Origin of the sequence: Pontibacter arcticus, assembly GCF_003284895.1 — a bacterium.
In the GTDB taxonomy this organism is placed as follows: domain Bacteria; phylum Bacteroidota; class Bacteroidia; order Cytophagales; family Hymenobacteraceae; genus Pontibacter; species Pontibacter arcticus.
In genome coordinates, this window is record NZ_QMDV01000003.1 from 2501 (window position 1) to 60171 (window position 57671).

The following is a 57671-nucleotide window of genomic DNA, read 5'->3' on the forward strand; positions in this document are numbered from 1 at the left end:
CCTGCGCCGAGAGGGAAAGAACCCAGACCATCAGCTAAGGTCCCAAAGTCCACGCTAAGTTGAACAAAGGGGGTCCAGTTGCCTAGACAGCCAGGATGTTGGCTTGGAAGCAGCCATTCATTTAAAGAGTGCGTAACAGCTCACTGGTCGAGCGACAGGGCATCGATAATAATCGGGCATCAAGCATGGCACCGAAGCTATGGATTTATACATTGTATAAGTGGTAGGGGAGCATTCTAACGGCGGTGAAGGCGTCCTGTCAGGGGCGTTGGAGCTTTTAGAAAAGCAAATGTAGGCATAAGTAACGATAATGCGGGCGAGAAACCCGCACACCGAAAGACCAAGGTTTCCTGATCAACGCTAATCGGATCAGGGTTAGTCGGGTCCTAAGGCCGAGGCGAAAGCGCAGGTCGATGGACAACTGGTTAATATTCCAGTACCGGCTACATATAGCGATGCGGTGACGGAGAAGTGAAAGGACTGCGCACTGACGGAATAGTGCGTTAAAGGCCGTAGGTATAGGATTGGGAGGCAAATCCCCCAGTCTTGCTGAAAGCTGATAGTACTCCAAGCCTTCGGGCGCGGAGATAATGTCCCTAATCCGGCTCCCAAGAAAACCCGCTAAGCGTTTAAATATGTAGCCGCCCGTACCGCAAACCGACACAGGTGGTCGAGGAGAGAATCCTAAGGTGCTCGAGTGAATCACGGCCAAGGAACTCGGCAAAATGGCCCTGTAACTTCGGGAGAAGGGGCGCTTCCTTGTAGCAATACAAGAAGCCGCAGTGAAAAGGCCCAGGCGACTGTTTAACAAAAACACATGGCTTTGCGAAATCGAGAGATGAAGTATAAGGCCTGACACCTGCCCGGTGCTGGAAGGTTAAGAGGGGGGGTTAGCCGCAAGGCGAAGCTCTGAATCGAAGCCCCAGTAAACGGCGGCCGTAACTATAACGGTCCTAAGGTAGCGAAATTCCTTGTCGGGTAAGTTCCGACCTGCACGAATGGTGTAACGATCTGGGCGCTGTCTCAGCCGTGAGCTCGGTGAAATTGTAGTCTCGGTGAAGATGCCGAGTACCCGCAACGGGACGGAAAGACCCCGTGCACCTTTACTATAGCTTAACATTGACTCTGGGTAACTCATGTGTAGGATAGGCCGGAGGCTGTGAAGTGGCGTCGCTAGGCGTCATGGAGCCATCCTTGAAATACGGCCCTTGAGTTGCTTGGAGCCTAACCTCCTAGAAGGGGGAACAGTGTTTGGTGGGTAGTTTGACTGGGGTGGTCGCCTCCAAAATAATAACGGAGGCTTTCAAAGGTACCCTCAGCACGCTTGGTAACCGTGCGTAGAGCGCAATAGCACAAGGGTGCTTGACTGTGAGGCCTACAAGCCGAGCAGGGCCGAAAGGCGGATATAGTGATCCGGTGGTTCCGCATGGAAGGGCCATCGCTCAAAGGATAAAAGGTACGCCGGGGATAACAGGCTGATCTCCCCCAAGAGCTCATATCGACGGGGAGGTTTGGCACCTCGATGTCGGCTCGTCACGTCCTGGGGCTGGAGAAGGTCCCAAGGGTTCGGCTGTTCGCCGATTAAAGTGGCACGCGAGCTGGGTTCAGAACGTCGTGAGACAGTTCGGTCCCTATCTGTTGTGGGCGTTGGAGATTTGAGGGGTTCTGACCTTAGTACGAGAGGACCGGGTTGGACGAGCCTCTGGTGTACCTGTTGTCGCGCCAGCGGCAGCGCAGGGTAGCTACGCTCGGATGGGATAAGCGCTGAAAGCATCTAAGTGCGAAACCCACCCCAAGATGAGATCTCCCTGTAAGGGCCGTCAGAGACGATGACGTTGATAGGCCGCAGGTGTAAAGCTGGAAACAGCACAGCCGAGCGGTACTAATTGCCCGGGCGCGTTCTCTATAAGCTTCGGCTTGAAGAATCCGGTTTACAACCGGCCCGCCTCTTCTTGCTCTCTCCCAAAAGTCAAATAACTTATGCCATTATGTGCAACCAAGACTGCACAACGATAATGGTGGCTATGGCTCCGGTGTTCACCTCTTCCCATCCCGAACAGAGAAGTTAAGCCCGGATGCGCCGATGGTACTGCCTTCACAGGTGGGAGAGTAGGTGGCCGCCAACCCCTTCAAATCCTCCCCGTTTACGCCACGTAGACGGGGAGGATTTTGCTTTATAACAATCCAAGGAAACAACAGTTGAAATACAGCAGCTCAGATTTACAACTGTTTAACACTTGTCCGGCGGGTGTTATCCTGTTTCAACATCTTCAAGTGAAGATCCGAATCATATCTATCAAGCAATAAAAAAGGGTTTCTGATTTATTCAGAAACCCTTTTTTATTGAAATAAGCTGAAGCTTAACTATTCGGGCCAGCTACAGAGATATAGAGGTCATCAACACTTAAATATTGCTTAGCTAAAGCTAACAACTCCTGAGCTGTTGTATGTTTGATTGTTGCTACGTAGTTACTGTAATGATCTACAGGTAACCTATATAAGACTAAGCGTTTATAACGGTCACATTGGTCGAAGATGGTATTGATATCATTCAGGAATTTGCCTAGCATATAATTTTTAACTGTCTGCAATTCATCCTCTGGGATTTCTTCCTGCTGAAGTAAGCTAATCTCTTTCTTAATCTCTTCAATTGTATTGGCTGTAACAGCGCTGTTCACATCTGTTCCGATGTAAAATAGGGTATCCGTTTCTTTTGGGGATATAGCCGAATGTATCCCGTAAGTATAGCCCTTGTCTTCGCGGATATTACGCATCAGCCTGGAACCGAAGTAGCCTCCCAGTACCTCATTCAATAAGATCAATTTTAAGTAATCTTTGTGCTGGATAACAGGAAACTGCTTACCAACCCTGATCGAAGATTGTATACTTTCAGGCATATGTACCAACTCATATTTGTTACTGGCTGAGTTAATAGTATAGGTAGGAGCAGTAGCAATAATCTCTTCATCTGACTGCATAGCACTAATACCAGAAATGAGAAGCTGTTCCGTCTTATCATCAATACTTCCACAGGCGAATACTTCCAACCCTTTTACCTGAAAATGTTGCTTATAAAATGCTTCAATCTGTTCTAAAGAAATAGCATCAAAAGCTGTTTCATCAAAGCCATAGATATAAGGGTGTTGTTCCCCATAAATTTGTTTTGTAATTTGATGTGTAGCCAGGTAATTATTCTTCTCCCTTTGAACTTTGAGTCCTTGTATGGTCCGTTCTTTGAGGAGCTCGAACTCTTGTGAGGGGAAGGAAGGATTTTGTAACACATCAAATACCAAGGGTAGAAGCTCATCTACGTGTTTGGCAAGGCAGTACAAAGTAAATTCACTGCGGTCGTAGCCGTGGTTGCTTTCGAAAGAGGCTCCGTAAAAAGCAATTGTCTCAGCAATTTGCTTGGCCGTTCTGCTTTTGGTGCCTTCAAATAGCATTTTAGCCGTAAGATCTGAAACACCTAATTGCTGATCGTACCATTTACCGGCCTTAAAAACAAAATCCAGCCTGATGACAGGCTGGGTTTCGCTTTTTATTATATGAAGATTTGCTCCGTTTGGTAGGTTTGTAACCTGGCCTTGTTGCAGTGATATAGTGTCTATATCGTATACTTCGGGAGCTTTTGTTCTATCAAGCATGCACAAATTCTAAAGTGAAATTATTCTAAGTTTAAAGCAAGGCTAAAGCGCCAGGTGTTAGCTAACGGGTTTCCTTGTTCGTTTGGTACTAAATAAGCCGCATCCAATCCGAATTTCTGATAACGGAGTCCAACGCCCATTGAGAAAAATTTACGTCCGCCTTTTTCAGGGTTCTCGTAGAAGTAACCGGCTCTGGCGGCAAAAAGTTTGTTATACCAGTATTCCACACCACCAGATAAGTTTACTTCCTGCATTTCTTCACTAAATCCGCCTTCCGCATCTCCGAAAGAAGAGAAAATACCACTTATAACGGTTTGGTCAGTATCAGCGCCCGGAGATGGTACTAAAAGCTTGTTGGCATCTAATACAAAGGTAAGCGTATTGTAGGCATCCAGGTTATAGGTTACTGCCGTACCAATTTTTAAGTTAGTTGGCAGAAAATCTTTCTCATCCTGGGTGGTGTAGGCGATCTTACCACCAATATTCGAAATGTTACCGGCCAGTGCCAGGTTAATTTTCTGACTCAGATCTTTCTGGTAATACACACCTACATCTACAGCAGCAGTATTGCCTGGCTTAGATTCGAAGGATTGCGTAGGGCCACTCACATTTACGTTACCGGCAAGGTTAGAGTGGATAAAGCGCGCTCCGATACCCACACTAAAGTTTTCGCTTAGCGCCTGGCCATACCCAAGAGAAATAGTATACTCTTTCGGGCGATAGTCCTGGATAGGTTGTTGGTTGGCATCTATAAACTGGAGCTCTCCCAGATCAAAGTATAAAAGTGATAAAGATAAGGCAGATGTTTCGCTTACTTTTTTATAACCTGATAAATAACTCAGCGACATATCATCTACAATGTTAGCCAGCCACGGAGAGTAAGATAAACTAACACTCATATCGGTTGGGACGAAGCCTAATTTTGCAGGATTCCAGAAAGGAGAATTGGCATCCGGGCTAAGGGCAACACCGGCATCACCGAGCGCAGCAGAGCGGGCATCCGGGGCTACCGTAAGTATAGGTACAGCTGTAGTTACTGCTCTCACATCGTTATCCTGACCAGTAGTGCCTTGAGCAAAAACAACTTGCGCTGAGGTAAAGGCAAACGCAAATGCAGCAGCCTTGAAAAATATACTTCTTTTATACATAAAATGAGTAGTGATATCTAAATCAAATATAAAGATATTAGTAGATTATACTAATTTAAAATTACTAGTTTCTCGAATTTTGAGGTTTTAGAGCCATCCTGCTGCGACCTTATGTTTACCTTATAAATGTAAACGCCCCGAGCCAGCAAATCATTGTACTCATCGCGGCCGTTCCAGGTTAGCGCTGCTAAATGAGTAGGGCTGTTATAAGCTGTTGCCTCCAGTGTTTTTATCAATTTACCCGACACCGTAAAAATCTGTACCTGTATTTCGATGGTTTCGCCAGCCCTGTTATGGTCGAAATGGAAGGTAGTTTTAGTTGAGAACGGGTTCGGGTAATTGAGCACGTGTTCTAACGCAATTTTGGAGTCATTAGATACAATAAATTCTATATATTCTTCGGATGAATTATTATGCGTGTCCCATGCCCTGAGTTTCAGGGAGTGCGGGCCAGGCGCAAGGTCTTTTAAATTGTATCGGATGCGGCCTTCCTGGTACGTATCTGGCTCCGAAGTATAATAGTCATTCAGAACAATAAGGTGATCCGGTTTGCCATCTAAGGTTGCTGTAAGTTCGTGGGCAGTGCCTATACCTGCTGTGTTGATGCCGTTATCATCAAAAAGTTTGGCAAGCAGTAAGGGGTTATTGTTAGTTACGCCTCCAAACACAAAAGACTCATCCTGCATGTATACTTTAATAGTAGGCGGGGTATTATCTGCTGCCTGGTCTTTTGCTATGCCACCAACCAGAAAGTGTGTGGCTGCACCCATCGCCTCATTTTGGTTATTGGATGCATACAGTGTTATTCGTCCTGCGCCTATCCGCGGATCAATATCTTTAGGCACCACAAAACTAACCTCGAACAGGCCATTTTTTATACTTGCCTTGCCATCGTAAATAATGTTTTCGCGGAGCTGCACCGGCATTTTTGCTGTGTTCTCATCTCCCAAAGTATAACGGGTAACTGGCTTTTCGTAAACGGTAAGATGCAACTGGCCGGTAAAAGCTGAGTTAATACCTGCATCAGAAAGTATACTTCCGGCCAGTGTTACTTTCCCTAAAGCGCTTAATGTATCCTGTGCCAGCGGCTTGCCATTAAACTGCGTAATTTGCGCTTGTAGCGCGGGCTGAGCGAGCTGTAACGTAGGGTCGCAGAGCAAGGTGAAGTTACGATTATTAACGTCACCAGCACCGTTTAAGCCATCTGTTATACTTGTATTTTTGGTCTGAAGCATTACATCGCCTAAACGGATTGCATTACCGGCAAAAGCGCTTTTAAAAAAATTGCGGTTCAGGATGCGGTTATTGAAGGAATAGACCGGACGTGTAGTAGTAAGCAAACCAATTACGCCGCCTTCCGGGTGTAGCAGGGCTGCCTCGGCACCGGAAGCACGGGCCGGATCATCGTAACGGCCAAACTCACAGGTAGCAGTCAGCAGGAAAGCCAGTTTGTCTTTGTTACGCCAGCTTTTTATCTGCGCCATCGTCAGGATCTGTTCCGAAGCCAGCGTAAGTTCGTTGCCGTGGCCGGTATAATTGATCAGTAACGAGCCTTGTTCGATGGCTTTATCTAAAGCTGCGTTGGCTTCAGGTGCACGCTGGCTGCCGTTGCCTTGCGCAATTTGCGGATACAAGTCGATGTATACTTTGTTGGAAGTATAAACCGGTGCAGTAGTTTCTAAATAAGTTGCCAGAAATTCGGAATCCTGCTGGTGCTCGTTAAAATCGGCATCATCGGCCACAAACGTAATCTGGTTACGCCATTTGCCAAAGTGCTGAGGGCTTTCGTACGCGATGATCTTATTCACAACTATGGCGGCTTCGGAGGGTGTTTTAACCGGTAAGCGGCCAATGCCGATATCCAGCAAATGGTCGCCGGTCAGGTCTTCCTGCCATTCGCCTTCTTCGTCATCCAAAAAACCGTAATAATCTTCGGAAGAATAACTGTAGATCGGGTGCAGCGATTCTCTGGACTGATAGACCGGAACAAAGTTAGTATTTACCAGCTGGCGGTTTTTATAATCATAAGAGGCATCCCCGAACAGCAGTAAGTATACTTTCTCATCGCCACTTTTCCGGCTGCGGCTGTACACCATACGCATAAAATCGCGGATGGCGGTAACATCCTGCGCCCCCGACGAAAACTCGTTATAGATCTGCTGCGTGGTTACCACCTGCACATGCAGGTTACTTTTGCGGCTCCGGTATTCGGCCAGGCGTTTGGCTTCGGATAAGAACTGCGGATGCGTTACGATAACCAGATCAGTTGTGCCATTCAGGTTAAGCGCATGCAAATTCTGATTCGCTACTTTACCTACTGGCGTTGGCTTTATACCGGCAGTATTCCGGAACACTACAAACTCGCGAAGCACATCTGTGGGCGCACTAAAGCTGAAGCCGTTGTTTATACTTGTTTCCTGCAGCACGGGCCGCGTGGGTGTTGTTACATCCCAGATTATACTTGCAGCCGGCGCGCCACCAACTGTAAAGGTACTTACAGCCGAATTCATACTTGCCAGCGACCGGAAAGCCGTTTGCTCGCCGTAAAGTTGCAGTTGCCGTTCGTACTCCAGTTCTAAATAATTCAGGTAGCCGAGTGCCGCCGAGTTTCCTTCAGGATTAAACTGCACCGAAGCTTTTAGCTCGGTTGCGTTGCCAATGGCCTGCTGGTTCAAAGTATAAGTTCGGGTACTTTTTACGCCTTCCGGGTGATAATCTGCGCCGCCCCGGCCGGTTATACTTTGCGAACCTAACAATTGGTTGTTCAGCTTAACTGCAAACGAACTGTTAACAGACGAATTTGCCATAAGCGCGGCCGTAAGTTTAAGTTCAGAGCCAGGCGCCAAACCACTAGCAGCAAACTGAAAAACACGCTCCGGGTTAAACGAACTAAACTCTTCGCCATACCACTCCCTACCCGATAAAACCATGTTACGCAAGTCGTTTTCATAAAAAGCGCGTTCATTGTAGGTAGTTATACTTTGCGTAGCGCCTGCAGCCTGGCCTCGCACAGCAATCCGCGCACCCGGCTCGTAGCCTACCCGCAAAAAGTAATAAGCTGTATCGGAGTAAACATTATAACTGTGGCTGAATTTCTTTTGAGCGGCATCATACTGCCAGGTATGCGGCCCCTGCCCGTAAAAAAGTATAAAGTCGTTGTCATCAAACTTACCATCGGCCTCGCCTGATACCATAACCGCATTTTCCTGGAGGTCGTTGGGGCGGGGAGCGCTGTTGGGTTGCGGCAACATGCCACCGCCGTTGCCAAAAAGCTGAATCGTTTTAGGATTTATACTTCGGACATCAATGCCCAGCTTTTGCAGCACACCTTTATCTATCTTATGAATGCCCGTTTCGGTTATGGCAAGTTTGTACCAGTTGCCCGCGCTCAGTACGGAATTGGAAGTGAAATTTGCTGCCTTTATACTTTGAAATACGGCCTGCGTGCTTTGCCCTGAAGTATAAGTATAGCTGAACGAAGTCAGTTTTTCGAGTTGGTTGGTTTGCGGGTTGCGGCGCACCGGAAGTATGGTTACCAGGCTTACTGGCAACCTGTTTTCTTTGGTGTTGATGATATAAACATCGGGAGCGGAGCCAATGGCAGCGCCGGCAAAAAGCTTTTGCTCTGCTGGGGTAAAAGCCGCGTAAGTGGTGGCAGTCAGGTACAGGTTGCTGATACGGGCATCCGGAATCCTGAAACGAAAGTAGGGTAGCCGTTTCTGATGATCTATCGCGGCGCCTTTAAAAGCGGGAATGGTGCCCGGATGGTCCGGAGTCGGGAAAACTTTTTCCTGTTTATCCCAGGTAAGTATAAAGGGTGTGGCATCAGGTGTTTGCGCGAATGCCTTCTGAGTTTTTACACAGAGAACACACAGCATAAACACAAACAATAATCGCAGAGGCCGCATCCTGAAAGCTGAATGTAAGGTAAGAAATAATGCCCGCACACCACCTTGCCAGGCATGCGCGGGCATCATCCCTAAGTTAATAAATTTAAAACTAAATAGTGTCTTTCGGGCTGCTATTAAGCTTGTTTCAGCTCGAACGTGTACGACTCCATGATCAGGTTGGCCAGTAACTTGCTGCAGGCTTTTTCTACCTTTTCGTTGGCGATGGCTTCTGTTTCTGCTTCCAGTTGCAGGGTAATATGTCTGCCGATGCGTACATCACTTACCTGGTCAAGGCCAAGGTGTTCCAGACCAAGTAAAACGGCTTTACCTTGTGGGTCTAACAACTCCGGACGAGGCATTACATCAATTTCAGCTATAAATTTCATGAGGTTGAAGTATGTGAGGTTTTTTTGAAAACAGACAAAAGTATATACAGCAGAATAATCAGCGGTATGGCCGCGAAGTTAAGAAGAGCCAGTAAGATAACCGACAAACCAAGGAAAATAAACCGCAGCGAATTATCTTTCCAGGTAAGGCTCTTAAACTTGAGGGCAAATAAAGGCAGTTCGGCCACCAGCAAAAACGAGAGTGTAGCAGTAAGTATAACCAGCACGTACGGGTTCAGGATGATGTCGAAAAGTACCAAAGAATCGGTGCTGGAAAGTATAAGCGGCAGCGAAGCGACCACCATCGTGCAGGCCGGTGTGGGCAACCCGATAAATGAATCGGTCTGGCGGGTATCGATGTTAAACTTTGCCAGCCGCAGCGCCGAAAAGATGGTGACCACAAACCCGAAAAAAGCCAGTATATCAACAGGAATACCCAGTATGGCTTTATCGGCACGCAAGATCAGCATAAACAGCATCACGCCCGGCACCACACCAAACGATACCATATCGGCCAGCGAATCGAGTTGCTTTCCTATTTCGGAATAGGCTTTGAGTACGCGCGCCAGCATCCCATCCAGGAAATCGAGCACGGCAGCAATGGCCACCAGGTAGGAGGCAGAAGCAAGTTCGCCTTTAAAAGCAAAGTATAACGCCAGGCATCCCGAAAAAAGATTGAGGCACGTAACGGCATTAGGTATGTGTTTTTTCATGAAAGCAGCTGGTCAGATTTTAGACGCTAGATTTTAGTAGCTAGACAAAAGAAAACTTGACAAAGGAAAAAAGACGAGGTTTGAAAAGTATAAGCAAGCGCTACAATTATCTTTTGTCTGATAGTCCTTTGTTATTTTAAGTCTAACATCTAGCGTCTAAAATCTAGTATCTAATTTAAAAATGGATTATACTTTTTCTCGTGGCCGATGGTGGTTTCGGGACCGTGACCCGGGTAAACGGTTACTTCATCAGGCAACGTAAAAAGCTTTGTTTTTATACTTTGGATAAGCGTGTTGTGGTCGCCGAGGGGCAGGTCGGTGCGGCCTATACTTTGCCGGAACAACACATCGCCGCCAATTACAATTTTCTCGGCTTCGTTGTAAAACACGACGTGGCCCGGTGCATGGCCAGGCGCAAAAATTACTTTCAGCTCCGTGTTCCCGAACTTAATGGTATCGCCTTCTTTTAAGTAAGAGGTTGGCAATAATTCGGCATACATGGCAAAACCGTAGTTGGGCGCATAGGTTGGCACAGAACGTAAAACCTGCTCGTCTTCAGCATGAATTTCTAAACCAACTTTATAGGTATCAGCTACAAATTTATTGCCCAGCACGTGGTCTATGTGGCAATGCGTGTTCAGTAGGCGCTCCACTTTCAGGCCGTTATCTGTGATATATTGTTTCAGTTCTTCGCGTTCGTGCGCCTCGTAGCAGCCCGGGTCTATTACTACGCAGGCTTTTGTCTCGTCGTGGAGCAGGTAAGTGTTTTCCTGAAAAGGATTAAACGTAAGGCAGGTAACCTTCATATTTTCTGATTCAGTTTAAATGCATGCCGTAAAATCGGCTCTTAAAGTTACTAATTTAAGGGGTACATCTCGTATCTTGCCCTTATGATTTATGATTTTATAGTGGTAGGCCACGGCCTGGCCGGCGCCATACTTGCCCATACCTTACGTAGCAAAGGCCAACATGTATTAGTGATAGACGAGCCACGGCCAAGTTCGGCATCCAATGTGGCAGCAGGTTTACTGAACCCGTTGGCAGGCAAACGCTTCGCAAAATCGTGGCTGGCCGATGAATTTGTTCCGGCCGCCGATGCTTTTTACGACGAACTGGAAGCACATTTTGAGCAGGATATCTTCATTCATAAACCGATCTACAAGATATTTTCTTCTGTGGAGGAGCAGAATACCTGGATGGCCAAAAGCGCCGGCACACAATGGGAAGGCTACATTCTGGAAACGCATACCCAAAGTATAAACCAACCCACCATTCAGGATCCGTTTGGCGGCATTATGATAGGCAAAGGCGGCTACCTGCAGGTTTCCGAAATGCTGCAACTCCTCACCAACGAACTGCTGGAGAAAGGTTTGTTGTTGCCCGAACGCTTCGAAATGGAGCAACTAACACTAACAGAGCAGGGCGTAACCTATAAAGCAATAGCCGCAAAGCACCTTGTTTTTTGCGAAGGCTACCAGGTTATACACAATCCATACTTTAAATGGCTGCCCATACAACCTACCAAAGGCGAAGTGCTGGAAGTACAAACCGAGAATTTTGAAGCCGAATGCATCTATAATAAAGCTGTTTACGTTGTTCCGGTAGGGAGTGGGAAGTATAAAATAGGCGCTACCTACGACTGGCGAAACCCCGACGAAGAACCGACCCCGCAAGGGCAACAGGAACTGGCCGAGCGTTTCAGCCAGATCACTTCCCAGCCTTTCGAAGTTACAAACCATTGGGCAGGCATACGCCCGGCCGTGCGCGACAGAAGGCCGCTGGCGGGTGTGCATCCGGAGCATAAACAGCTCAGCGTTTTTAATGGGATGGGCTCTAAAGGCGTGCTGATGGCACCTTACCTGGCAGCGCAGTTTGCGGCCGCGCTAACAGGCCAGGGAGAGTTGCTGCCAGAAGTGCACATTTCCAGGTATTTTTCGTTATATTACAACTACATAAATCACAAAGTATAAGGATATAAAAACGCAGGAATAACCAGAGGTTTAAGGAAAGTATAAATTGGTAAGTATAACCGGTTTATGCGCTTAAACCTTTTTTGGGTTACTGTACTTTGTTATCCGGATGCTTATAACCGTTAACCCTGAGCGCATGCGTTTTCCTGTAAGGTTATTGTTTTTAGGTATGCTCCTGGCCGGGGCAGCCACCAGTGGGCAGGCACAGCCAGGCCGCGATACGTTCGGCAAAAGCCGCATTCAGTACCAGTCTTTCGATTGGAAACTCTACAGCACCCAGAATTTTAATGTATACTTTTACAAAGGCGGCGATAAAACAGCCCAGAACGCGGCAGCCTACGCCGAACAGGAACTAAAGCGCATTACCAGCCTGATTGGTTATTACCCGTATGCCAAGGTTACGCTCATACTTTACAATTCTCCTTCTGATCTGAAGCAAAGCAACATCGGCCTCGATAACGACCTGTACCAGACGGGCGGCGAAACGCTGTTCATGAAAAACAAAGTAGAGCTCGCTTTCGAAGGCACGCAAACAGATTTCAAGCGCAAAGTAAGCTACAAACTTACCGAGTTGCTGATGAACGACATGATGTATGGGGGCAGCCTGAAAGAAGCCCTGCAAAGCAGCTACCTGCTTAAATTACCGGATTGGTTTATCAGCGGAACGGCAGCTTATACTTCGGAAGGGTGGAGCATTGGCATGGATAACTTTATGCGCGATATGCTGCTGAACGATACCGACAAGCGCATCGAAAAATACATGTTGCGCGATGCCGAAAAAACCGGCCAGTCCATCTGGAACTACATTGCCGAACGCTACGGCTACACCGCCATCCAAAACATACTTAACCTCACGCGCATTACCCGCGATGTGGAGATCGGGATTACCAGCAGCCTGAACATACCCTACAAGCGCTTCATCCAGGACTGGCACAACTATTACACCCAGATAAATACACGCACTGATAACCCGCTAACGGCGCTGCCCGAAAACGCCAAGCTCTTCCGGAAAAACAAACACGACCGCAGCTATACCGAACCTGTCCTAAACCCGGCCGGAACCCTGCTGGCCTACGCCGAAAATGACAATGGCAAGTATAAAATTATCGTGCAGGAAGTAAAAACCAAACGCAGCCGCATAGTTTGGAAAGGCGGCTACAAAAGCATGGACCAGCTGATAGATTATACAGTTCCGGTACTGGCGTGGCGCAATAACGGCCAGCTGGGTTTCGTGGAATCGCGCCGCGGCCAAATGACGCTGCGGCAGGTGAGCGCCCGCAACCACGTATCCATGATACCGCTGCTCGAGAATTTAATGACGGCATCTGCTACGCTAAAAGATTTTTCGCTGGTACGCGATATGAGCTATTCCCCGGATGGGCAGACCATCGTGATCAGTGGCGTGCAGGCTGGCCAGAGCGATTTATACTTGCTGCGGCCTAACGGAGCTTTGCTACGCCAGCTTACCGATGATGTGTTTGATGATATTCAGCCGGTTTTCCTGAAAGATGGTTCTATCGTTTTCAGCTCCAACCGTTGGGTAGATGAAGCAGGTAAGCCAGGCACAGCTACTTTCAGCAGTCTGGTTAATAACTACGATATTTTCCAGGTGCAGCCACAAACACAGCCGGCCGTTTACACCCAGCTGACGTCTACTATTTCAAGTGAGTTCAGGCCGCGCGCGCAGGCAGATGGCAGCTTTACCTACATCGGCGAAGAAAGTGGCATCCGGAGCATTTACAAGTATGATTTTGCCAATAGCAACTCGGTAGCCGTTAGTGGTTTCGCGCAAAGTATAGAGCAATACGATTACAATGCAGAAACCAATACACTTGCCTTTACAGCACAAGACAAAGGCCGCAGCTTTGTATACCTGCTTCCTGGTTTTGCTGCTACTTCGCTGGCAGAGCTGCCAAAAACTTCGCGTCAGATCATACTGGAGACGCGCGCCCGCACCGCCCAGAATGCTGTAACGGCAGCAACAACCCGCGCCCTGCTCGCAGAACAGCAGAAAAAGCAGGACACCACTCGCACGCGGGCAGAAGTAAATATCGAGAACTACCAGTTTGATGGCGATAACGGAAACGAACCGGAAGAACCTAAACCGAAACCTGCTGTGCGCCGGGCCGGCGCTGTAGCTGCCGCATCGCAGTTATCCGGCCCCCTCGACTATGATCTGCGTTTCAGTATGCAGGAAATTACGACTTCTGTGTATGCCGATCCGATGCTGGGTTTTGGCCTTGTGGCTGGCGTAAATATGAGCGATTTGTTCGAGAACCACCACATCCGGGGCTCGGCCTTTTTGCGCACCGATCTGGAAACAAGCCGCTTTGCCGCAGAATACATGAACCTGAAAAACCGGGTAGACCTGGGCATGCAATTTAACCGCGATATCATTTTATCACCTGATGACGAAACAGGAGCAATATATAGGCTATCGAAAAATGAATTCTCCCCTGTGCTGGTGTACCCGCTAAGCTATAGTACCAGTTTACGCGTAAAGCCAAAATTTGTAAATACCCGCTCTACTATTGTTAACAGCCTGGCCACGCCCGATAGTGTAACAAATTTTGGCGGCGGTAATGTGGAGCTGGTGTATGATAACTCGGTGGCAACGGGCGTAAATATGCTGGAAGGTACACGCTTTAAGGTTGGTTTGCTTTCTTTAAAAGGCTTTGAGGACTCCGACCTGAACTTTAATAAGTTTTATGTTGATTTCAGGCACTACCAGAAACTGCACCGCCAGATTGTGCTGGCAACCCGTATAAGTTATGGCGCATTTTTTGGCAACTCGCCTAAGCGCTTCTTAATTGGTGGTATGGATAACTGGCTGATCGCGAACGAAGACGAAGAATCCGATATAAATGACATTGTAATTCAATCGCCGGCCGACCTGTTTTACCTGCAATATGTAACGCCGCTCCGGGGTTTTAACTTTAATGCCCGAAACGGCGATAAACACCTGATGGCCAATGCTGAACTTCGTATCCCGATTGTGCAATACCTGTTTAATGGCGCTATTCCGTCCGGCTTCTTCCGAAACTTACAACTAACCGCTTTTGCAGATGCGGGCTCGGCGTACAGCGGCTCTAACCCTTTTACAGGCCGCAATTCTTTTAGCACACGCGTAGTAGGTGGCCGCACCAGTCCAACCCAAAACGACCCCTTCGAAGTAATTGTGACCAACTACCGCAACCCGTTCCTGATCGGGTACGGTTTTGGTGCCCGTACCACTTTACTGGGCGTTTATGGTAAACTGGATGTAGCCTGGGGCGAAGAAGATTACAAGCGCAACGGCCCTAAATTCTACCTGACCTTGGGCTACGATTTTTAATTTTTATGCGCAAAAGCCCGGGAGTAACACGATTTGCAATAGGAGCAGTGGCCATAGCAGGTTTACTGGCAGCCATACTGCACCTCAGCGGAAAAAACTATGTGTACAAGGCACTTTACTACAACTTCGCGGATATAGATGATAACCTCATTTTTGAGCAGCGCAAAGTAGAAGCGCCCTCCGTAACGCAGCCCTGGCCCGTTTCCTCAAAGTATAACAAAGCTATACTTCCTACCAGCCTCGAAAAAGTAAACGAAGAACTGGAAACGGTTGCTTTTCTGGTAATAGCCAAAGACTCCATACTTTACGAAAAGTATTGGGATGGCTACTCCGAAAACTCTAAAAGCAATTCGTTTTCGATGGCCAAAAGTATCGTAAGCATGCTGGTAGGGGCCGCCATCAAAGATGGAAGTATAAAAAGTGTAGAGCAACCAGTCAGCGATTTCCTTCCTGGTTTTAAAGAAGGCGATAAAGCCAGAATCACGATAAAGCATTTGCTCTGGATGAGCTCCGGCCTGAACTGGGACGAATCGTACAGTAACCCGCTCTCCATGACAACCGAAGCTTACTATGGCACCGACCTCAAAAAAATAATTGGCCGCCTGCAACCCGTAGAAGCACCGGGCCAGCAGTTTAGTTACAAAAGCGGCGATACACAGATCCTGGGTCTTGTATTGGAAGCTGCTACAGGCAAATCGTTAGGCGCGTATGCCGAAGAAAAGATATGGAGACCGATCGGGGCTAAAAACGATGCCGAATGGAGCGTAGACAAACCCGATGGAATCGAAAAAGCCTATTGCTGCTTCTTCTCTAACGCCCGGGACTTTGCCCGGCTGGGCCGTTTATACTTACACAACGGCACCTGGAACGGCGATACCATTGTACCACCGGATTACGTGCGCGCCTCGCTTACTGCCAATGGCCTGCGAGATGCTGCAAACGGCGAAAAAGTTAACTTTTATGGGTACCAGTGGTGGTTGCTTCCGAACTACAAAGGGCAGGACATCTTTTATGCGCGTGGCATATTGGGCCAGTACATCGTCGTTATTCCTGAAAAAGAGATCATCATCGTACGCTTAGGGAAAAAACGCGGCGAGCGCATCAAAAACCACCCCAGCGAAATCCTGACCATGATCGATGCTGCAAATGAAATGGTGGAGTAGGATGTATAGCTATACTTTGTCTGAAGAGATAAGCTGTTTTTAAAGTATCATCGGGCTTACTAATAAAACGTGAAGTTGGAATTTGCTGCAATTGCTATCGTAGCTGGTTATTTTCTTTAGTGAGAATTTACTTGTTGTATAGTAGGCTTTTTCGCCTCGCCGGCTAGGCCTTACTTTTCTTCTTGATAAGAACAGAGGGCCCCTACCCCCAAAGTAAGCAAAAGAATCAAGACAATTCGGAACTCGCTGACGCTCAAACATCGAATTGTCACAATGATGCACCTGGCTCAAGTCTTTCTCTCTTAGCTAAAGTATGATTTTATACTTTGTTAATCGAAGAAGAAAACTTTTCCAGTTTTCGCGTTCTGCGCCTTGTGAATTTCCGGTGCGAAGCAGCCGTTAGGCAGGAAATAAACACAGCGCTGAAGGGGAAAACGCGGCGAGCGCGGCCGCCGAGCGCGAAAGCTAGCTATGTAAACTAAAAACTTTCACAAAGTAAAACACCCAGCTATGTTAGCAATGACAAAAGCAACGAATCCCAAATGACATTAAAGTATAAAATCCTGCTGTTTAACCAAACAGCAGGATTTTATACTTTAAAACTAAATAAATTAAGCTTAAGTCAGTTTATCGGTAACAACGGCGTAGTGCGGGTCTTCCAGGATATTCACTTCAATCACAGCCTGGGCATTGTGCAGCAGCGTACGGCAATCGGGGCTGAGGTGGCGGAGGTGCAGTTTTTTGCCGGCTTTCTGGTAACGCTCCGTCAGTTTGTTCAGTGCATCAATGCCCGACATATCGGCTACCCGGCTTTCCTTAAAATCAATGATTACTTCCGCAGGGTCATCAGCTACATCAAATTTCTCATTAAAAGCAGCCACAGAACCGAAGAAAAGCGGGCCGTAAATTTCGTAATGTTTTACGCCGGCTGCGTCGGTATACTTTCTGGCCCGGATGCGTTTAGCGCTTTCCCAGGCAAAAACCAGCGCCGAGATAATAACCCCGATCAACACAGCCAGCGCCAGGTTATGCAGCCAAACAGTAATAACCGCTACTAATATCCCAACAAAAATATCGTGTTTAGGCATTTTGTTGATGATCCGGAGACTGATCCACTCAAAGGTACCAATCGAAACCATAACCATAACGCCAACCAGTGCGGCCATCGGCACACGTTCTATAACGGGAGCGCCCACCAGTATAATAATAAGTATTGTAAAGGCTGCTACAATACCGGCCAACCTTGCTCTGGCACCTGCCGAAAGGTTTACAAGCGTTTGCGCGATCATGGCGCAGCCGCCCATCCCGAAGAAAAACCCGTTTAATACGTTGGCCGTGCCCTGCGCTATACTTTCGCGGTTGCCTTGTCCGCGGGTTCCGGTTATTTCATCAACCAAATTAAGGGTAAGCAAACTTTCGGTAAGTCCCACACCAGCCATGATCAACGCATAAGGGAAAATAATAGCGAGCGTATCTAGTGTAAAAGGTATTTCGGGGATGTGGAAAGGAGGCAGGCCACCGCTAACAGATGCAATGTCTTTTACCACTTTGGTATCGATGCCAAAACCCAGTACAATAGCAAACACCACCATAATAGCTACCAGCGAAGGCGGCACAGCCTTGGTAACTTTAGGAAGCAGCACAATAATAGCAATGGTTAACGCAACCAGGCCAAGCATCGTGTATAACGGGCTGCCGGCAAGCCAGGTGACTTCGCCGTTTACAATGGTCTTAAACTGCTCTAACTGCGACATAAAGATGATAACCGCCAGGCCGTTTACAAACCCGAACATAACCGGTTGGGGCACCAGCCGGATAAATTTCCCCAGCTTAAAAATGCCAACCAGTATCTGAAGTACGCCTGCCAGCGCTACGACCGCAAATACATACTCCAGGCCATGCGATTGCATCAGGGCAATAAGAACTACAACCGTTGCGCCCGCGCCACCCGATATCATGCCCGGTCTGCCACCAAGTACGGCTGTAACCAAACCCATAATAAAAGCGGCATACAAACCCATCAGCGGCGGGAAACCGGCAAGTATGGCAAACGAAAGCGACTCCGGGATCATGGTCATGGCTACGGTGAGGCCGGCCAGTATTTCCACTTTATAGTCTACTTTCTGAGAAAAATCAAAAATACGTAAATATGGTTTTGTACCTAACATACAGGTATATAATAAAGATAGGGGCTACAGTACAGTGATAGGTAAAGGTTAACGCTATACCCATACATACCGCAGCAGATTACAAAAAAATATATTAAGAGGATATTTTAAAGCCGGGGAAGGCTATAACAGGTAAGTGTCAGGGGGGAGTAACGGATATAAATGGAGTGCTTTTTCTCATGACAGATACAAAACTAAGCATTCTATTTTTAATCGTTTTCACTTAAATTGATTTATTTAAGTGAAAAGCCCCACTAGGATACTAGCAGGGCCTTTTACTTAAAAATTATTTGTAAATGAAAAGTATAACTTAAGCGTTTACAGCTTCCAGTATAGATTCGAAAATGAACCGGCCATCAGTGTTTCCCAACTCAGGGTCTACGGCGCGCTCCGGGTGCGGCATCATGCCAAATACGTTTTTGTTCTCGTTGCTTACGCCGGCAATGTTCAGTAAGCTGCCGTTAATGTTGTAGATCTCGTGCGTATCGGCAATGTTGCTGCTATACTTAAACATGATCTGATCATTATCCTCGAGTTTGCGCAGCGTATCTTTATCGGCGTGGTAGCGGCCATCGCCGTGTGCTACGGGTATTTTGTAAGCCTTGTTCACATCCAGGTTGCGGGTAGGCAGCAGGTTGGTAGAAACCGGTTTGATGTACACATTATCGCAGATAAATTTGCGGTTGGCGTTGGGCAGCAAAGCGCCTGGCAGCAAACCGGCTTCGGTTAAGATCTGGAAACCGTTGCAGATACCCATTACATAACCACCTTTGTTGGCATGCTGCACCACTTCCTGCATAATAGGCGAGAAACGCGCAATGGCACCCGAACGGAGGTAATCACCGTACGAAAAACCGCCGGGCAAAAGTATAAAATCACAGCCTTGCAGGTCATGATCTTTGTGCCACAGCTTAACTACTTCCTGTTGCATGCCAATGCCGATTGCATCAACCAGGTCTTGGTCGCAGTTGGACCCCGGAAAAACGACTACACCAAATTTCATGATTCAAAGGTAATTAAAATATGATTGAGCTACCTACACAAAACCTGCTTTTGAAAGCTTTCGTGGTTTTGGCTGCACAAAAGTGATTAAATCTGACTATTTTGCCAAAGTATAAACAAATAAAAACTTATGTTACAGTCCATGACAGGCTTTGGCAACGCCCGCCTCGATGCCGACCAATACACGTTATCTGTTGAGATAAAGTCTCTGAACTCGAAAGGAATGGACCTGAGCGTACGCCTGCCGCGTTTTTTAGCGGAGCGTGAGTACGAGATCCGTAACCTGGTATCCAAATCGCTGATAAGAGGTAAAGTAAGCATCTGCATCGATTATACTCGCAACAAAGCGCAGAAAGCGAAGAACACCATCAACAAAGAGCTTTTAAAAACATACTATACCGAGCTGAGCGATGCGGCCGATGCAGTAGGCGCTTCGAAAGGAGAGTTGTTCAGGCTGGCGTTGCACATGCCCGAAGTACTGCAGCAGGACCAGGCCGAAGATGAAAGCGTTGAGGCTACCTGGGAAACAGTGCAGCCTTTATTAGCGGAAGCAATGGCCAACTTTAATACGTTTCGGGCGGATGAAGGCAAAGCGCTGACAACTGAGATTGTATCGTATATAGACCGTATACGGATTTTGCTGGCTGAAATTGAGAAGCAGGACCCGATCCGGGTAGAGCACATCAGAAACCGCATTAAAGGCCACCTCACCGAAATTTCTAGCGCAGACCACTTCGACCAGAACCGTTTTGAGCAGGAGATGATCTACTTTATGGAGAAGCTCGATATAGCAGAGGAAAAAGTACGCCTGATAAACCACCTGCATTATTTTACCGAAACCGTTTACCTGCCCGAGCCAACCGGCAAAAAGTTAGGCTTTATTGCGCAGGAAATTGGCCGCGAAATAAACACGATCGGCTCTAAGGCAAACGATGCCACCATACAGCACCATGTAGTGGAGATGAAAGAAGAGTTGGAGAAAATTAAAGAGCAGATAAACAACATCCTGTAAACACACTGCAACCTAGTAGTTACAGAAAGCCAGTTACACAAAAAATGTAACCGGCTTTTTTTGTTACCAATATAGTGTGGTTATCATGTGTTATTAATTGAGTTATAATTAATATTATTATATTTTAATATCCAAGTGATGAAATATTGTGATTAATAGTTGTTATTGTGTTTTTGTATTATTATACTCGTATGCTGTAAACCATATATTACTCAGCACTGAGTATGAAAGGTATAAAAGGCACAGAATACCAGTTAATCTATTCCCAATTTTTAACCTTAAAACAATTTCATCCATGCTTGCAAAACGCTTACTCTTATTATCGGCGATGGCCGTAACGATCGGTTTTACTTCTTGCCAGGACAAAGAAGACATAACCAGAAATGATGCTGTTTCTGAGTTAACACTTTCTCAGATCTCTAAACTGGGTTTCAGCAACAAAAACGTACTTAAAGTAGAGAATGGTTATATCGTAGAAGGCGATATTCTGTTAACTGACAGCGACCTGAAGGATGCTGGTAAAGTACAGGCGTTACGTGTTGGGGAATCTGAGCAGTATCGCACTACAAACCTTGTAAAAGGCTTGCCACGCGTAATTACGGTTGCCACTGACCCATCTTTGCCACGTACGTATGCGCAGGCACTGGATATTGTAGTGCAGCGTTACAACGCCGAAGGCCTGCAACTGACCTTTAAGCGTGTAACTTCCGGTGCTGACATTACGATGAAAAAAGCGCCGGCAACAGCTACTTACCTGGCATCTGCGGGTTTCCCTACAGCAGCAGGTAATCCTTTCAACTCTGTAACTGTTAACTCGCGTTACATGGGCGTAAACCCAGATGCAAACTATCTTGCTACTATCCTGGCGCACGAAATTGGCCACTGCATCGGTTTCCGCCACACAGATTATATGGATAGAAGCTATTCTTGTGGTGGCGATGTGGCTAACGAAGGACCAAGCATCTATGGCGCTATCCTGATACCGGGAACGCCTGCCGCTGCAGATCCTAACTCCTGGATGCTTGCCTGCATTGGCACTGGCGACGATCGTCCGTTTAATGCAAACGATAAAACTGCCCTTGATTACCTGTATTAAGGTTTCCAGCTTTTAAAAGAGAAGGCTCCTGTAGAATAACTACAGGAGCCTTTTTGTTTTTGCAGTTGCAGGTAAAAATACCACGCCATTGATACTAATTATCTGTTACCCAGGTAAAAAGTGAGCTATATTTTAAGTCTGTCGTATCGTCTTGATTATTTAATGTTAAAACATAAAAATTATCCCAAAAAAGCAAGTGTAAACATTAATTAGGAAGGATTATTCTTTAAAAAATTATAATTATTATTTAATGTGTGCGTAACCTTTAAGCTGTCTTGTGTTAAATTGTAAGTAATTGGTAGTTAGTGGGTAATAGTGTGAAACCCGATTGACGTCTGTGGAAGAGTGGCGTATATTGAGCCTATGTTAAACCTTAAAACAAATAGTACACATGAAATCTAATCGCTTCCTAGTATTAGCAGCTATCGCAGCTGTGTTCTCGTTCTCATCTTGCCAGAAAGAAGATGATGCTATTGCAACGCAATCAGAAGTATCTGAAAGCACCCTTACCCAAATCAAAAACCTGGGCTTTAACAACAAAAACGTACAGCGCGTGGAAGGTGGTTACCTGGTAGAAGGTGACATCGTATTAACGGAAGACAACCTGAAAGAAGCTGGTCAGGTACAGGCGTTACGCGTTGGTGAAGCTGAGCAGTACCGCACTACAAGATTAGTAACTGGCCTGCCACGTACTATCACTGTTTCTATTTCTTCTACGTTGCCAACTTCTTATGTTGCAGCTCTGGACGAAGCGATTGCCCGTTACAATGCACAAGGCCTGCGTATCACGTTCCGTCGTGTATCTTCAGGTGCTAACATTGCCCTTACAAAAGCTCCATCTGGCGCCAGCTACCTGGCCTCTGCTGGTTTCCCTACAAGCGGTGGTAACCCTTACAACTCGGTAGTGGTTAACTCAACTTACATCGGCACTAACCCGAACCGTTCTTACCTGGCTACTATCCTGGCGCACGAAATTGGCCATTGCATCGGTTTCCGCCACACAGACTACATGGACAGAAGCTACTCTTGCGGCGGTGGTTACACCAACGAAGGTGCCAGCACTGTTGGTGCTATCCAGATCCCGGGAACACCAGCCTCAGCTGATCCGAACTCTTGGATGTTAGCTTGTATCGGTACTGGTGCTAGCCGTCCGTTCAATGCCAACGACAGAACTGCTCTTAACTACATCTACTAGTTTTGAGTATATAAATCCTAACCTAATCTAACAGCAAGGCCGTTACGTAACTCGTAGCGGCCTTGCTGCTTTTAAGCAAGTATAAAATCATACTATAGAGTTAGGTTTGAAAGTATAAAGCAGTTGTCAGGATTATCCGAAAGTATAAGTACATAGTTGTTAAAAGTATACCTGCTATCATACTTTAAAAAACTGCCCTTGCTGCGTGTTTTCACCAGCAAGCAGAAAAGCTTTAGCTAAATGCCAGAAGTATAGTTACCGTTGAAAACACGAACACGGCAGGAATTATAAATATGCTTTGTTTACAGAACGAACAAAAGCTGCCCTGCAAAGTATAGACCTGGAGTTATACTTTACAGGGCAGCTTTATACTTTACTGAGAGGTGCTGCTTAAATAACCAAGATTCGCTTCACCAGTATGGTACCGGATGGTGTGTAGAGGCGCAGCAGGAAAAGCCCTTTGCCGAGGTTAACGGTAGGAATGGTCTTAACGGCGCCATCGTCTGTGGTTTCGTAACGCAATCTGCCCATCGGGTCAAAAAGCTGGATGCGGGCAAAGCCTTCGCCGCCCTCTGCAATTACATTGATATCCTGGCCTGCCAGCACCGGGTTAGGGTACGCCTGCAAAAAACCTTTCGGGGTATAATTTACTACCTCAGTCTGGCTGAAGTATACTTTACCTGCCTTGTCCGTTACACTTACCCTATACTTATTCAGGCCAGGCATCGGCTGCAGATCTTCCAGTTTGAAGACAGTAGCTGTAACCGGGTTGATTATTTGGAGTGTTTTAAAAGCCCCGAATTCATCGCGCTCCAGCCGCATTTCTTTTAACTGGTAAGTAGTGCTTAGCTGCAGATCGAACAATACACTGTCTGTTACAATTTGCTGCGGAAGAAAACTGATGATGTAGCATTTTTCCTGAGCCTGGTTGTGCCGCAAGGTATAACCCCGCTGCGCCGCAATGCTATTTATAATCGGGGCAATGGCAAAACTGGTGGATGATAGTTGAGCATTCGCCAACAGAAGGGTGGTATCGGCTGTGGTTGTAAAAGGCTGCATTTGCGTTTTGCCCAGCTGGTATACTTGGTACGTGGTGGCATTTTCCAGTTTCGGCCATTGCAGCAGTAATTTAGCATCACAGTTAAGGCCAACGGTAAGCGATACCAGTTTAGTAAGTATAAAGGTATCGGAAGTTACCGTTTCGGAGCCGGTTGAAAGCCGGAGTTGTGCTGTGGTGATATTAGCAGGTGTTTGCCAGTCGTAGTATTCTTTGGTGAGGTCAACTTGATCACTGATGACCGTCCAGGTGGTTGAGCCAGCTACTTTATAAGCCAGTGTGCCGGTTTTTTGCGTGGTGCCCTGCCACCGGATACGGTTTGTTTCGCCTGACTTAAGCGAGCTGTTTATAACCGGATAAATCCATTCCAGCGCATCTTTTTCATATTCGTAGGCTATACTATACGGCTGTGCATCTTGCGTAATTTTGAATCCGTTTACCTGTATTTCGTACGTCCCGGCATCCGGTAAAAGCAGCGTTACCTGTTCTGCATTATTCAGCCGGTCCATGCGGCGTTTGGCAGGTAGTTTAAGCGAATCGGGGTGCGGGTAGGAGCTAAGCACCCAGGGCAGCAACTGCTGGTTATTCTGCTTGTTTATAACTTTCAGATCGAGGTCATTTATTAAGGCTTTACCGGTTGTCTCGGGTGAGGTGGCCAGATCGTGCCAGGCAAGGGTAACTTTTAACTGGCGCACACCTGCAGGAACCTGTATAGTAAATTTCTGCTGAGAACCTTGCGTAACGGTTTGGTTATAAAACCGGTTGTCCTGTATGGTCCTGATCGCGCCTAAAGCATCGGCATTGCCAAAACCTGTTTCAAAGTCTACTTCCGGGCGGCCACGGTCATCGGCACTGTTCAGAAGTATGGCTTTAAGTAAGACGGCATCCGGCAAAGCACCGTTATACTTTTGGGCATAGGCCTGCTGTAGTAATACAGCAATTCCGGAAACAAGTGCCGCAGATTCTGATGTGCCGCCGGGCCCATGTGCTACCAGTTCAGGTTTCACTCTGCCATCGTAAGCCGGACCTCTGGAGCTGCGTGCGCCCACGGTACCAGCTGCATCAAGCGCACCCACACTCAGCGTATTTTTAGAAAGTTTAAACTGGCCGGTGAGGTTGGCTACATGTTCGATTCCGGCATAAGCTCCTTCTTCAATAGTTTTATCACCGCTGTTACCCGACGAAAAAACATGCAACAGTTTAGGATACTGAATTGCTTGCTCATCGTAGGCCTGGCTCTCCAGTCCATAATAATTCTCAAGGCCAACGCCATAGGAGTGGTTCTGCACAAAAACTTTAGCAGCTGTTAGCTGTGCGCCATTATCGGGCATAAACTGGTCGCCTTCGCCGGGCACGTTACTGGCAAATGTAGCCGTTGCCAACGTTGCCTGCCACGCTACGCCTTTTGCATTTGGCCCGGAGTTGCTGCCTCCGGCAATAACGGTGGCCATTTCGGTGGCATGTGGTGTGTGGGCGTTGGCAAAAAGCGGCGACGGAAGTATACGGTTTCGGAAATCAATATCTGTTGTATCAAAAGCGCCTTCTTTTACCGATACCACAAAGCCCTGCCCTGCCAGTTGCGGCAAGTACGCATGCACCGGAGCGATCTTGTTAACGGCAAGGTCTGAGTCTTTCAGTTCGGCTTCCAGGTTTGCAGTGCGGCTGGCGCGGTCTATGTACGTTACCAACGGACTTTTAAGCAGTTCGGATAGTTGTGTGGTCGTCAGGTTCGAAACCAGCAAAGTTTTTCCGTAATCGCTTCGGGCAACAGCTTTTGGGTAAGTGAGTTGCAGCCAGTTCCTGAATTTTGCTTCTTCTGTAACGGCTACACGCACCGTTAGGGCAGCTTTGCCAGCACCAGTAACCTGCAGCGGCGACGCAATTTTGTGTTTATAAGTATGGCTGATGGGAGAACTGTTCTGCTGTGCCTGCAAGGGGGCTGTTAACCCAACGATCAAGTATAAAATGAAACACTTTAAAGTATGGCGGGTGCGGGTAACTACTTGCATAAGTATAGATAAAGGAACAGGTACGCTATTAGCTGGATCAAAGATCAAACAGCATGAAATTTAGCTAAAGCGAGCTTTAAATGCAAGAATCATAAAGCAGGTTATACTTAGCCGGAAGTATGATTTCCCACTATTACACAAGCGCGGCGATCAGAAAGGAAGGATAAAATATCAGCCGTGGATCCATTTGAAGATTAGTAGCCCAAAAACACAGCCGGCTGTATTGGCAAGCAGGTCGAGAGGTTCGGCGTGCCGGGTAGTGGTGAGGGTATGTTGTAGCACCTCTATCAGTATACCATACCCCGTGGCAACAAGCAGCGCATACCGTATAGCAAAATGATGCAGCCGGTGGTAACTATACTGTTTCCTGAAGCCCACGATCAGCAGAAAAGTGAGTACTGTAAACATCAGGAAATGCACCAGTGTATCTGCTTTGATAAAATAAAAAGTAGAGACCTGGGGCAAAGAAGAAGTGGGCAGCAATGTGCCTAAAAGCATCATGGCTGCCCACAGTATGGCAAACAGGTTATAGCGGAATAACAAGCCTATTTAACCGTAAAAGCTTAGTGACCGATTACTTCGCGGTAACCATCAGCTGTTAATAAACCTTCCAGTTCAGCGGTATTGTCGATCGACATTTTAATGATCCAGCCATCACCGTAAGGGTCAGAGTTTACAAGCTCCGGGCTGCCTTCCAGTTTCTCGTTAAACTCCAGAACAGTTCCTGTTAATGGTAAAAACAGGTCAGAAACAGTTTTAACGGCTTCTACTGTACCAAAAACAGCTTCCTGCTCCAGGGCTTTATCCACTGTGTCGATGTCTACATACACGATATCGCCTAGCTCGCTTTGCGCAAAGTCAGTGATTCCTACATAGGCTACATCGCCTTCAACACGTATCCATTCGTGATCTTTTGTATACTTCAGAGTTTCAGGTAGATTCATTTTGTCTTGTCTGATTAAAATTTATACGTCAAAAATACGCTCTTTTTCGCAATGCAAAAACTTTATTGCAAACTAACTCTAAGCTGGATGCCGCCTTCAGATACACTGTTTTTAAACGAGGTGGATATCTTCGGGTCAGATACAGTACGCAATACATAGAACTGCAGGTTTACACGCTCACTGATGATATAATCAATGGTAGGGCGAAGCTGCAACTGGCGTGTGCCGTTCGTGATCTGGTTCTGGCTGCGCTCTACGCCCTGCTCGTCGCGGGCAATGGCGCGCTGCACTGTCTGGTTATCTCTAACTGAGAAATCAAGGCGCATGGTCAGTTCATTATCCAGTACGATCGGCCTGCCTCCAAAGCTAAACGGAATCCGGAAATTGGTGGTTGTATAGCCAAAGCCAAGTACGTAATCTTTTACATTGGTCTCGGTTACCTGCGCATTGGTCAGGTTAAGCGACAGGTTACGTTCGATTTTATACTCCAGCCTACCACTCAGGTTAGTTTTTGTACGGAAGTTAACCCCGATAAGTGGTGCCAAGCGTTCGCTGACTGTTATCTGGCTCACTAAGTAATACGGCACTATTTTGTTAAACTCATTCAGCAGGTTTGGTAAACCTTCCGGCTCCTGGTTATAACCCAGCGAAGTGGTAAAGTTGGTGATGTTATAGCTGGCATTATAAGCATGCGTAAGGTTTACCTGGCTGAACCACTGCTTAAAGAAAGGCAGGTTAGACAAGCCATTGTAATCCACGCGCCAGTTCGGAATCGGCAAACGCTTAAACGGGCTGTCATTTGTCTTTACTTTATACCCGTTCACATCGCGGCCCTGATACGCGTACAAGAAGGATTTCATCAGTACTTCCTGTGAGTTTACTGTATAGCCCGAGTCGCCGGCAACCGGGTTGGCAGCAAGCAAGCGGTCGCGTACTACATAGCGGTTGGCTACAAAGTTCTCGAACGCATCCGAAATACCACTTCCCGTAGACTCGAACAAGGTACCCAAGGCCATAAACGACGTACTGAAAGAGCCGGAGTTAAACGGATTCTGGCGCTGGTCTATACTTCCTACTTCACCAAAATCATCATACTCTTTGCGGTAGAAAACCTCTTCAATATCAGATTTGTTGCGGCGCGCTTCTAACTGAATGTTAAAGGCTTTGAAAGGCTCCAGGTTGGCGCGTGCTGTAAATGTTTCGGTAAAGATGGCGCTTAACGGTGTGTTCAGGTACTGGCTGCTATCCGTGTACCAGCCGTTACTGCTTGCTCTGTTATATAAATCGTCCAGGTCGGATTGCTGGCCAAGTATAAACGGTAATCCCGGCGCATCAAAACCATCATCAAAACCCAGGAAACGGGTACCTGGCAAATAGCCCGGCAACATCGTGCCACGGTTTTGCAGGTAAGTAAAGTTAACAGAGCGCGTCATCATCAGCACTTTCGCCACCGATTTCAGGAACTTCAGGTCAGGCTTCTTCTGTGTCGTATCATTCTGAGCTGCGTTTGCCGGTAGTGGTGGTGCCGGTGTATTAACTGCTTTCAGGAACTTCACTTTATTGTAGAGCTTCACCAGATCAAACTTACCATTCAGGCTTAGCTCGGTGCTGTTCTCTACGGTATTACCTAACTGGAAAGTCGTATCCTGGTTCAGGGCCGTAGAACCTGCCGTCCAGATATAGTTGGCTGCATAGCGGGTTTCGGCTCCGATCCAATCAGTAAGCGGGAATTTATCAAGTGGCAGTTTATAGTTAACAGCTACCAACTGGTTAAAATTGGTGTTACGGCCGCCGCGTTTCAGGTTATCCCAGATGACCTTGTTTTTATACCTGAGCGAGTCTATATCCTGGTTAATGCGGTTATCGGGTTCATCTATTGTAGAACGGTTCGTAGCCGTATAGTCCAGAGACAGGCTCTTGCTGATGTCCCACTTCATGTCATAAATCCTGTTGAAGAAGAAGTACTTCTGGAAAGTAGGATCAATGCCACGTGTCGTGATCAGGCCGGTGGCTGCATCGCGGCGTTGTAAAAACGTTTCGTTGTAACGGCGGTCCAGGTCAGCTCTGAAAGCAAAGCTGCTTGGCAGCGGTGTAAAGTTCAGGTCTTTTATCAGGCGCAGGTACGGCGATTTCAGCTTCGGATTTTCGATGAAAGGCTCGTAGTTTTTAGCGGCTGGGTTGGTATAGTTATAAGCTACACCACCTGTATAAGTTTTCGTAAAATCACGGTCTGTTTCGATGTTTGTAAACAAGCGCTCCGCATAAGAATAAGAGAAAGAAAGGTTCTCCACATCGTAAGGCCGTATTTTTGCTTCCGGGTTGGTGCGCTCTTTGCGAACATTCAGTAAGCTGATGCTTTTCCTGGTTTCGCGGGTTGTTACTTCCTTTTTGTATTCGTTACGGGCATCTCTGTCTTCAAACCTGTCCAGCGATTGTTCGAGCGGTACGTCTTTATCCAGCGGGTCGAACTGTGGCTGGCTGTTAAGCGTGCCATACTGCACAGACAACGGCACTTTTATGCCTGTTTTTTCGGGCAGGAATTTGTCTACCGCTACGTTTGCGCTTACATCAAACAAAGCTGTGTTTTCGCGGGCACGTTGCGCCAGTTTCTGCTGCAAGCCACCAAAACCTACAGTAGTATAAGCACCGGTTGCGGTTATGTTGGCAAAATCTGCAAGTTTGGTATTTACTCTGGCATTAGCCGCCCAACCCGACTGGTTCCGGAAATCTGTTACACGCAGTTCGTTAACCCACATGCAAATAGAATGTGCCGCCGCATCATCGCCGCTGGCCAGGCGCGGGTTACGCATCCCGATCATCACGCCCTGCACTTCACTGAAATCCGGGTTACCTACTACTCTGATGATTTTGCCATTTGGTAGCAGTACTTCGTAAGGCGTGTAGCGGTTGTAACCTGCTATTCTGTTTCGGGCAACTTTGGCATCCACAAAATCCTGTAAGGCCACGTCAATTTCGTTTTCGAGCGGCCATATTTCCGAAGGAGAGATGCTGCCCTGCGGTGTTAATTTAAGCGGAACCACATACTCGTAATAGTTTTGGGTATAATCCGTACCAATCCGGATAAAGGCTTGCATATCGTCGTTCTGGGTTACTTCCGGGTTAGAGGTTTCGGCGTGTATAAACAATTTCAAACGCTTGTAGATCAGCATATCGATCGACAGGTTTTTGTAGACAGCTTTCGAAAAAGAATCTTTCAGGTCTTCCACGCACAACTGCAACGACTGCTCGTTTTGGCGGCGGTTGTTGGTAGAGGCATAATCGCGGAGGCGCTCGATGCCCGGCGGAAGTACATAAGGAGTTGTGCCACCAGCACCTGTGCCGTTTTCTTCTACGTTAACGGTAGAGATCGTGAAAGTACGGGCATCATCGGTACAGTTTATACAAGGTGCGCCGTCTGTAATGGGTTGTAAATACTGGCGCCACTGGTTCGCTACAAACTGGAACTGCACAAAACGTAGCACCACCGGATCGGCAAACTGGTTCAGGTACATACGCATAAACCGGATAGATTTAAACCCGCTGATGTTCCCTACACTGCCTGTTGGCTGGCGTACCGGCACCCGGAACTGGTACCAGGTTACCTGCTCGCCATTGATCTCGCTTGTTACCTGGTCTACAATAAAATTCTGACCTACGTTAAGCGCGCCAGGTTGCAGGTTGATCTTATACTCGTAATACTGCTCTGTATCGTTGATAACGTTATCACGGTTCAGGTCTTCTTTATCCGGGAAAGCGTAGTTAGAGAAACGGCTGTTTTCCGGTGAGTTGCCATCCATGCCGTTGTAGTTTTTATAACGCGCCAGTATACCGGCGTTCTGCTGATCGTAGAACGGGTCGAGGTGGTGACGGAAGTTATCGGCAGAAGGGTCGTCTACCACTATTTGCGGGGGAGTGCCCGGTATCAGGTTCAGGAAGCTGTTCTGGAAAAAAGCACGTTCGTCTGCATTGTTCAAACCATCCAAACCAACATCCTGAAACTGTCTGGAACCCGGTATACCTGCAAACGCATCGGTTAAGAACTGTTGTGTGGTGACGCGCCCCCAAAGGCTTTCGTTTATGTTCTGAAGTGTGCCATCTGTTGGTAATCCGTTCTCAAAAGAATACTGGTTGTCTTGTAAAATGTCTTCTGAGATGCTACCCAGGTTCAGGACAAGTTCTCCGCCTTCTGTACTGTTGATCAGGTTACCTTCTGCATCTCGTCGGCCATTAACACCCTGGATGAACGGGTCCAGGAGCCAGAACTCCATATACTCGATGTTGGCATTATCAAAATCAGTATCGAAGGTAATATCACGGCTGATACCGCCCCAGTTCTGGCGCGGGTCGCCTGTTAAAAGGCCTTGTGCATTCAGGTTTGGGTTGTAGTTATACTGGCCACGTTCTGCCGGATAATAGGCTACATCAAACGTGTATTCAAAGGTATTGGCAACTTCAGGGTCGCGGCCCGGGAATACCTCATTTCTGCGGATACCACGCACGTAGTGGTTTTTAAGTTCATCATCTGAGATATTGCCTGGTTTCAGGTTATCGGCATCGCGGTAATAGATCTGGTCAATAGTATACCAGGCTACACGTGCCCGGTTATAGGCGTAAGCCAGTCCTGCACCAATTACTAAAGGCGCTGGTGTGGCAGCTAAGCGCCAACTGGCGTTGCTGGTTCCGGCCAGGTTATAGGGTGTTTCAGCGCCTTCAAAATCATCTAAGTAAGAAGTACCATCTTCGTTTACCGGTGATTTTGTTTTAGAAGGCACCAATTGCGCAAACTCACCGCTGAAGGTAAAACTGGAAGGGGCTTTGGTATCGATTAACGGAATAGCATCCGTTAGTTTGGTCAGTAACCTGGATTCCCTTTGAAAATTAACATCGAAGCCGTAGATGGTGTTATTGGTGGGTTCGTCGCCTATGCTGACGCGGTTAATATAAGGCTGCTCGCTCAGGTGCAATACCGTCGCGCCAATGTTCAGTTCGTTATTTACTTTATAATCAAAGCGCGCACCTACCAGGCCACGTGGTTGTATGTTCAGGAGTTCGGCTTTCTCATAGGTTACGCGCAGGTCGCTGGCCGAACTGATGTAGCTTGGATTCAAGATTTTGATACGGCCCAGATCATAGAAAACCTGGTAATCGGTGCCTTCTGTTAAACGTGTACCACCGGAGTATACAGCCACGGAACCTTCTGCTATCCTGAAACCGGGAAGTATGATCTCGTCTGTAGATGTTGCCTGGAACCTGCCTGATAGAAAGAATTTAGCTTTTACATTGTTCTGCTGCGCATCTGTCTGTGTCTGTTCATACAGTTCCTGGAAAACGTAACGGTCTATCAGTTCGGGGTTGCCAGCCAGTTTTGAAGCCAGGTAGCTGCCGAACGGCTCTACCTGTGGGAAGTAAATACGGCCGTTATCCGGATCGATGGTAATGCCGGGTAGAAAGTCGAAATTGCCGTCGCTGGGTTTATCGTTGTTGGTATTTACGTTGTCCAGATTCAGCACTTCAATTAAAGGGATATTCTGGATCGGGCTTGCCTCTTTTATACTTGTAATGTCTACGCCAGTCTCATCATCCTTGTAGATGATCTGCATCCTGAAGTTTTCGCGGTTTATCTGTGTGGCATCCAGGCTGTACACGTTCTTCATCATCAAATCCCAGGTCGGAAACTCCAGTGCCGGATTTGTCGCTTTCAGCAATTTCATATGGATCACAGCGTCGTCCTGCAGGTTCTGATAATCTTCCAGCAACTCACCTACTTTATAAGTTCTGCCATTGAACGTATACTCAAACGCAATACCCAGTACCTGGTCTGGCAGCAGGGCGGAGGTAAGTGAAATATGGCCGAGCTGCGGGTTAAATTTGAACTCGTTCGCTTCCAGTTTGCGGGCGCGCACATGCTCAAAGTCTACACCCTTTTGCAGGCCCTGGCTAAGCAGGTAAGCATCTACGGCAGTGTTGTTACGGGCTGTTCCGTTAGTTAGTAAAGTATAAAGTGAGTTGGCATCGTTGCTGGCGGGCGCAGTAGCCGGTCGGCCGGTACTAAACTGGTCCCGGAATGGGTCAGCTTCACCCAGATCCATGTGCGCGACAATGTTACGCAGGTTTTGGGTAGCGCGGTTGTTGTTAGTTACATACAGTTCGAGCCTGCGGATAACGATACCGGAATTTACCAGGGGCAGGTTAGCCAGCGCATTATCATACCGGTTCCGGAAAAACTGCGACAGGAAGAAGTGGCGGTCTTTGTCATATTGGTCGAGCCTGATCTCGAAAGGTTTGTTCTGAGCTCCGTTCTGAATAATAACTTCATCGTTACGGCCGCGCACGTTGGAGGCAATAGCTGTAACACCCAAACGCCCGAACTGCAGTTGTGTTTTTATACCGAACAGGTTTTGCGCGCCGGTTATAAGCGAGTTATTAAGAGGCAAGCTAACATTACCGGCTTCCACCTTGCGGATAATTTCTTCCTCGAAACCGGTATAATCCAGCTTCATGTTGTTCTCAAAATCGAAATTGGCGTTGTTGTCCCAGTTAAAGTTCAGGCGCATTTTCTCACCGATCTTACCTACCAGGTTAAGCGAAATGTTCTGATCAAATTCGAAGTCGCCGGTGCGTTGCTGGCGTAAAGGTATGGTGGGGTTCTCGTTGCGGTTAAAGCGTGCGCCAAATTTTAAGGATACGTTTCCGTTTGGCTGAATATCAACTACATTACCTCCGAATATACGATCGAAAACTGGGCTGATGTAAATTTTAGGAACCAGCCGTTTGCCACTCACCACACTTTCGCCATCCAGGCCGGCAGATTTTTCGCGCCAGTAATTACGAATGGCTTCGCGTTGCTGCCACTCCGAAAACTGCTGCATCGACATGGAGGACGGCGTACGGTAGTTTATACTATCACCAATGGTTTCGTTGATGTTATACTGTTGCAGGCTGTCGTCCAGAGCTACATTCAGTTTAATGTTACTGGGTTGGCCCAACAACAGTGGGGTAGTAGTAGCACGTGTACTAAACGGATTGCCCCGCCGGTCGGATGGAATAAAAGCAGGGCGGCGACTAGGGATATACTTGGTCGTATCAGCTTTAATGGTATCCTGTAAGTAAATGAGGTTTTGCAGCAGCGCATACTTAAAGTGGCCTTGCGTGCGCAAGCCCTCTGCCTGCGACCACAAGGCCAGCATAGAAATAGCAGCAACCGCTACAAGCAGCAGGTTGTTTTTTTTACTTTCCCGGTTCAAGATTGGAGTATAATTCTCTTATGAAGATTTCAACGCGAACTTTATTAATTCTTCGACACTCAGATTTCCGCCTTCCCGCTTTATAATGGTATCCAGTGTTTTTTCGGCTACGTTTTTAGCAAAGCCCAATGTAACTAAGGCAGATAACGCCTCGCCCCGTACCATATTGTGTGCTGTCTGAGCTGGGGTGGCCGTTGTATCGGCTGCCCATACTTCCTTCTTTATCTTATCTTTAAGTTCAAGTATAATGCGTTGCGCCGTTTTGGCTCCAATGCCCTTCACATGCTGTATCGTGCGTACATCTTCCCGGATAATAGCCTGCTGTATCTCTTCCACTGAAAGCGAAGACAGGATCATCAGGCCCGTGTTGGGCCCGACGCCTGAAATAGATATCAAGTGAAGAAAAGCTTCTTTTTCTGCTATAGTAGTAAAGCCGTAAAGCGTATGCGCATCTTCTTTTATATGCAGGAACGTATGCAGCTTGCAACGCTCACCGGCAGGCAGCGAGGAATAGGTACTTAGTGAAATCTTAATCTGGTAACCTACTCCCTGCACATCTATAATAACATAAGTAGGGTCTTTGTAAGCTAGTTTTCCATCAATATAAGCGATCATTTATATAGCTTGATTGTTATTATTCTGAGCATCTACGACAGCGATGGCAATCATGTTCACGATTTCGCGGATAGAACTGCCAAGCTGTAAAATGTGTACCGGTTTGCGCATCCCCATCAGCACAGGGCCAATGGCTTCTGCGCCACCAATTTCCTGTAAAAGCTTATAAGCAATATTACCCGCAGATAGTGTCGGAAAAATGAGCGTATTAGCTCCTTTTTCAGCCAGTTCACTGAACGGATAGTGCTCGCGCAGCAGGTTACGGTTTATGGCTGTGTTGGCCTGCATCTCGCCATCTATCAACAGGTCAGGGTATTTAAGTTTTGCCTTTTGTACAGCTTCAGCCGTTTTATCGGGCACAACACCTTTCACCGAGCCAAAGTTCGAGTAAGAAAGCATGGCAATACGTGGCTCTGTATCAAAAAAGCGCACAGCACGCGCTGTCAGCCCGATAATGTCAACCAGTTCGTCTGAATTTGGGTTCACATTTACCGTAGTATCTGCAAAAAAGTATGGCTCCTTTTTATTCAGGATGATGTACATCCCTGCTACCTTGTTTATACCTTCTTCCACGCCCACTACCTGTAGGGCAGGCACAATCGTTTTAGAATATTCGCGGGTAAGGCCTGAAATAAGTGCATCTGCTTCGCCGGTATTTAGCATCATACTACCGAAGTAGTTGCGGTCGCGCATCAGGCGCTGCGCATCAAAAAAGGTAAGACCTTTGCGCTTGCGCTTGTCATACAGCAGGTGTGCGTATTCTTCGCGCTTTTCATTTTCTTCGTAAGGGTCAATAATCCGTACCCCTTCCAACTCCATGTTATTCTCATCGATGATGGCCTGGATGCGCTCGCGGTTACCTAAAAGTATAGGGTTGGCGATGCGTTGCTCCTTTACGATCTGGGCAGCTTTCAGAATTTTGAAGTGGTCGGCCTCCGCAAATACAACCGTCTTCGGATCTTTTTTAGCCTGGTTGGTGATACGGGTCATCAGTTTCTGGTCGATGCCGATGCGTTCCTGCAGCTCCTGTTCGTAAGCTTCCCAGTTGGTGATCGGAATACGGGCCACTCCGCTGTCCATGGCAGCCTTTGCTACAGCCGGGGATATAGTTGTGATCAGGCGTGGGTCCAGTGGTTTAGGGATCAGGTAGAAACGACCGAAGTTTATCGTGTTATCGCCATACGCTTTCAGTACAAGTTCCGGCACCGGTTCTTTGGCAAGTTTGGCCAGCGCGTGTACGGCTGCCAGTTTCATTTCCTCGTTTATCTCGGTAGCACGCACATCCAGCGCCCCCCTGAAAATGTAAGGGAAGCCCAATACGTTGTTTACCTGGTTCGGATGGTCGGAGCGGCCGGTTGCCATAATCAGGTCTTTACGGGTAGCCATGGCCACATCATAAGGAATCTCAGGGTCCGGATTGGCCAGCGCGAAAATGATCGGATCGTTCGCCATCAGCTTTACCAACTCAGGATCAAGCACGTTACCGGCAGATAAACCGATGAACACATCAGCACCTTCCAAAGCTTCGGCAAGCGTATTTATTTTTCGGGTTGTAACAAACTGCGCGCGGTAAATATCAAGGTCGTTACGTTCCGGACGGATGATGCCATCCTTATCAAACATCACAATGTTATCCATCTTTACCCCAAGCGCCACATACAATTTGGCACATGCAATGGCGGCGGCACCAGCACCGTTTACCACCATTTTAATAGAGCCGATTTTTTTATTTGTGAGCTCCAAAGCGTTAAGAAGTGCGGCAGATGAGATAATGGCCGTGCCGTGCTGGTCGTCGTGCATCAACGGAATGCTCATCTGCTCTTTCAGCGCATTCTCTATTTTAAAGCTTTCAGGAGCCTTAATGTCTTCGAGGTTAATGCCACCAAACGTAGGCTCCAGCGATTTTACGATCCGGATAAATTCTTCCGGGTCGTTGCAGTCTATTTCAATATCGAATACATCGATGCCAGCAAATTTTTTGAAGAGTACGCCTTTCCCTTCCATTACAGGTTTGGAAGCATCCGGGCCAATATTGCCAAGCCCCAGTACTGCCGTGCCGTTTGTAATAACGCCTACCAGGTTTCCTTTGGCCGTATACTTATATACATTATCCTTATCAGCATGAATTTCTTTGCAAGGCTCAGCCACACCCGGCGAGTAAGCAAGCGCCAAATCGTGCTGTGTACTTACCATCTTGGTCGGGACTACTTCAATCTTACCGGGCTTGCCTTCAGAATGGTAGTTAAGGGCTTCTTCTTTATTTACTTTAATCATGGGTATGCAATGAGGTTTGTGTTATCGGTTAAGCTTTGGATACCACATACTTTAGCAATTCTAAATAATCTTGCTAAAGCCCAATTTCATAAGAAATAATGGGTATTCAAAATGTAGATTTCAAAGATAAGGGCTCTTGTAACTTAACAAAGCAGAATGATGGCTTTTTTGCAATACAAATGGTTTGCAGGTGGTGGTTTATACTTGTTTAAAGTAAAAAGCACCTTCTGTTTGGGAAGGTGCTTTTTACTTTAAATTATGCAGTTCTTAACTTAAAATAAGTTTCTGACCGGGCTTGATTTCGTTTGTTTTCAGTTTATTTAACTGTTTGATTTTCTCTACCGGAATGCCATTGTATCGGAGCGATATATTCCAGAGGGTATCGCCAGGCTGTACAATGTGATGGTTTAGCTCTTCTGAATCAGTTTTATCGGCAGTTCTTATTTTTTGCTGCTCGATTTTTTCACCTGCTTTAGGTGTTGTATTAGCAGAAGCAAGCAGAACTGGTACTTCTTCGGAATCCGGTTTGTAGATGACAAGTTGCTGCTTGTAATCGATGCGGTTCCCATTTAAGTTGTTCCACTCTTTTAGCTGTGCTATGGTTACATTATGGCGCTTGGCTATTTCAGAAAGGTTATCGTTGCGCTGTACCTGGTACGTTTTTTTAGTTGAAGCTATACTTCGTTTTTCGTCTGGTTTGGTGGTATCGGCTGGCGTTGCCGGTTTGGTAGCCGAGGCAAGCATCACCTTTGCAGGTGCCAGATCTGCTATGTTCTGTTTAACCGGAACACTAGGTGCACTAGCCAAAAGTATACATTCCTTGTCTGCTGCTGAGGCAAACATATTCATTTGCTGGGAAGGTATGCGCACCGTGTACGTATTACCAGCCGGAAGTATAGCTTGCTTTATTTCAGGGTTAAGAGCCAGTAAAGTTTTTTCTTCCAGGTTTAATTCGAGGGCCAGCTTTTTCAGGTCAACGGCCTGGTCAATGTGCAGCACATCCGTATCAGTAGCGTAAAGTATGGAATCCGAGAAAATGTGATGTTCCGGCGCATACTTCATGGCGTAAATTACAGCCGTCATAGAAGGTACATAGCCCCGCGTTTCTTTTGGCAGATAAGGGAAAATCTCCCAGAATGTTTTTTTGCCACCACCTGCTTTTCTGATGGCTTTGTTCACGTTGCCCGGTCCGCAGTTATAAGCAGCCAGCGCAAGTTCCCAGTCTCCGTAGCTTTTGTGCAAACGGCGTAAAAACTTAAGGGCAGCTTCCGTTGATTTTTCCGGATCGAGGCGCTCGTCTATGTATTCGTTCTGGATCTTCAGGCCATACTCTTTGCCGGTTGCAGGCATAAACTGCCACAAACCAGCCGCGCCCACATACGATTTTGCTTTCGGGTTAAGCCCGGATTCCACAATAGCCAGGTATTTAAGGTCCTGGGGCATGTTGTGTTTTTTAAGATAGGCTTCGAACAGCGGAAAGTATACATTCTCCCTGGAAATCATGGTGCGGGTATACTTCCTGTTCCGGATGGTAAAGTAGTCTACAAAGTTGCGGACAAAGTTGTTGAACACTAACGGAATATCAGACTCGATACAGCTTAGCCTGTCGGCAATTACATCGTTGGGCTCGTTGGGAATGTACTCCACCAGCAACGCCAGTTCCTCGGGGGTGAGAAAAGTAGTATCAATTTGCGGTGTAAGATCGAGCGTGTCCTCCAGAACAGGCATTTCGTACGTACGGCTACCGCTTGCAGCGAAGGCATTACCTGCCCAAATGCTGCCAACGATAGCCGTAAGCACTGTAAAGAGTTTACAATACGTCATAAATAACTATGCTTCAACGGTTATCTTTTCTAAGATATAGTTGGAGAATGCAAACAGTTGCGAATCTTCGAACGAGCGGGTCATTAACTGCAACCCGATCGAAAGTCCTTTGGCATCGCGGCCAACCGGAATAGAAATTGCCGGTACACCTGCCAGCGAAGCCTGTACAGTAAAGATATCAGCTAAATACATAGCCAACGGGTTCTCTGAATTCTCACCTATCCTGAAAGCCGTAGTAGGCGCAGTAGGCAAAATCAGGAAATCATACTGTTGCAGCAACTCCTCTGTTTTCTCTTTTATAAGTCTTCTTACTTTCTGGGCTTTGGTATAGTAGGCATCATAATAATCAGCACTCAGCACAAAGGTACCCAGCATGATACGGCGCTGTACTTCCGCGCCAAAGCCCTCAGATCTTGTTTTTTTGTATAACGATGTCAGGTCTGTAACATTGCCCGACCGGAATCCATACTTTACACCATCGTAGCGGCCCAGGTTAGAGCTGGCTTCGGCAGTGGTAAGTATATAATAGGTAGGCACCATGTAATCGAGGTAAGGGAAATCGACGCCTTCCACCGTATGGCCGGCCTCTTTCAGCATATCTTTTACGCCAAGTATACTTTCCTTTACTTCTGCATCGAGGCCTTCGCTCTCGAAACAATCACGGATATAACCGATCTTATAGGTTTTATCAGTACTTAATAACTCGCTGTAAGCTGGTACTTCGCGTTGGCTTACGGTGCTGTCGTAGTCATCTTTTCCGGCAATTACTTCCAGAAGTAAAGCAGCATCTTCCACGTTCTTCGTGATCAGGCCAATCTGGTCGAAAGACGAAGCGTAGGCAATAAGGCCATACCTTGAAATGCGCGAATAAGTAGGCTTAAACCCAACAACGCCACAAAAAGAAGCTGGCTGGCGAACAGATCCGCCGGTATCGGAACCGATAGAAGCAAGGCAAAGGTCTGCCTGTACAGCCACAGCCGATCCACCTGACGAACCACCCGGCACACGGGAAGTGTCATCCGCATTTAAAACATTCCCAAACGAAGAGTTTTCGTTTGATGCGCCCATCGCAAATTCATCGCAGTTCTGGCGGCCGATAATGATCGCATCTTCTGCTAAAAGCCTTTGTACGGCAGTGGCAGTATACAGCGATTTAAAGCCGTTCAGGATCTGGCTGGAAGCCTGTAATGCGTGGCCTTCGTAAGCCAGTACGTCTTTTATTCCGATCACCATACCTGCCAGTTTACCGGCAGTACCATTTGCCAGTTTCTGGTCTACGGCATCGGCCTGGGCATAAGCTTCTTCTTCAAAAATCTCCAGAAAAGCGTTTAAGTTAGCTTTTTCCTTTATGTTCTGAAGGTAATAATCAACCAGTTTTCTGCAGGAAGTATGGCCACCGGCCAACTCCGTGCGGATGTCTTGTAGCGAATTATACTGTCTCAAACTTTTTTAGGTTTGTCGTCCTCAATGGAGCGTTCCAGTTCGTGTTTTATTTCGTTGGTAGCATCTTTAAACTCGCGTATACCACGGCCCATAGAGCGCGCAATACCCGGAATTTTATCGGCTCCAAACAATAGGAGTACTGCTGTTATGATAATAAACAGTTCTCCGCCTCCAATATCTCCGAGAAAGAGAAATGCAGTATGAAGGTTCATCGTATGCTTAGCTTTTTAAGTCTTACTTAACTGTGGAGTTATCGTCCTTAGCAGAAGTTTCGATGTCGTTCTTGATCTCTTTTGTTGCATCCTTAAACTCACGGATACCGCGGCCAAGGCCTTTTGCCAGCTCAGGAATACGTTTAGCGCCGAAAAGCAGGATGATAGCAATAAGTATAAGCGCTACTTCCATGCCGCCTAAACCGCCTATGAATGCTAAATTGTTGGTGATAGCCATATTGTTAGTCTTTAAAAATGGATACTACAAAATTAGAGTTTATATTTTAAATAAACCCACAAGTCCTTAGATTAGTTTAATACCTGCTTCAGGGGTTATTCGCTAAGACCTACGATGCAGGTAGAGCTACAGGATTGCACGCCTGCTTTTTAAATTAAATTTAACTGAAATTTTATGGACTCAGTAGTATAAAGCAAATTAAAATTTCCCAGTTATACTTTTATTGTTCCCAATATGGGATTGTCTAACTCGGTTAATTAATTTCTTTTATCTGATTATCAGTTTGTTAGATAATTTCAAGAGTTTTGGCATCAGTATTGCGCTACCAGATTAGCAGGAGAAAAGCGTTTTCTGAGAATAAGTCAGGTTTGAGAAACTGTAATTTTCTGAGTACCTTAAGGGATAGAAAAACAATTTTACTGCAGAAAATCTTAATTCGGAGTAACTAATATATTAAAAACACAGTATTACAATACAAGTCGTTTTTAAGCTTTAAAATCGCATTTTCTTACTTGTTAATAGCAAACAGGTATCTTAGATAAGAAATAATTAAAGTGCTGAGCAGCTAAAAGCTTAGGACTTCAAATAAAAATATTAAGTTTGTTTTCATAGCTTGGAAAGGCACCCTGCTTTGTAGGGTGTTTTTTTATTTTTATCCCTTTCCAGGCCGAGCTTCTCTTCCCCTTGTCTCAGGTTATACTTTCCAAAAGTAACCTGTCGATCTTCTTCTTCAGAAGTTATACTTTTTACTTGGGTAGTATCCAGGATTCCGGGTTTAGGTTGGTGCTGTTTTTCCATACCTGGAACTGTAATTCGGTAGTGCCATCTGCATCTGTATACACCGTACCAATCACATCCTTCATTTTAACTGTCTGGCCTGTGGTAACACTTACAGAGCGGAGCTTGGCATACACTGTAAAATACTCGCCGTGCTGGATCATGACAATGTTGTTCATGCCGGGCACGCTGGCAACAGTTAGTACTTTACCTTCGAAAAGTGCGCGTGCTGATGCGCCTTGTGTGGTCTGGATATCAATGCCACGGTTATCAATTACAACTCCTTTTAATACAGGGTGGTTGTGGCGCCCAAACTTCTGAGAAATAAAGCCACGCTCTACGGGCCATAGGAAACGCCCTTTGTTACCGGCAAACGAACTCGAAATAAGTGCTGCTTCCGGTGTAAGTGTAACTTTGCTGGTGCTTCCGCTAGTTTTACGGCCTTCTTCGCGTGCAGCACGGGCGGCGCGGGCAATTTCTTCCCGCACAATATCAGCAATCAGGTTATCGAGTTTGCGTACAGCCTGCTGGCGGGCGGCTACTTCCTGCTGCAGGTTCTCTTCCTGCTTACTTAATTGCGACACCACGCTATCTTGCTGTGTTTTAAGCGTAATCAGGTTTTTGTTTTCACTTAACTGTTTATTTAACAGGCCTTTTTTCTGTCTTCTTTTTGATTCCAGGGTTTCGAGTTGGCTGTTCAGTATAAGTTGTACTTTGCCTATTTGCTCGGCTTGCTTATGGCGGGCTTCCGAATACTGCTGCAAATAGCGCAGGCGCATTACAAACTGATTAAACGACTCGGCCGCAAACAAAAACATGAGTTTATTATAGCTGTTGGCTGTTTTAGAGGCAGCATATACCATGGTAGCATATTCAGCTTTCAGCTTTTCGATATCGGATTGTAGGGCATTAATGACACCTTCCGTTTCAGAAACGTCAGAATTAATGTAATTTATTTCACGGGAAATGTTGTTGATAACGCCTTTCTGAACCGTTATTTTTTCTTTGATGGCATTAAGCTCGCCGATAGAGGCTTCCTTTTTTACTTTGGTCTGTTTCAGGATGCGGTTGGCTTCCTTGATGCGGGCAAGGTTTTCTTTTTTTTCCTTTTCCAGCTGAGCTTTAGATTTCGTTTTTGTTTTCTGCGCCAGGGTGGTAAAGGGCAAAGAAAGCAGCAGCAGTAAAAAAGTGAATCTGTAAAGGGATCTCATCAGGGGTATAGTCTTCGGCTCAGGTTGCAAAGATGGCAAAACTATAAGTGAAGAACCAATTACACCAACAGATTTAAATAAAGAGTGTTAAGAAAGTATAACTACGCTAAGTTTATACTTCAGCAAGTATAAACTTAGTTAGCTGGCACACGCTTATAATCGGAGGGCACACTAAACGGGAAGTCGAGCACGTCATCAGAAATAGTAACGCGGCTGTGCGTAATTTCTAGGTCAGAAAGCTGTCCTTTCTGGGCAACCTGTGCATTTAAGGAGTAAGCAAAAGGGGTAGCGCCCACATCCTGAAAGTTCTCATACTTTACCGTGATCGTATTGGCGTTGCTTTGGTCCTGCACTTTCAGAGATTGCAGCTTCGCGTTCTGGTTTCCGATAAAATAATCTAGCAGCAGGTTTTCACGGATCTGTTGTACATGTTGCAAGTCGCCTTCGGTAATAACTTTTTCGGAACCGAGCGCCTGGAAATTGCCTAAAAGTATAGCTTGCAGTACGTTAAAATCAACGGCTACATTAAACTTATTGCTCAGGTAAGTATAGCCGGTAGCGGTGTATTCGCGTTGCAGGCGGTTCATGACAAACACCGAATCCTGTGTCATTTTAAGGCGGGCAGCTTCTATTCCCAAGCCCGGTTGTACCGATACCCAGATCACGCTGTCTTTTTTAATGCGGATAGAGGCACCGGATGAAAGATTATCGCCTCTGTCAGAAAACTTAAGCTGGCTTTTGGCACTCAGGTAATTGAAGTCGAGGTTTTTTACGGTTACACTGCCAATGGTTTCTGTAGTTGCTGCGCCCGTTGTGGGTATAATTTCTTTTTTACAGCCCGTTAGCAGGAACAGGCCAAGTATAGCCCCCAGAATATATTTACTCATAAAGCTTTTTGTCTTTAATTTTCTTTTCGATAAACGCTGAAGCCTCGCCTTTTAATTTTGCTTTCTGCCACTGGCTTACTGCTTCTTCCTGCTTGCCAAGTTTATACAGCACATCGCCGTAATGCTCTACAATAGTTGCGTCATCAGAAAGGGCAACAGCTTGCTCCAGGTACTTTCTGGCTGCTTCGTACTCGCCGTTCTTATACAGAACCCAGGCATACGTATCTAAATAAGTAGGATTTGTAGGATGGAGCATCACCAAATGTTCCGCCATCTTTTTGGCTTTGGGCAGGTTCTGGTTGCGTATAGACAGGAAATAACTGTAGTTGTTCAGCACATGCTCGTTATCCGCATCCTGGGCAAGTACCGCTTCGTACGCCTCATCCGATTTTTTATAGTCTTTCAGGGAGTTATAGCTATCGCCAAGCTGCATGTTAAACTGTGTGACCAGCTCTGCTTCGTTTGCCGAAAGGCGCTTGCCGTGCTCCAACGATTTTACTGCTTTCTCGAAATTGCCGCTTATTAAATGCCCGGTGCCGTTGTAAAACCAGAATACTGCCTGGTTCGGAAACAGCTCCAACGCTTCTTCGGAGTGTTTAACCATAGCTTCGTGCTGCGACAATTCCGCATCCAACAACACAATTTGCTGCCAGATCTTGAAATGCGAATCATCCAGCTTTACAGCTTTTAAGTAATTATTGCGGGCTATTTCTTTCTGACCAACCAGTGTTTGTAGATCTGCGGCTACAGCATATGCTTTGGCTTCTTCCGGGTGCGTTTGGATAGTCAGGTCTACCAATTCCAGAGCGATGTCTTCAATTTCGGGGTTGGGCAATTGCCGGATAAAATCGACAAGTATCCGTACTTTGGTATCAATATCAAGTTCAGGGCTTTTAAAAGCCAGGCGTACCTGTTTTTCTGATTCGGCTTTGTTTCCTTTCTGGCGGGTGAGGTCCGAAAGCATTAAATGAGCAAACGGGTTATTAGGCTCAACTTTTAAAGCTCTGTTGATGATCTCGATGGCCTTATCGGTTTTCTTGGAAGCATTGTAAAGTTCGGCCTGGGCCAGAAAATAACGTACTTCGGTAGGGTTGGTAGCCAGCAGCTTTTCGCCTTCCTGAATGGCTTTGTCTATATTTTTCTGGCGAAGGTAGATTTGTTGCCTGCTTACCAAAAGCTGTTCCAGCGCGCCAAATTTCTTCTCGATCCGCTCATACGTGTTCAGGGCATCATCGTAACGCGCCTGCGACAAGTATAAATCAGCCAGGTTAAAAAGGTATTCATCAGAATTGGGTACGTTCTGAAGCAAACTGTTATAAGCCTGCGCGGCACCATCAAACTGGTTTTGCTCGGCGTGTGCCTGGGCTAGCAGCAGGTAATAATAGGGGTTGTCTTTCTTTTGGGTAACGGCGGCCTGCGCAAATGGCAAGGCAGCTTTGGGGTCCTTCTGAAGCAAATATACTTCGCCTAGTTTGTAATTGATAGCCGCATTGTTGGGCGTTACGGTGTAGGCTTTCTGAAAAAGCTGGAGGGCTTGTGTATAGTCCTCCAGCATAAAATATTTCATTCCATCCAGAAACAACGCTTCACTTATCTGTTTTTCCTGTTCTGTTGGCTCAGCCTGAACCGGAACAGAAGCTTGTCGGTCGGCTTTGGCCTTCTTCCTGGAAGATTGCGCCATACCTTGTTCTGCTGAAAGTATAGCCAGGCAGCAGGTAAAAACAAAAATTGCGTTTCTGAATTGGGTCATGTAATGTTAGTCTTTGAGCGTATTATAGTCGCCGAGGCTAAGGTCAGACTGGCGGCCTTCATACACAACAAAGTTACCTAACATAGAGTTTGATACATTGCCATTTTTGAGAACAGTGTTTTCCTGGATAATGGAATTGCTCACAACAGAATTATCAAGCGTAGTATTGTTGCCGATAGAAACAAACGGCCCTACAACCGAATTTTTGATCTGTGCATTTTCGCCAATATATACAGGAGGAATGATTACTGTGTTCTCCAGCTTCGCCGATGCCGCTACTAAGCCTTCCTCATCTTTAATATACTCTAAATAGCGCTGATTAGTATAAACTGTTGCGTTTTTATTTCCGCAATCGAGCCACTCGGTAATAACGGCAGGTATAAACCTGGTGCCTTTATTCTTCATGTTCTCCAGGGCGTTGGTCAGTTGGAACTCACCTTTGTCCTTGATGTCGTTATCTAACAGGTATTGCAGCTCGTTGCGCAGGTATTCGCCATCACGGAAATAGTAAATACCGATAATAGCCATATCCGAAACAAACTCCTGTGGCTTCTCTACAAAGTCAGTTATTTCGTTGTTTTCATTGATCTTGATCACGCCAAACGGACGCGGATCTTCTACGCGCTGTACCCAGATGGTACCGTCGGCGTTGGTGTCCAGTTTAAAATCGGCCTTGAAAAGTGTATCGGCAAACGCTACCACCACTTTATCTTTTAAAGCGCTTTGGGCGCAAAGTATGGCGTGGGCTGTACCCAGTGCTTCTTCCTGGTAATGGATCGTGCCTTTTGCGCCAACCGATTCTGCAATCGCAATCAGGTCTTTCTCAACTTTATCCCCGAAATGGCCGATGATAAAAGCTACCTCTTCGATAGGCTCCTGGCATACTTTGGCAATGTCTTCTACAAGGCGCTGCACAATAGGCTTGCCGGCAATAGGTATAAGTGGTTTAGGAACTGTAAGGGTGTGAGGGCGCATACGTTTGCCCATTCCTGCCATCGGAACAATTATTCTCATAGCGTTATTTTGTTTTCGTAATTAATGTAATTATTTAAAAGGCTGAGCCTTGCATTTATACTTTGTAGCAGCGTTTTACTTGGTGCCGGTGCTGCCATACCCGCCTGCGCCGCGTTCTGTATCAGATAAAGCTTCGGCTTCGGCCCAGGCAATGCGTTTATACTTTGCCACCACCATTTGCGCGATGCGTTCGCCGTCCACTATTTCAAAATCCTCGTCAGATAAGTTTACAAGCAGTACTTTAATCTCGCCACGGTAATCGGCATCAATAGTGCCCGGGCTGTTCACGATCGAAATACCATGTTTGTATGCTAACCCGCTTCGTGGCCTGATCTGCGCTTCGTGCCCTTCCGGTAGTTCGATAAACAAACCAGTCGGGATAAGGGTACGCTGCAATGGCTTTAAAACTACAGGAGTTTCGAGGTTTGCCCGTAAATCCATACCTGCCGAATGTATGGTCTGGTAAGAAGGAAGCGCGTGTTTAGATTGGTTAATAACATTAACCACGGTTGTGTTCTGCATAACAAACTGAAGTATAAATCTAAATTTTGAGGAAGTTTCCCCGCTCTCTTAACCAAACGATCGCTGCAAATAAAAAGCATATCGCCAGATGGAAAATATGGCGCAGCCAGAAATCGGCAATAGGCACATACAGCGCTACCCATACGAGAACTATGGCAAGAAAGATATAGGAAAGTATATTTTTAATTGGATAAGGAATTGGATAGTGGCGGTTGCCCAGCACATAACAGATGCTCGCCATACTGAAATAGCAGATAAGTGTAGCAATAGCAGAGCCCATATAGCCCAGCACCGGAATTAAAAGCAAATTAAAAAGTATAGTGATCGCTGCACCGCCAAAGCTGATGTAGGTGCCATACTTTGTTTTATCCGTCAGTTTAAACCACACCGATAAGTTGTAATACACACCCAGAAACAGGTTAGCCAGGAGCAAAACCGGCACTACCATCATGCCTTCGCGGTAAGCCGGGCTACGGAGTAAAAGTATAAAATCTTCTAAATTAACGGAGATAAACAGGAAAATAAACGCACACACAATGGTAAACCACTTCATGACGAGGGCAAAGGTTTGCGGCGAATTTTTATCCTGGGCCTGCGAAAAAAAGAACGGTTCGGCTGCATACCGGAACGCCTGAATGGCCAGCGTCATGAAAATAGAAAGCTTGTAGCAGGCACTGTACACACCTACTGCCGCCATGTTACTCATGTTCGGATAGAAGCTTTCGGGTAGCCAGCTTTCCAGTAAAATGCGGTCGATCACTTCGTTAACCATGCCAGCCAAACCCATAAACAGCAACGGATAGGCGTAAACCAGCATCGGGCGCAACAGCTCTTTGTTAAACTCAAACCTGAACAGGCTGAATTCTTTCCACAGCATCGGGATCTGGAGGGCATTGGCAACCAGATTGATCAGGAAAATATAACCTACTCCAAATGCCGGATTGTAAATGGTTTTTACCAGCGGCTGAAACTGAGTAAGATACGTGCCTTCATAAATTTCGCGGCAAAGCACCAGGAAAAAGAGGTTGGCGCCAACCGTCAGTAGAATGGTAGCCAGCTTAATAGAGGCAAACTTAATGGCTTTGTTCTGAAGGCGCAACCACGCAAACGGTATGGCTACAATCGCATCAACGGCTAATACAATGGCCAGCCAGATAATATATTCCTGTTGGTCCGGGTAACCGATATAGCCTGCAATGGAGCCCGATAAAAGTATAAGTATACCCGAAAGCAACAAACTGCTGCCTGTTATAAGCGATAATACCTGACGGTAGAGCGTTAACTTATCAGCACCCGGGGCGTTGGCAAAACGGAAAAAAGCCGTTTCCATGCCATAGGTAAACAGGATATTAAAGAACCCGACAAACGCGTACAAGTACGAAACCACTCCATACTCTTCCGGCAAAAATACATCCGTATAGATCGGGACGAGCAGGTAATTAAGCGCTCTGCCAACAATACTGCTTAACCCATAGGCAGCAGTTTGCCCGACCAATTTTTTGGCTATACTCATACTTCAGAATCGCAGGGTCGGGGTGAGGTTATACTTTAGTTGCCTGTGAAAACGGGCTTGCGTTTTTCAAGGAAAGCGCTGGTTCCTTCCACAAAATCAGTGGAGGTGCAGCAGCGGGCAAATGAGTTTGCTTCCGTCTGGTAGCCATTCTCATCTTTATCATACACTGCATTTACGCACTCAATTACCAGCCCGATGGCCAGTGGTGCCTTGCTCATGATCTTCTGAAGTATAGCTGTAGCCGTTTCCATTAACTCTTCCGGCGCCACTACATGGTTTACAAGGCCCAGTTGCTTTGCTTCTGCCGCCGTGATCATGTCGCCGGTCATCATCAGCTCCATCGCTTTGCTTTTGCCAACCAGTTGCGTTAAGCGCTGTGTGCCGCCATAACCCGGAATAACACCAAGGTTAACTTCAGGCTGGCCGAAACGGGCGTTTTCTGTAGCAATACGCATGTGGCAGGCCATTGCTAACTCACAACCTCCGCCTAAAGCAAAACCATTCACGGCAGCTATAATCGGTTTGTTACACGTTTCGATCATGCTGAAAACTTCCTGGCCGCGTTCGGCAAAGTTGCGTGCTGTTACATCGTTCAGCTCAGCAATTTCGGCTATATCAGCGCCGGCTACAAATGCTTTTGCACCTGCGCCTGTAAAAATGGCCGCCTTTACGGTAGCATCATCATACACCTGCTGTACTGCGTGCTTAATTTCTCTTACTGTATCAATGTTAAGGGCGTTCATTTTTTCGGCCCTGTTGATTGTGATTACCAGGATACCGTTTTGCAGGTCTAACAGCAGGTTTTCGTATGTAGCCATAAGTCTTTTCAGCTCAGTTTTTCTTTATCAAAGTACAAATATAGCAATTAAGTTAAATCCTTTAACAGCTAATTAGCCCGCCACACCTTACGCGCTGGTCAGGCAAAGTATAACGTGCAAACTCAGGTGTGTATACTACAAAGTATGAAATTAGGGTAGGCTTCTTCATATAAATTAAGAAATTTGCACGTCAGCGTCCTTACATAGCGCTAACTACTTTTTATTCCGAAGTTAAATTCACGCTTGCATTTTCATGTTTTATACTTTTAGCCGTTCCGTTGTTTGCTTAGTTATACTTTGTTTAAGTGTTTTTTCTGAAAGCCGGGCCCAGGGCATTCCGCCGGATTCTTTACATAACTGGAACATCAGCGGAAGCGGGGCGCTTAACTTTAGCCAGGTAAGTTTAAGCAACTGGGCAGCCGGCGGACAAAATTCGGTATCCGTTTTAGGCACTGCCAACCTGTATGCAAACTATAAAAAAGGTACAAACACCTGGGAAAACGTTTTATCGCTGACGTATGGCACTGTAAAATTGCAGGGCCAGCGCGTACGTAAGAGCGACGACCGATTTGAGCTGAACCTGAAGTATGGCCGCAACGCCTCCACGGATTGGTACTACACCGCCCAGCTCAATTTAAAAACGCAGCTTACACCTACCTATACCGTTACCCGCGATACGTTATTGTCTGATTTTTTCTCGCCGGCAGCTGTGCTTGCATCCCTTGGTATGGACTATAAGCCTACTCCGGTTCTTTCGGTATTCATCTCGCCATTTACAGGGAAATTTACGATTGTAAAACGCCAGGTTTTGGCCGACCAGGGTTTGTTTGGCGTGGCACCTGCCGAGAAAGATATGTTAGGTAACCCGATCATTGGTACCGGGAGCCATATTCGGAAAGAGTTCGGGGGCTATGTAAACATCCGGTTTAAAAAGGAAGTGCTGACAAATGTTACGCTTCAATCCAAGCTCGATCTATTCTCGAACTACTTAAAAAATGCGAAAAATGTGGATATGAACTGGGAAAACCTGGTTGGCTTTAAAGTAAATAAGTTTATATCAGCCAGCTTGTTTGCGCATTTAATTTATGATGATGACGTTAAAATTGATGTAGACCGCGACGGCGATAACATTAAAGATGGGCGCGGGGCGCGGCTTCAGTTTAAGGAAACGCTGGGCATTGGCATCTCATATAAATTTGAATAGCAGAACTTTTGCATCCGTACGTATTGTTTGATTTAAAATGTATACTTTCGGTATACTTCAGCGTTATACAGAAGCTTCTATTCAGGTTTATATGAAAAAAATATTGTTGTTTTTGTTTTGCTTAGGTAGTACAGCTGTTTTAACTACTGCACAGGCACAAACTACTTTAAGCAGCTCTACTTCCAAAGATGAGTTTTGGGGAACAACCAAGGCAAATAATGCCGGTACAGGTGCTGATGCTGTTGGTAAACGCTCGGAAGGCCTGGATGCGCGCTTTAATACCTATGAGGATGGCCGTAAAAAGAATTTTGCAAAAAAGCGTATTATGCAGAGCAAGCGGATGAAAGAGATTCTGAAAAAAGAAGAAGCGATGCATAAAAAGCACCGCAAAGATAAACGCAACCTGCGTCGCAATTCCAGAAGATAAGCAAGTTTATACTTTAAAAATGTAAAAGCCTTTCCGTACTGGAAAGGCTTTTTTTATACTTGCTGGATAACTTATGAAAACAGAAGGCCCGGTTACGTATGCAACCGGGCCTTCTGTTTTTATAAGTTAAAGGTACTATAGTGTACGCTTCACTTCTTTTTCTACGTAAGCTTCTATCACGTCGCCAACCTGTATATCGTTGTAGTTTTTCAGGCTGATACCGCACTCGTAGCCTTGTCTCACTTCCGATACATCGTCTTTGAAACGCTTCAGTGCCAGGATTTCACCATCCACTACCACAATACCATCACGTACTAAACGTACTTTAGCATTTCGTTGGATAGTACCATCCGTAACCATACAGCCTGCAATCGTACCCACTTTCGTGATCTTGAATACATCACGTACTTCGGCGTTACCGGTAACTTCCTCTTTCAGTGTCGGAGCAAGCATACCTTCCATCGCATCCTTCACTTCGTTTATCGCATCGTAAATGATAGAGTATAGGCGCACATCGATCTGCTCCTGCTCTGCCAGCTTACGCGCATTCTGAGAAGGTCGTACCTGGAAACCGATAATGATCGCATCCGAAGCCGAAGCTAACAGGATATCCGATTCCGAGATGGCACCTACACCTTTGCTGATGATATTTACCTGCACTTCGCTGGTTGATAACTTCAGTAAGGAGTCAGAAAGTGCTTCTACCGAACCATCCACGTCACCTTTCACAATCACGTTCAGTTCTTTAAATGAACCGATCGCCAGACGACGTCCGATTTCATCAAGCGTAATATGCTTACGGGTACGAAGGCTCTGCTCACGCTGTACCTGCGAACGGTTTGTTGCAATTTCACGGGCTTCACGCTCCGAATCCATTACCAGGAACTTATCGCCAGCCTGCGGTGCACCTTCCAGACCCAGTAACTGTACCGGCGTAGATGGTCCTGCTTCTTTCATTTTGCGGCCTCTGTGGTCGGTCATGGCTTTAACCCTACCATAATGCGAACCAGCCAGCACTACATCACCAATCTTAAGTGTTCCGGTTTGTACCAGAACGGTGGCTACATAACCACGGCCTTTATCAAGAGATGCTTCAATTACAGTACCTACAGCTTGTCTGTTCGGGTTAGCTCTCAGCTCAAGAAGTTCGGCTTCCAGCAATACTTTTTCAAGCAGGTCCGGTATACCTTGTCCTGTTTTGGCAGATACTTCCTGAGACTGGTATTTACCACCCCATTCTTCTACCAGGATATTTAACTGGGCAAGTTCTTCGCGAACCTTATCCGTGTTGGCACCTGGCTTATCTATTTTGTTAAGTGCAATAATAATAGGAGAGCCGGCAGCCTGTGCGTGGTTGATTGCTTCTTTTGTCTGTGGCATTACAGAGTCGTCTGCCGCCACTACAATAATAACAACGTCTGTTACTTTGGCACCACGGGCACGCATCGCTGTAAAGGCTTCGTGACCAGGTGTATCCAGGAAAGTAACGGTACGGCCGCTTTCTGTTTTCACTTTATAAGCACCGATGTGCTGCGTAATACCACCGGCTTCACCGGCTGTTACGTTCGCATTTCGGATATAATCGAGTAAGGATGTTTTACCGTGGTCAACGTGGCCCATGATCGTAACGATCGGAGCGCGTTCTTCCAGGTCTGCCTCATCATCTTCGATGGTTTGCTCAAGTGCCTGCTCATCTTCTGTTGTGATGAACTCAACATTATAACCAAACTCATCTGCTATAATTGTGATAGCTTCCGCATCAAGACGCTGGTTGATGGAAACGAACATACCAAGTTGCATACACACTTTGATAACATCGTTCACGCTCACGTTCATCAAAGACGAAAGGTCGTTGGCTGATACGAATTCAGTAACACGCAGTGTTTTAGAATCCGCCTGTTCTGCCATTTTACGTTCTTCCGTAGCATCTGCAATAGCAGAACGTTTCTCACGACGATATTTGGCTCTGTTACCTCCACCAGCTTTACCACCACTTAGTTTGGCAAGCGTAGCTTTGATCTGCTCCTGAATTTCCTTATCTGTAACTTCAGTTTTCTCTGGTCTTGGTGCGTTGGTACGTGGTCCGCGGTTACCCGGTCCTGCTGGTCCGCCACCCGGGCGGTTACCCTGGTAGCCTCCACCTGCCGGGCGGCTCTGGTAACCACCTGGCTGTGCTACAATAGGGCGGCTGTTCTGGTTCGGAGCACTGCTTCCTTGCCCACCTGCCGGACGATTGCCCTGATAACCACCACCTGCCGGACGGTTGCCCTGTCCTTGTGCTGGCTGGCCACCTGGCTGGTTAGGCTGCGCACCTGGCTGCCCTTCTGAGCCAACGATAATACGTTTGCGCTTTTTCTTTTTGTTGCCGTTCTTCCGTTCATCAGAAGATGCTACAGGTTTTGGTCCTTTTCTGCGTGATTCCAGGGGAAGTTCGATCTTGCCCAGTACAGTCAGACCTTTAAGCTGGTCGGCTTTCGCTGTAATTGTTTCTATTGGTCCTGTTTCTACTTTTGTATCGTTCGCATCCGTAGTGGAGGCGCTTGGTTGCTCTGGTGTTTTTGCTGCAGGAGTTGTTTCCTGTGGCGCTGCCGTAGCTGCTGGTTTAGGAGTCTCAGCCTTAACCTCTGGTGCTGGCGTAGCTGGCTTTTCCGAAGCAGGAGCAGGTGCCTGTGGTGCAGGAGCTGCTGCTTCAGGCTGCTTTGGCGTTTCCGCTTTTGGCTGCTCTGCCGGTACCGGTGTTGGCGCAACGGGTGTTACTGGTTTCTCGGCAACAGGAGTTACTTCAACCGGCGCTTTTGGAGCAACAGGAGTCTCAACTGGCTTTTCTGCTACTGGCGCCGGCTTTGGAGTTTCCGGAGCTGCCGGTGCTTCTGCTTTAGGCGCTGGCTTTGGCTCAGGCTGTTTAGGTACCGGACGGCCTTTGGCATCCAGTTCTATTTTGCCCAATACTTTTATGCCCGGCAACCTGGTTGTACCAACAGATTCCTCTGGAGTAGCAGGCGTGCTGGCTGCAGCAGGAGCAACTGGCTCAGGTGCTTTTGGCGCGGCAGCTTGGGGGCTGTTGTTCTTAATATGAACTTCCTTTTCAGGCTCGCTTTGTTTTTTCGGTTCCTGCTGTGGTTGTTCCGACTCAATAACCTGGTTGCTTTGCGGTTTCTTGCCGATGTTTAGTTCTTCTGCCGAGATTTTGTCTTTAACAGACGAAGCAAAGTCTTTAGCCAGCATACTGAACTGCTCTGCCGTGATTTTGGAGGTGGGTTTATTTTCCACGTCAAAACCCTTAGCAGAGAGGTAGTCGACAATGGTAGAGGTACCAATGTTTAAAGTTGTTGCAACCTGTTTAAGCCTCCTTGTTATTTCTTCTGCCATGTTGTTCTAATATGCTGTCTTTTGCTTTTGTTAAATTACAGTTGCCTCAGTAGGGAGGTAAAAGTTGTGCTCTGTCTTAATCTTTTACAAAATTAGCGTAACAGAGCACAACTCACAACTATTGATTTTCTTCTTCTTCCAACTCTTCACGCAGAATGGTGAGTACGTTGTCTATTGTCTCTTCTTCGAGCTCGGTACGGCGCAGTAAATCTTCTTTGGTTACGGCCAGTACACTCTTGGCAGTATCCAGACCTATTCTGCGAAGTTCCGCAATTACCCAATCCTCGATCTCATCTGTAAATTCTTCCAGGCTGATGTCTTCTTCGTAGCTTTCAGACTCACGGAACACATCTATTTCTAGGCCTACCAGTTTGCTGGCAAGTTTAATGTTCTGTCCGCCTTTACCAATTGCCAATGATACCTGGTCTGGTTTCAGGAACACTGATACGCGGGCATTCTCTTCATCTATCTTCATGCTGGTGATCTTAGCCGGGCTAAGTGCACGCTGTATGTAGAGCTCCATGTTATCGGTATAGTTGATAACGTCGATGTTTTCGTTTTCGAGTTCACGCACGATGCTGTGTATACGGGAGCCTTTCATACCAACGCAAGCGCCAACAGGGTCTATACGGTCGTCGAAAGATTCTACGGCTACTTTAGCGCGTTCGCCTGGTTCACGCACAATTTTTTTGATAGCGATCAGACCATCGAAAATCTCTGGTACTTCGTTTTCAAATAAACGCTCCAGGAATGCTGGTGCTGTACGCGAAAGTATGATCTTCGGGTTACCGTTCACGATCTCCACACGCTGCACAACGGCACGCATTACATCACCTTTGCGGTAGCGATCTTTTGGGATCTGCTCGCTTTTAGGTATCAGTAACTCGTTTTCTTCCTGGTCAAGCAACAGCACTTCGCGGTTCCAAACCTGGTATACTTCCCCGGAGATAATCTCACCTACCAGGTCTTTATACTTCTGGAACAGCAATTCCTTTTCCATGTCTTTGATACGCTGGATCAGGGTCTGGCGGGCAGTAAGTACGGCTCTGCGGCCAAAGTCTTCCAACTGGATTTCCTCCGAAACTTCTTCTCCCACTTCAAAATCAGGCTCAATCTTACGGGCATCCGTCAGGCTGATTTTGTCGTGGTCCCAGATGTCTTCCGAGTTATCATCTACTATTTCGCGGTTGCGCCAGATTTCCAGGTCACCTTTCTCCACGTTCAGGATGATGTCAAAGTTTTCGTCGGTGTTCCACTTTTTGCGGATCATCGTACGGAAAACATCCTCCAGGATACGCATCATCGTTGGGCGGTCAATGTTCTTGAATTTAGCAAACTCAGCGAACGACTCGATCAGGACTGAACTGTTCATTATTTTATCATTTAAAAGATATCACAACATTTGCTTTCACAATATCCGCGAAAGGTATTTGTATTGCGGCATACGTTGCCTTTTTGCCTTTTTGTTTTATTTCTTCTGTCAGGTTTATACCTGTTTCGGTTACTTCTTCCAGTTTTCCGGTTTTTTCGATGCCTTCCTGCAGTTTCAGCTTCAGGTTACGGCCTATATTCCGTTTAAATTGCTGCGGCTGGGTTAGCGGAAAATCCACACCAGGCGAGCTTACTTCCAATGTATAGCTTAACTCTTCGCCAAACGCTTCTTCGATTTTTTTGTTGATGCGGCGGCTGATCGTAGCGCACTGTGCAATCGTGATGCCTTGCTCGCCATCTGCCAACACCGTGATCTTTGGCCGAACCGCAGAATCAGACACACTGATATCAACTATAAACAGGTCGCTATCCGGCAGACTTGGTGTTGCCATCTCACGAATAATATTCTCTGTTAATACCATAGCTAAGTTTAAAGAAATAAAGAAGGGGACTCCGTGTCCCCTCGCTTCGTTGGAAATAATTTCACAAATTTACTAAAAAAACATTTTAGAAACAATATGTGCCTATTTTTAGACCTTGTATTAATTTATAGTTGCTAAAATCAGGTGCTGCTTTCACCTCTGCAAAGCTGATCCGGCGTGTTGCCAAAGTATAACAGTTGCTGCTAGTATGTTAGTTCGCTAATCGGGTGCCTGTTTGTAGCATATTTAGAAACACTTTTAACCGCAAGGATATATTCTGAACAGAGAGGTGTATAGATAAGGACAGAATTTGTAAGTTTGCTCCTGTGTCGGAAAATTTTAAAAAAATACGCAGACGGGTGTGGCTTCTCCTTAATATAGGGGTTGCCTTGTGGGTATTGCTGGGCGTACTTTGCCTGCAGGTGCCTCCGCATAAGTTCTGGCCGGCAGGTTTTATTGCTTTCTCGTTGCCCGGGGCACTTGCTTTAAACATACTTTTCCTGTTTTACTGGCTATTGCGCCGTTCCTGGTTTGTAGCGCTGCCGCTGGCACTTATACTTTTAGGCTGGAATTATTACGAGCGTCTGGTGTCGATCAATACCGCTGACCAAACACCGGAGGCTGGTGCCAAAACATTACAGGTGCTTAGCTTTAACACGCATGTTTTTAATGCCTACGCCGACCAGGATGGTAATGTAAGGCAGGCCTCTATGGATATGGTAGATTGGGTGGCAACACACCCTGCTGATGTATTGTGCCTGCAGGAGTTCTACAGCAACCGCGGGTCGAGCATCTATAATACGGTAAACAAAATAGGCACCCGCTATGACAGGTATCGCTTTTTTTCGGTGTCTTATGTCGATCGCAGCAAAGCAGATATCGGGATCGTGATTTTTTCGAAGTACCCGATCACAGGCAAAGGTGTTATCCGTTTCGGGGAATCAAACCATAACCGCGCCATCTGGACCGACCTGAATGTGAAAGGCGATACTATCCGGGTATACACGGCCCACCTGCAATCCATGAGCATCAAATCGCAGGACATCGAAAATACCTATTCTGCCATCGGCGATAAAGATACATTTAACAAAGAAGGTCGTAACCTGGCGCGCCGCCTCCGGAAAGGGTTTATTGCGCGCAGTAATCAGGTCGAGATTTTGTTGGAGCATATCCGGGAATCGCCTTACCCGGTAATTGTATGCGGCGACCTGAACGACATTCCGTTCAGTTATACTTACAACGAGCTGGCGGAAGAACTGACTAATGCTTTTGTGGAGGCCGGAACAGGCGTAGGAGCCACCTACAACGGGCCACTCCCGTTTCTGCGCATCGATAACCAGTTTTACAGCAAAGAACTAAAAGCCTACGATTTTATAACGCACCAGGAAATGGGCCTTTCGGATCATTACCCGATCTCAGCCAAGTATGAAATATTGCCGAAAGGCGCACAACCACAATAACAAGTATAAACAACAGGCTGTGTATAACAGTTAAGCAAACCATACAAGAAAACTACTAATTTTTGGTAGCATCTTTACCAGATATCATGCAACAGAAACTGAACCTATATAATACCCTAACGCGCAAAAAAGAAGAATTTCAGCCGCTGCACCCGCCTTTTGTGGGCATGTATCTGTGCGGCCCTACGGTGTACGGCGAGCCCCACCTGGGCCATGCGCGCAGTGCTGTTACCTTTGATGTGCTGTATCGCTACCTTAAATTCATTGGTTACAAAGTACGGTATG

At 46.6% G+C, this 57671-nt stretch carries 38 protein-coding genes and 2 rRNA genes (2 of these 40 running past the window's edge); 12 read left to right on the top strand and 28 right to left on the bottom strand.

Annotated features, from left to right (window positions below):
- Both DP923_RS09560 and rrf read left to right on the top strand, forming a co-directional pair.
- A 23S ribosomal RNA gene (locus DP923_RS09560) occupies positions 1–1906 on the top strand; it begins 989 nt to the left of the window's first position.
- 108 nt (positions 1907–2014) lie between these two features.
- Positions 2015–2126: ribosomal RNA gene (gene rrf / locus DP923_RS09565) — 5S ribosomal RNA — on the top strand.
- Positions 2127–2360: 234 nt separating this feature from the next.
- Here rrf and DP923_RS09570 read toward each other — a convergent pair.
- The 6 genes from DP923_RS09570 to DP923_RS09595 form a co-directional block, all read right to left on the bottom strand.
- Positions 2361–3644 (bottom strand): M16 family metallopeptidase, encoded by a 1284-nt coding sequence (locus DP923_RS09570; protein ID WP_112305655.1) that lies wholly within the window; start codon positions 3642–3644, stop codon positions 2361–2363.
- A gap of 20 nt (positions 3645–3664) precedes the next feature.
- Positions 3665–4792: a type IX secretion system outer membrane channel protein PorV gene (gene porV / locus DP923_RS09575; protein ID WP_112305656.1), complete on the bottom strand. Its 1128-nt coding sequence runs from the start codon at positions 4790–4792 to the stop codon at positions 3665–3667.
- A 50-nt stretch (positions 4793–4842) separates the two neighbouring features.
- Positions 4843–8769 carry a type IX secretion system sortase PorU gene (gene porU / locus DP923_RS09580; RefSeq protein WP_239020990.1) on the bottom strand — a complete coding sequence of 1309 codons (3927 nt, stop codon included), beginning with the start codon at positions 8767–8769 and terminating at the stop codon, positions 4843–4845.
- A 47-nt stretch (positions 8770–8816) separates the two neighbouring features.
- The gene (gene purS / locus DP923_RS09585; protein WP_112305657.1) at positions 8817–9068 is read right to left on the bottom strand and encodes a phosphoribosylformylglycinamidine synthase subunit PurS; all 252 of its coding nucleotides are present in this window, start codon (positions 9066–9068) and stop codon (positions 8817–8819) included.
- On the bottom strand, positions 9065–9781 hold the full coding sequence (locus DP923_RS09590) for a CDP-alcohol phosphatidyltransferase family protein (protein WP_112305658.1): 717 nt from the start codon (positions 9779–9781) through the stop codon (positions 9065–9067). The genes purS and DP923_RS09590 overlap by 4 nt, the downstream gene beginning before the upstream one ends.
- A gap of 170 nt (positions 9782–9951) precedes the next feature.
- Positions 9952–10587 (bottom strand): MBL fold metallo-hydrolase, encoded by a 636-nt coding sequence (locus DP923_RS09595; RefSeq protein ID WP_112305659.1) that lies wholly within the window; start codon positions 10585–10587, stop codon positions 9952–9954.
- Positions 10588–10671: 84 nt separating this feature from the next.
- Between DP923_RS09595 and DP923_RS09600 the strand changes: the two genes are divergently transcribed.
- The 3 genes from DP923_RS09600 to DP923_RS09610 all read left to right on the top strand — a co-directional run bounded on the left by DP923_RS09600 (position 10672) and on the right by DP923_RS09610 (position 16248).
- Positions 10672–11751, top strand: a complete 1080-nt coding sequence (locus tag DP923_RS09600; protein ID WP_112305660.1) for an NAD(P)/FAD-dependent oxidoreductase — start codon at positions 10672–10674, stop codon at positions 11749–11751.
- 136 nt (positions 11752–11887) lie between these two features.
- Positions 11888–15085 (top strand): PD40 domain-containing protein, encoded by a 3198-nt coding sequence (locus DP923_RS09605; protein WP_112306216.1) that lies wholly within the window; start codon positions 11888–11890, stop codon positions 15083–15085.
- Between the two features lie 5 nt (positions 15086–15090).
- Positions 15091–16248, top strand: coding sequence for a serine hydrolase domain-containing protein (locus tag DP923_RS09610; protein ID WP_112305661.1), 1158 nt, complete (start codon positions 15091–15093; stop codon positions 16246–16248).
- 617 nt (positions 16249–16865) lie between these two features.
- Here DP923_RS09610 and DP923_RS09615 read toward each other — a convergent pair.
- Complete coding sequence (locus tag DP923_RS09615; RefSeq protein WP_112305662.1) at positions 16866–18416, bottom strand: SulP family inorganic anion transporter; 1551 nt, start codon at positions 18414–18416, stop codon at positions 16866–16868.
- A gap of 310 nt (positions 18417–18726) precedes the next feature.
- Complete coding sequence (gene purQ, locus DP923_RS09620; RefSeq protein ID WP_112305663.1) at positions 18727–19419, bottom strand: phosphoribosylformylglycinamidine synthase subunit PurQ; 693 nt, start codon at positions 19417–19419, stop codon at positions 18727–18729.
- A gap of 129 nt (positions 19420–19548) precedes the next feature.
- Between purQ and DP923_RS09625 the strand changes: the two genes are divergently transcribed.
- The 3 genes from DP923_RS09625 (at position 19549) to DP923_RS09635 (ending at position 22721) form a co-directional block, all read left to right on the top strand.
- Positions 19549–20430: a YicC/YloC family endoribonuclease gene (locus tag DP923_RS09625; protein WP_112305664.1), complete on the top strand. Its 882-nt coding sequence runs from the start codon at positions 19549–19551 to the stop codon at positions 20428–20430.
- 295 nt (positions 20431–20725) lie between these two features.
- The gene (locus DP923_RS09630) at positions 20726–21526 is read left to right on the top strand and encodes a M57 family metalloprotease (RefSeq protein WP_112305665.1); all 801 of its coding nucleotides are present in this window, start codon (positions 20726–20728) and stop codon (positions 21524–21526) included.
- A gap of 391 nt (positions 21527–21917) precedes the next feature.
- A complete protein-coding gene (locus DP923_RS09635; protein WP_112305666.1) occupies positions 21918–22721 on the top strand; it encodes a M57 family metalloprotease in 804 nt (267 codons plus the stop codon).
- 390 nt (positions 22722–23111) lie between these two features.
- Here DP923_RS09635 and DP923_RS09640 read toward each other — a convergent pair whose 3' ends face one another.
- The 17 genes from DP923_RS09640 to DP923_RS09720 form a co-directional block, all read right to left on the bottom strand.
- Positions 23112–25787 carry a S8 family serine peptidase gene (locus tag DP923_RS09640; RefSeq protein ID WP_112305667.1) on the bottom strand — a complete coding sequence of 892 codons (2676 nt, stop codon included), beginning with the start codon at positions 25785–25787 and terminating at the stop codon, positions 23112–23114.
- A 171-nt stretch (positions 25788–25958) separates the two neighbouring features.
- Positions 25959–26330, bottom strand: a complete 372-nt coding sequence (locus DP923_RS09645) for a VanZ family protein (protein ID WP_112305668.1) — start codon at positions 26328–26330, stop codon at positions 25959–25961.
- Between the two features lie 20 nt (positions 26331–26350).
- Entirely contained in the window at positions 26351–26731 is a 381-nt protein-coding gene (gene gcvH, locus DP923_RS09650; RefSeq protein WP_112305669.1) for a glycine cleavage system protein GcvH, read from the bottom strand.
- A gap of 62 nt (positions 26732–26793) precedes the next feature.
- The gene (sov, locus tag DP923_RS09655; RefSeq protein WP_239020991.1) at positions 26794–33975 is read right to left on the bottom strand and encodes a T9SS outer membrane translocon Sov/SprA; all 7182 of its coding nucleotides are present in this window, start codon (positions 33973–33975) and stop codon (positions 26794–26796) included.
- A gap of 18 nt (positions 33976–33993) precedes the next feature.
- Positions 33994–34590: a Holliday junction branch migration protein RuvA gene (gene ruvA / locus DP923_RS09660; RefSeq protein ID WP_112305670.1), complete on the bottom strand. Its 597-nt coding sequence runs from the start codon at positions 34588–34590 to the stop codon at positions 33994–33996.
- Positions 34591–36864 (bottom strand): NADP-dependent malic enzyme, encoded by a 2274-nt coding sequence (locus tag DP923_RS09665; RefSeq protein ID WP_207801966.1) that lies wholly within the window; start codon positions 36862–36864, stop codon positions 34591–34593.
- A 267-nt stretch (positions 36865–37131) separates the two neighbouring features.
- A complete protein-coding gene (locus tag DP923_RS09670) occupies positions 37132–38688 on the bottom strand; it encodes a lytic transglycosylase domain-containing protein (RefSeq protein ID WP_112305671.1) in 1557 nt (518 codons plus the stop codon).
- A 6-nt stretch (positions 38689–38694) separates the two neighbouring features.
- Positions 38695–40131, bottom strand: a complete 1437-nt coding sequence (gene gatA, locus DP923_RS09675) for an Asp-tRNA(Asn)/Glu-tRNA(Gln) amidotransferase subunit GatA (protein WP_112305672.1) — start codon at positions 40129–40131, stop codon at positions 38695–38697.
- Positions 40128–40343 (bottom strand): Sec-independent protein translocase subunit TatA/TatB, encoded by a 216-nt coding sequence (locus tag DP923_RS09680; RefSeq protein WP_112305673.1) that lies wholly within the window; start codon positions 40341–40343, stop codon positions 40128–40130. Before DP923_RS09680 ends, gatA begins: the two co-directional genes overlap by 4 nt.
- Positions 40344–40365: 22 nt before the next feature.
- The gene (locus DP923_RS09685) at positions 40366–40581 is read right to left on the bottom strand and encodes a twin-arginine translocase TatA/TatE family subunit (RefSeq protein WP_112305674.1); all 216 of its coding nucleotides are present in this window, start codon (positions 40579–40581) and stop codon (positions 40366–40368) included.
- Positions 40582–41327: 746 nt separating this feature from the next.
- Positions 41328–42569, bottom strand: coding sequence for a murein hydrolase activator EnvC family protein (locus DP923_RS09690; RefSeq protein WP_112305675.1), 1242 nt, complete (start codon positions 42567–42569; stop codon positions 41328–41330).
- Between the two features lie 134 nt (positions 42570–42703).
- Positions 42704–43456 (bottom strand): DUF4292 domain-containing protein, encoded by a 753-nt coding sequence (locus DP923_RS09695; RefSeq protein ID WP_112305676.1) that lies wholly within the window; start codon positions 43454–43456, stop codon positions 42704–42706.
- Positions 43449–45206 (bottom strand): tetratricopeptide repeat protein, encoded by a 1758-nt coding sequence (locus DP923_RS09700; protein ID WP_239020992.1) that lies wholly within the window; start codon positions 45204–45206, stop codon positions 43449–43451. The genes DP923_RS09695 and DP923_RS09700 overlap by 8 nt, the downstream gene beginning before the upstream one ends.
- 6 nt (positions 45207–45212) lie before the next feature.
- Positions 45213–46220, bottom strand: a complete 1008-nt coding sequence (locus DP923_RS09705) for a sugar phosphate nucleotidyltransferase (protein ID WP_112305677.1) — start codon at positions 46218–46220, stop codon at positions 45213–45215.
- Positions 46221–46295: 75 nt separating this feature from the next.
- The gene (gene dut, locus DP923_RS09710) at positions 46296–46742 is read right to left on the bottom strand and encodes a dUTP diphosphatase (protein WP_112305678.1); all 447 of its coding nucleotides are present in this window, start codon (positions 46740–46742) and stop codon (positions 46296–46298) included.
- 19 nt (positions 46743–46761) lie between these two features.
- Positions 46762–48255 (bottom strand): lipopolysaccharide biosynthesis protein, encoded by a 1494-nt coding sequence (locus DP923_RS09715; protein WP_112305679.1) that lies wholly within the window; start codon positions 48253–48255, stop codon positions 46762–46764.
- Between the two features lie 35 nt (positions 48256–48290).
- Positions 48291–49073 carry an enoyl-CoA hydratase/isomerase family protein gene (locus DP923_RS09720; protein ID WP_112305680.1) on the bottom strand — a complete coding sequence of 261 codons (783 nt, stop codon included), beginning with the start codon at positions 49071–49073 and terminating at the stop codon, positions 48291–48293.
- A 253-nt stretch (positions 49074–49326) separates the two neighbouring features.
- Here DP923_RS09720 and DP923_RS09725 point away from each other — a divergent pair, with 253 nt between their 5' ends.
- Both DP923_RS09725 and DP923_RS09730 read left to right on the top strand, forming a co-directional pair.
- Positions 49327–50277 (top strand): DUF3078 domain-containing protein, encoded by a 951-nt coding sequence (locus DP923_RS09725; protein WP_112305681.1) that lies wholly within the window; start codon positions 49327–49329, stop codon positions 50275–50277.
- Between the two features lie 91 nt (positions 50278–50368).
- Positions 50369–50704 carry a hypothetical protein gene (locus DP923_RS09730; RefSeq protein WP_112306220.1) on the top strand — a complete coding sequence of 112 codons (336 nt, stop codon included), beginning with the start codon at positions 50369–50371 and terminating at the stop codon, positions 50702–50704.
- A 135-nt stretch (positions 50705–50839) separates the two neighbouring features.
- On the opposite strand, the gene infB is transcribed toward DP923_RS09730, so the two are convergent.
- The 3 genes from infB to DP923_RS09745 form a co-directional block, all read right to left on the bottom strand.
- A complete protein-coding gene (gene infB, locus DP923_RS09735) occupies positions 50840–54073 on the bottom strand; it encodes a translation initiation factor IF-2 (protein ID WP_112305682.1) in 3234 nt (1077 codons plus the stop codon).
- Between the two features lie 118 nt (positions 54074–54191).
- On the bottom strand, positions 54192–55445 hold the full coding sequence (nusA, locus tag DP923_RS09740; RefSeq protein WP_112305683.1) for a transcription termination factor NusA: 1254 nt from the start codon (positions 55443–55445) through the stop codon (positions 54192–54194).
- 7 nt (positions 55446–55452) lie between these two features.
- Entirely contained in the window at positions 55453–55926 is a 474-nt protein-coding gene (locus DP923_RS09745; RefSeq protein WP_239020993.1) for a ribosome maturation factor RimP, read from the bottom strand.
- 359 nt (positions 55927–56285) lie between these two features.
- On the opposite strand from DP923_RS09745, the gene DP923_RS09750 reads away from it, so the two are divergent.
- A complete protein-coding gene (locus DP923_RS09750; protein WP_239020994.1) occupies positions 56286–57386 on the top strand; it encodes an endonuclease/exonuclease/phosphatase family protein in 1101 nt (366 codons plus the stop codon).
- Between the two features lie 86 nt (positions 57387–57472).
- Positions 57473–57671, top strand: partial view of a cysteine--tRNA ligase gene (cysS, locus tag DP923_RS09755; RefSeq protein WP_239020995.1) — the 5' end (the start) only. 1292 nt of this gene lie beyond the right edge of the window; 199 of the gene's 1491 nt are visible here — the first part of the coding sequence; its start codon is at positions 57473–57475; the stop codon falls past the right edge of the window.

Coding starts and splice junctions, on each gene's coding strand:
- dut (WP_112305678.1), bottom strand. CDS start 46,742: ATGCAGAACACAACCGTGGTTAATGTTATTAACCAATCTAAACACGCG.
- DP923_RS09685 (WP_112305674.1), bottom strand. CDS start 40,581: ATGGCTATCACCAACAATTTAGCATTCATAGGCGGTTTAGGCGGCATG.
- DP923_RS09715 (WP_112305679.1), bottom strand. CDS start 48,255: ATGAGTATAGCCAAAAAATTGGTCGGGCAAACTGCTGCCTATGGGTTA.
- DP923_RS09635 (WP_112305666.1), top strand. CDS start 21,918: ATGAAATCTAATCGCTTCCTAGTATTAGCAGCTATCGCAGCTGTGTTC.
- DP923_RS09700 (WP_239020992.1), bottom strand. CDS start 45,206: ATGACCCAATTCAGAAACGCAATTTTTGTTTTTACCTGCTGCCTGGCT.
- DP923_RS09625 (WP_112305664.1), top strand. CDS start 19,549: ATGTTACAGTCCATGACAGGCTTTGGCAACGCCCGCCTCGATGCCGAC.
- DP923_RS09725 (WP_112305681.1), top strand. CDS start 49,327: ATGTTTTATACTTTTAGCCGTTCCGTTGTTTGCTTAGTTATACTTTGT.
- DP923_RS09690 (WP_112305675.1), bottom strand. CDS start 42,569: ATGAGATCCCTTTACAGATTCACTTTTTTACTGCTGCTGCTTTCTTTG.
- DP923_RS09640 (WP_112305667.1), bottom strand. CDS start 25,787: ATGCAAGTAGTTACCCGCACCCGCCATACTTTAAAGTGTTTCATTTTA.
- DP923_RS09705 (WP_112305677.1), bottom strand. CDS start 46,220: ATGAGAATAATTGTTCCGATGGCAGGAATGGGCAAACGTATGCGCCCT.
- DP923_RS09610 (WP_112305661.1), top strand. CDS start 15,091: ATGCGCAAAAGCCCGGGAGTAACACGATTTGCAATAGGAGCAGTGGCC.
- DP923_RS09590 (WP_112305658.1), bottom strand. CDS start 9,781: ATGAAAAAACACATACCTAATGCCGTTACGTGCCTCAATCTTTTTTCG.
- gcvH (WP_112305669.1), bottom strand. CDS start 26,731: ATGAATCTACCTGAAACTCTGAAGTATACAAAAGATCACGAATGGATA.
- DP923_RS09615 (WP_112305662.1), bottom strand. CDS start 18,416: ATGTTAGGTACAAAACCATATTTACGTATTTTTGATTTTTCTCAGAAA.
- purS (WP_112305657.1), bottom strand. CDS start 9,068: ATGAAATTTATAGCTGAAATTGATGTAATGCCTCGTCCGGAGTTGTTA.
- porU (WP_239020990.1), bottom strand. CDS start 8,769: ATGATGCCCGCGCATGCCTGGCAAGGTGGTGTGCGGGCATTATTTCTT.
- ruvA (WP_112305670.1), bottom strand. CDS start 34,590: ATGATCGCTTATATTGATGGAAAACTAGCTTACAAAGACCCTACTTAT.
- DP923_RS09630 (WP_112305665.1), top strand. CDS start 20,726: ATGCTTGCAAAACGCTTACTCTTATTATCGGCGATGGCCGTAACGATC.
- DP923_RS09680 (WP_112305673.1), bottom strand. CDS start 40,343: ATGAACCTTCATACTGCATTTCTCTTTCTCGGAGATATTGGAGGCGGA.
- DP923_RS09605 (WP_112306216.1), top strand. CDS start 11,888: ATGCGTTTTCCTGTAAGGTTATTGTTTTTAGGTATGCTCCTGGCCGGG.
- DP923_RS09665 (WP_207801966.1), bottom strand. CDS start 36,864: ATGATTAAAGTAAATAAAGAAGAAGCCCTTAACTACCATTCTGAAGGC.
- DP923_RS09600 (WP_112305660.1), top strand. CDS start 10,672: ATGATTTATGATTTTATAGTGGTAGGCCACGGCCTGGCCGGCGCCATA.
- DP923_RS09570 (WP_112305655.1), bottom strand. CDS start 3,644: ATGCTTGATAGAACAAAAGCTCCCGAAGTATACGATATAGACACTATA.
- DP923_RS09695 (WP_112305676.1), bottom strand. CDS start 43,456: ATGAGTAAATATATTCTGGGGGCTATACTTGGCCTGTTCCTGCTAACG.
- porV (WP_112305656.1), bottom strand. CDS start 4,792: ATGTATAAAAGAAGTATATTTTTCAAGGCTGCTGCATTTGCGTTTGCC.
- DP923_RS09595 (WP_112305659.1), bottom strand. CDS start 10,587: ATGAAGGTTACCTGCCTTACGTTTAATCCTTTTCAGGAAAACACTTAC.
- purQ (WP_112305663.1), bottom strand. CDS start 19,419: ATGAAATTTGGTGTAGTCGTTTTTCCGGGGTCCAACTGCGACCAAGAC.
- DP923_RS09730 (WP_112306220.1), top strand. CDS start 50,369: ATGAAAAAAATATTGTTGTTTTTGTTTTGCTTAGGTAGTACAGCTGTT.
- DP923_RS09720 (WP_112305680.1), bottom strand. CDS start 49,073: ATGGCTACATACGAAAACCTGCTGTTAGACCTGCAAAACGGTATCCTG.
- nusA (WP_112305683.1), bottom strand. CDS start 55,445: ATGAACAGTTCAGTCCTGATCGAGTCGTTCGCTGAGTTTGCTAAATTC.
- DP923_RS09745 (WP_239020993.1), bottom strand. CDS start 55,926: ATGGTATTAACAGAGAATATTATTCGTGAGATGGCAACACCAAGTCTG.
- infB (WP_112305682.1), bottom strand. CDS start 54,073: ATGGCAGAAGAAATAACAAGGAGGCTTAAACAGGTTGCAACAACTTTA.
- DP923_RS09670 (WP_112305671.1), bottom strand. CDS start 38,688: ATGACGTATTGTAAACTCTTTACAGTGCTTACGGCTATCGTTGGCAGC.